General features: G+C 35.0%; 53 protein-coding genes (2 of these 53 running past the window's edge). 23 read left to right on the top strand and 30 right to left on the bottom strand.

What is annotated here, in order from left to right; translation table 11 throughout:
• Both GQ45_RS03785 and GQ45_RS03790 read left to right on the top strand, forming a co-directional pair.
• A protein-coding gene (locus GQ45_RS03785; protein WP_047415240.1) for a hypothetical protein crosses the window boundary here: on the top strand, positions 1 to 52 show its end. Its footprint begins 266 nt before the window's first position; 52 of the gene's 318 nt are visible here — the last part of the coding sequence; its start codon lies off the left edge, out of view; its stop codon occupies positions 50 to 52.
• Between the two features lie 64 nt (positions 53 to 116).
• Entirely contained in the window at positions 117 to 782 is a 666-nt protein-coding gene (locus GQ45_RS03790) for an alpha/beta hydrolase (RefSeq protein ID WP_047415242.1), read from the top strand.
• Positions 783 to 908: 126 nt separating this feature from the next.
• Here GQ45_RS03790 and GQ45_RS03795 read toward each other — a convergent pair whose 3' ends face one another.
• Entirely contained in the window at positions 909 to 1,403 is a 495-nt protein-coding gene (locus tag GQ45_RS03795) for a hypothetical protein (RefSeq protein WP_047415244.1), read from the bottom strand.
• A 26-nt stretch (positions 1,404 to 1,429) separates the two neighbouring features.
• Positions 1,430 to 2,194: an MBL fold metallo-hydrolase gene (locus GQ45_RS03800; RefSeq protein WP_047415246.1), complete on the bottom strand. Its 765-nt coding sequence runs from the start codon at positions 2,192 to 2,194 to the stop codon at positions 1,430 to 1,432.
• A gap of 85 nt (positions 2,195 to 2,279) precedes the next feature.
• Between GQ45_RS03800 and GQ45_RS03805 the strand changes: the two genes are divergently transcribed.
• Entirely contained in the window at positions 2,280 to 3,719 is a 1,440-nt protein-coding gene (locus GQ45_RS03805) for a nicotinate-nucleotide adenylyltransferase (protein ID WP_047415248.1), read from the top strand.
• A gap of 151 nt (positions 3,720 to 3,870) precedes the next feature.
• On the opposite strand, the gene bcp is transcribed toward GQ45_RS03805, so the two are convergent.
• Positions 3,871 to 4,320, bottom strand: a complete 450-nt coding sequence (bcp, locus tag GQ45_RS03810; RefSeq protein ID WP_047415250.1) for a thioredoxin-dependent thiol peroxidase — start codon at positions 4,318 to 4,320, stop codon at positions 3,871 to 3,873.
• A 104-nt stretch (positions 4,321 to 4,424) separates the two neighbouring features.
• Here bcp and nth point away from each other — a divergent pair, with 104 nt between their 5' ends.
• The gene (gene nth, locus GQ45_RS03815) at positions 4,425 to 5,087 is read left to right on the top strand and encodes an endonuclease III (protein ID WP_047415252.1); all 663 of its coding nucleotides are present in this window, start codon (positions 4,425 to 4,427) and stop codon (positions 5,085 to 5,087) included.
• Between the two features lie 19 nt (positions 5,088 to 5,106).
• Here nth and GQ45_RS18115 read toward each other — a convergent pair whose 3' ends face one another.
• Together GQ45_RS18115 and GQ45_RS03820 are read right to left on the bottom strand one after the other, a co-directional pair.
• Complete coding sequence (locus tag GQ45_RS18115; protein WP_197056910.1) at positions 5,107 to 5,250, bottom strand: hypothetical protein; 144 nt, start codon at positions 5,248 to 5,250, stop codon at positions 5,107 to 5,109.
• A 71-nt stretch (positions 5,251 to 5,321) separates the two neighbouring features.
• The gene (locus tag GQ45_RS03820; protein ID WP_047415254.1) at positions 5,322 to 5,903 is read right to left on the bottom strand and encodes an RNA polymerase sigma factor; all 582 of its coding nucleotides are present in this window, start codon (positions 5,901 to 5,903) and stop codon (positions 5,322 to 5,324) included.
• Between the two features lie 249 nt (positions 5,904 to 6,152).
• Here GQ45_RS03820 and uvrA point away from each other — a divergent pair, with 249 nt between their 5' ends.
• Entirely contained in the window at positions 6,153 to 8,933 is a 2,781-nt protein-coding gene (gene uvrA, locus GQ45_RS03825) for an excinuclease ABC subunit UvrA (RefSeq protein ID WP_047415257.1), read from the top strand.
• Positions 8,934 to 9,274: 341 nt separating this feature from the next.
• The gene (locus GQ45_RS03830; RefSeq protein ID WP_047415259.1) at positions 9,275 to 10,558 is read left to right on the top strand and encodes a hypothetical protein; all 1,284 of its coding nucleotides are present in this window, start codon (positions 9,275 to 9,277) and stop codon (positions 10,556 to 10,558) included.
• A 151-nt stretch (positions 10,559 to 10,709) separates the two neighbouring features.
• Here GQ45_RS03830 and GQ45_RS03835 read toward each other — a convergent pair whose 3' ends face one another.
• From GQ45_RS03835 to GQ45_RS03865, 7 genes are all read right to left on the bottom strand, one after another.
• Positions 10,710 to 11,453: a succinate dehydrogenase/fumarate reductase iron-sulfur subunit gene (locus tag GQ45_RS03835; RefSeq protein WP_047415261.1), complete on the bottom strand. Its 744-nt coding sequence runs from the start codon at positions 11,451 to 11,453 to the stop codon at positions 10,710 to 10,712.
• Positions 11,454 to 11,459: 6 nt separating this feature from the next.
• Positions 11,460 to 13,370: a fumarate reductase/succinate dehydrogenase flavoprotein subunit gene (locus tag GQ45_RS03840; RefSeq protein ID WP_047415264.1), complete on the bottom strand. Its 1,911-nt coding sequence runs from the start codon at positions 13,368 to 13,370 to the stop codon at positions 11,460 to 11,462.
• Positions 13,371 to 13,464: 94 nt separating this feature from the next.
• Entirely contained in the window at positions 13,465 to 14,127 is a 663-nt protein-coding gene (locus tag GQ45_RS03845) for a succinate dehydrogenase cytochrome b subunit (RefSeq protein WP_047415266.1), read from the bottom strand.
• Positions 14,128 to 14,378: 251 nt separating this feature from the next.
• Positions 14,379 to 15,833, bottom strand: coding sequence for a lipopolysaccharide biosynthesis protein (locus GQ45_RS03850; RefSeq protein WP_047415268.1), 1,455 nt, complete (start codon positions 15,831 to 15,833; stop codon positions 14,379 to 14,381).
• Positions 15,833 to 17,104: a glycosyltransferase gene (locus tag GQ45_RS03855; protein WP_047415270.1), complete on the bottom strand. Its 1,272-nt coding sequence runs from the start codon at positions 17,102 to 17,104 to the stop codon at positions 15,833 to 15,835. The genes GQ45_RS03850 and GQ45_RS03855 overlap by 1 nt, the downstream gene beginning before the upstream one ends.
• Entirely contained in the window at positions 17,104 to 19,539 is a 2,436-nt protein-coding gene (locus tag GQ45_RS03860) for a YfhO family protein (protein ID WP_047415273.1), read from the bottom strand. The genes GQ45_RS03855 and GQ45_RS03860 overlap by 1 nt, the downstream gene beginning before the upstream one ends.
• Before the next feature lie 48 nt (positions 19,540 to 19,587).
• Positions 19,588 to 19,851 carry a DUF4834 family protein gene (locus tag GQ45_RS03865; RefSeq protein WP_047415274.1) on the bottom strand — a complete coding sequence of 88 codons (264 nt, stop codon included), beginning with the start codon at positions 19,849 to 19,851 and terminating at the stop codon, positions 19,588 to 19,590.
• Positions 19,852 to 20,055: 204 nt separating this feature from the next.
• Here GQ45_RS03865 and GQ45_RS03870 point away from each other — a divergent pair, with 204 nt between their 5' ends.
• Entirely contained in the window at positions 20,056 to 21,105 is a 1,050-nt protein-coding gene (locus tag GQ45_RS03870; protein ID WP_047415276.1) for a transporter, read from the top strand.
• Between the two features lie 72 nt (positions 21,106 to 21,177).
• Here the strand turns inward: GQ45_RS03870 and GQ45_RS03875 are convergent, their stop codons facing one another.
• Together GQ45_RS03875 and GQ45_RS03880 are read right to left on the bottom strand one after the other, a co-directional pair.
• Entirely contained in the window at positions 21,178 to 23,370 is a 2,193-nt protein-coding gene (locus tag GQ45_RS03875; RefSeq protein WP_047415278.1) for a radical SAM protein, read from the bottom strand.
• A gap of 40 nt (positions 23,371 to 23,410) precedes the next feature.
• Entirely contained in the window at positions 23,411 to 24,367 is a 957-nt protein-coding gene (locus tag GQ45_RS03880; protein WP_047415280.1) for a tRNA-dihydrouridine synthase, read from the bottom strand.
• A gap of 192 nt (positions 24,368 to 24,559) precedes the next feature.
• Here GQ45_RS03880 and GQ45_RS03885 point away from each other — a divergent pair, with 192 nt between their 5' ends.
• Positions 24,560 to 25,681 (top strand): hypothetical protein, encoded by a 1,122-nt coding sequence (locus GQ45_RS03885; protein WP_047415282.1) that lies wholly within the window; start codon positions 24,560 to 24,562, stop codon positions 25,679 to 25,681.
• Between the two features lie 96 nt (positions 25,682 to 25,777).
• On the opposite strand, the gene GQ45_RS03890 is transcribed toward GQ45_RS03885, so the two are convergent.
• The 5 genes from GQ45_RS03890 to GQ45_RS03910 form a co-directional block, all read right to left on the bottom strand.
• Complete coding sequence (locus GQ45_RS03890; protein ID WP_047415283.1) at positions 25,778 to 25,990, bottom strand: DUF2007 domain-containing protein; 213 nt, start codon at positions 25,988 to 25,990, stop codon at positions 25,778 to 25,780.
• A gap of 52 nt (positions 25,991 to 26,042) precedes the next feature.
• Positions 26,043 to 26,807, bottom strand: a complete 765-nt coding sequence (locus GQ45_RS03895) for a CPBP family intramembrane glutamic endopeptidase (RefSeq protein WP_047415285.1) — start codon at positions 26,805 to 26,807, stop codon at positions 26,043 to 26,045.
• A gap of 104 nt (positions 26,808 to 26,911) precedes the next feature.
• Complete coding sequence (locus GQ45_RS03900) at positions 26,912 to 28,171, bottom strand: aminotransferase class I/II-fold pyridoxal phosphate-dependent enzyme (protein WP_047415287.1); 1,260 nt, start codon at positions 28,169 to 28,171, stop codon at positions 26,912 to 26,914.
• Between the two features lie 119 nt (positions 28,172 to 28,290).
• Positions 28,291 to 29,331, bottom strand: coding sequence for a PLP-dependent cysteine synthase family protein (locus GQ45_RS03905; protein ID WP_047420004.1), 1,041 nt, complete (start codon positions 29,329 to 29,331; stop codon positions 28,291 to 28,293).
• 87 nt (positions 29,332 to 29,418) lie between these two features.
• Positions 29,419 to 31,476, bottom strand: coding sequence for an oligopeptidase B (locus tag GQ45_RS03910; protein WP_047415289.1), 2,058 nt, complete (start codon positions 31,474 to 31,476; stop codon positions 29,419 to 29,421).
• 148 nt (positions 31,477 to 31,624) lie between these two features.
• Between GQ45_RS03910 and GQ45_RS03915 the strand changes: the two genes are divergently transcribed.
• The 3 genes from GQ45_RS03915 to GQ45_RS03925 all read left to right on the top strand — a co-directional run bounded on the left by GQ45_RS03915 (position 31,625) and on the right by GQ45_RS03925 (position 32,842).
• A complete protein-coding gene (locus GQ45_RS03915; protein WP_047415291.1) occupies positions 31,625 to 31,951 on the top strand; it encodes a YbaB/EbfC family nucleoid-associated protein in 327 nt (108 codons plus the stop codon).
• Positions 31,952 to 31,977: 26 nt separating this feature from the next.
• Complete coding sequence (locus GQ45_RS03920) at positions 31,978 to 32,433, top strand: thioredoxin family protein (protein WP_047415292.1); 456 nt, start codon at positions 31,978 to 31,980, stop codon at positions 32,431 to 32,433.
• Positions 32,434 to 32,545: 112 nt separating this feature from the next.
• Entirely contained in the window at positions 32,546 to 32,842 is a 297-nt protein-coding gene (locus tag GQ45_RS03925; protein WP_047415294.1) for a YegP family protein, read from the top strand.
• On the opposite strand, the gene GQ45_RS03930 is transcribed toward GQ45_RS03925, so the two are convergent.
• Together GQ45_RS03930 and GQ45_RS03935 are read right to left on the bottom strand one after the other, a co-directional pair.
• On the bottom strand, positions 32,837 to 33,859 hold the full coding sequence (locus tag GQ45_RS03930) for a low specificity L-threonine aldolase (RefSeq protein WP_047415295.1): 1,023 nt from the start codon (positions 33,857 to 33,859) through the stop codon (positions 32,837 to 32,839). The genes GQ45_RS03925 and GQ45_RS03930 overlap by 6 nt on opposite strands.
• A 118-nt stretch (positions 33,860 to 33,977) precedes the next feature.
• Complete coding sequence (locus GQ45_RS03935; protein WP_047415297.1) at positions 33,978 to 36,377, bottom strand: zinc-dependent metalloprotease; 2,400 nt, start codon at positions 36,375 to 36,377, stop codon at positions 33,978 to 33,980.
• A gap of 202 nt (positions 36,378 to 36,579) precedes the next feature.
• Here GQ45_RS03935 and GQ45_RS03940 point away from each other — a divergent pair, with 202 nt between their 5' ends.
• The 7 genes from GQ45_RS03940 to GQ45_RS03970 all read left to right on the top strand — a co-directional run bounded on the left by GQ45_RS03940 (position 36,580) and on the right by GQ45_RS03970 (position 44,623).
• Positions 36,580 to 38,046, top strand: coding sequence for a circularly permuted type 2 ATP-grasp protein (locus GQ45_RS03940; protein WP_047415299.1), 1,467 nt, complete (start codon positions 36,580 to 36,582; stop codon positions 38,044 to 38,046).
• Positions 38,047 to 38,049: 3 nt separating this feature from the next.
• Entirely contained in the window at positions 38,050 to 38,994 is a 945-nt protein-coding gene (locus tag GQ45_RS03945) for an alpha-E domain-containing protein (RefSeq protein WP_047415300.1), read from the top strand.
• Positions 38,995 to 39,039: 45 nt separating this feature from the next.
• Positions 39,040 to 39,894: a transglutaminase family protein gene (locus GQ45_RS03950; RefSeq protein ID WP_047415302.1), complete on the top strand. Its 855-nt coding sequence runs from the start codon at positions 39,040 to 39,042 to the stop codon at positions 39,892 to 39,894.
• Between the two features lie 60 nt (positions 39,895 to 39,954).
• A protein-coding gene (gene prfB / locus GQ45_RS03955; protein ID WP_231555151.1) for a peptide chain release factor 2 occupies positions 39,955 to 41,056 on the top strand; the annotation gives its coding sequence in 2 pieces (ribosomal slippage) (positions 39,955 to 40,020 and positions 40,022 to 41,056; 1,101 coding nt in all).
• 196 nt (positions 41,057 to 41,252) lie between these two features.
• Positions 41,253 to 41,594: an arsenate reductase (glutaredoxin) gene (gene arsC / locus GQ45_RS03960; protein WP_047415306.1), complete on the top strand. Its 342-nt coding sequence runs from the start codon at positions 41,253 to 41,255 to the stop codon at positions 41,592 to 41,594.
• A 101-nt stretch (positions 41,595 to 41,695) separates the two neighbouring features.
• Complete coding sequence (locus GQ45_RS03965) at positions 41,696 to 42,145, top strand: hypothetical protein (RefSeq protein WP_047415308.1); 450 nt, start codon at positions 41,696 to 41,698, stop codon at positions 42,143 to 42,145.
• 12 nt (positions 42,146 to 42,157) lie between these two features.
• A complete protein-coding gene (locus GQ45_RS03970; RefSeq protein ID WP_047415310.1) occupies positions 42,158 to 44,623 on the top strand; it encodes an outer membrane beta-barrel family protein in 2,466 nt (821 codons plus the stop codon).
• A 188-nt stretch (positions 44,624 to 44,811) separates the two neighbouring features.
• Here the strand turns inward: GQ45_RS03970 and GQ45_RS18350 are convergent, their stop codons facing one another.
• The 4 genes from GQ45_RS18350 to GQ45_RS03985 form a co-directional block, all read right to left on the bottom strand.
• Complete coding sequence (locus GQ45_RS18350; RefSeq protein WP_081980959.1) at positions 44,812 to 44,943, bottom strand: type IX secretion system membrane protein PorP/SprF; 132 nt, start codon at positions 44,941 to 44,943, stop codon at positions 44,812 to 44,814.
• A gap of 8 nt (positions 44,944 to 44,951) precedes the next feature.
• A complete protein-coding gene (locus tag GQ45_RS17745; RefSeq protein ID WP_081980865.1) occupies positions 44,952 to 45,173 on the bottom strand; it encodes a type IX secretion system membrane protein PorP/SprF in 222 nt (73 codons plus the stop codon).
• A 153-nt stretch (positions 45,174 to 45,326) separates the two neighbouring features.
• Complete coding sequence (locus GQ45_RS03980) at positions 45,327 to 45,797, bottom strand: thioredoxin family protein (protein WP_047420007.1); 471 nt, start codon at positions 45,795 to 45,797, stop codon at positions 45,327 to 45,329.
• A gap of 23 nt (positions 45,798 to 45,820) precedes the next feature.
• Entirely contained in the window at positions 45,821 to 48,184 is a 2,364-nt protein-coding gene (locus GQ45_RS03985; RefSeq protein WP_052188113.1) for a TonB-dependent receptor, read from the bottom strand.
• A 98-nt stretch (positions 48,185 to 48,282) separates the two neighbouring features.
• Between GQ45_RS03985 and GQ45_RS03990 the strand changes: the two genes are divergently transcribed.
• The 5 genes from GQ45_RS03990 to GQ45_RS04010 all read left to right on the top strand — a co-directional run bounded on the left by GQ45_RS03990 (position 48,283) and on the right by GQ45_RS04010 (position 53,189).
• On the top strand, positions 48,283 to 48,936 hold the full coding sequence (locus GQ45_RS03990) for a metal-dependent transcriptional regulator (RefSeq protein ID WP_047415312.1): 654 nt from the start codon (positions 48,283 to 48,285) through the stop codon (positions 48,934 to 48,936).
• 62 nt (positions 48,937 to 48,998) lie between these two features.
• Positions 48,999 to 49,910: a metal ABC transporter solute-binding protein, Zn/Mn family gene (locus GQ45_RS03995; RefSeq protein WP_047415313.1), complete on the top strand. Its 912-nt coding sequence runs from the start codon at positions 48,999 to 49,001 to the stop codon at positions 49,908 to 49,910.
• Positions 49,911 to 50,005: 95 nt separating this feature from the next.
• The gene (locus tag GQ45_RS04000) at positions 50,006 to 50,752 is read left to right on the top strand and encodes a metal ABC transporter ATP-binding protein (RefSeq protein ID WP_047415315.1); all 747 of its coding nucleotides are present in this window, start codon (positions 50,006 to 50,008) and stop codon (positions 50,750 to 50,752) included.
• Positions 50,753 to 50,920: 168 nt separating this feature from the next.
• Positions 50,921 to 52,036: a metal ABC transporter permease gene (locus tag GQ45_RS04005; protein ID WP_047415317.1), complete on the top strand. Its 1,116-nt coding sequence runs from the start codon at positions 50,921 to 50,923 to the stop codon at positions 52,034 to 52,036.
• A complete protein-coding gene (locus GQ45_RS04010; RefSeq protein ID WP_047415319.1) occupies positions 52,029 to 53,189 on the top strand; it encodes a metal ABC transporter permease in 1,161 nt (386 codons plus the stop codon). The genes GQ45_RS04005 and GQ45_RS04010 overlap by 8 nt, the downstream gene beginning before the upstream one ends.
• An 82-nt stretch (positions 53,190 to 53,271) precedes the next feature.
• Here GQ45_RS04010 and GQ45_RS04015 read toward each other — a convergent pair whose 3' ends face one another.
• The 5 genes from GQ45_RS04015 to GQ45_RS04035 all read right to left on the bottom strand — a co-directional run.
• Positions 53,272 to 53,988, bottom strand: coding sequence for a response regulator transcription factor (locus GQ45_RS04015; protein WP_047415321.1), 717 nt, complete (start codon positions 53,986 to 53,988; stop codon positions 53,272 to 53,274).
• A 9-nt stretch (positions 53,989 to 53,997) separates the two neighbouring features.
• Complete coding sequence (locus GQ45_RS04020) at positions 53,998 to 55,593, bottom strand: sensor histidine kinase KdpD (RefSeq protein WP_047415322.1); 1,596 nt, start codon at positions 55,591 to 55,593, stop codon at positions 53,998 to 54,000.
• An 81-nt stretch (positions 55,594 to 55,674) separates the two neighbouring features.
• Positions 55,675 to 56,256: a dephospho-CoA kinase gene (gene coaE, locus GQ45_RS04025; protein ID WP_047415324.1), complete on the bottom strand. Its 582-nt coding sequence runs from the start codon at positions 56,254 to 56,256 to the stop codon at positions 55,675 to 55,677.
• Entirely contained in the window at positions 56,256 to 57,212 is a 957-nt protein-coding gene (locus tag GQ45_RS04030) for a YbbR-like domain-containing protein (protein ID WP_047415326.1), read from the bottom strand. Before GQ45_RS04030 ends, coaE begins: the two co-directional genes overlap by 1 nt.
• Positions 57,213 to 57,221: 9 nt before the next feature.
• Positions 57,222 to 57,671, bottom strand: the 3' end of a protein-coding gene (locus GQ45_RS04035) for a glycosyltransferase family 2 protein (protein ID WP_047415329.1). Its footprint extends 555 nt past the window's final position; 450 of the gene's 1,005 nt are visible here — the last part of the coding sequence; its start codon lies beyond the right edge, outside the window — the gene reads right to left on this strand; it ends in the stop codon at positions 57,222 to 57,224.

Consider the following 57,671-nt stretch of genomic DNA (forward strand, 5'->3'; position numbering starts at 1 on the left):
AATGCCTATTGTAGGCCCACTTTTTCAAAAATGGTTTACGTTTATTCAATAGTTTGGCTTTATCCCTATTATTGCTTTATTAAATCACTACTTCACCTATTTACTATTTCAAAAAAATGCAAACAAAAAATTTATCACTATATCATATCATAAAACCTTCAGCTTTAAAAAATAAGCCAATTCCCGTACTTTTTATGCTTCACGGCTATGGCAGTGATGAAAATGATTTGTTTTCGTTTGCGAGTGAATTACCTGAAAATCTTTGTGTCATCTCAATCAGAGCACCTTACGCCATGCAACCATTTGGAAATGCGTGGTATGCTATAAATTTTGATGCTGAAAAAGGAAAATGGAGTGATGATGAACAAGCAAAAATTTCAAGAGATAAAATAGCTTCGTTTATTACCGAGGCTTGTGAAGCTTATGGCTTAGACCCTACTAATGTAACTTTATTGGGTTTTAGTCAGGGTACTATATTGAGCTATGCAGTGGCTTTATCCTATCCTGAAAAAGTGAATGCCGTCATTGCACTTAGCGGTTATATCAATGAACATATTTTAGTAGAAGGGTATACCTCGAATGACTTTAGAAATTTAAACTTTTATTGCTCTCATGGTTCCGTAGACCAAGTAATCCCCTCAGCCTGGGCAGCAAAAGCACCTGATTTTCTAAACAAATTAGGTATAAAAAATACCTATGAAGAGTTCCCAGTTGGGCATGGAGTTGCCCCACAAAACTTTTTAGCCCTTAAAAAATGGCTTTTACATCATGTAAAAATGTAAGTTTAGCGCAAGTTCGTGATACATTGAAATAAAATATACCTATTTCAAGGATTGGAAAACTTGCTTATAAAGCCCTAAACGCTTACTCTTTTGTATGCTCTAGGTCATTTAGTAGGTGAATAGCGCCTAATTACTTCTGGTATACAACAAATGGTCATGTAACGAAAAATCAACGCTTAAATCATCCTTAAGTTCGTACTTTATCAATAGTTCACCCCAGTATTGTCCGTCTGAAAAATCGGTTAAAATCCATTTGTGGTTTAATATTTTAATTTTATTAATTTTAAAATCTCCATCCGTGCCTTCGTAGGGCACTAATGGATTATCGCCTTTACTTTCATTGGTTTCTAATAATTTATCTGCAATGTACCTCGAAACATTTTGAATATTTAGATGCTCATAATACGCCAAGGCATCGTCATTATTCTCTAAAGAAAAATATTCAATCTCTAACATTTTTAAATGCAATTTCTGAATAGAGTCTTTAAGTGCCACTTTTTCGACTTCTAAAGCTTGAATTTTACTAGACGTATCTTTTACCATCGTATCTGCGCTTACAAATTGATACAAAGCGATTAGGGCTGCAAAAACAAAGAGGTATAAAAATATTTTACTTTTCATAGGTACTTATTTTGTTCGGTTACTAATTAAACGGTAATTGTTAAATTATCATATGCCAAATACACATTTTTAGGCAACTTTTTTTGAACCTCGTCATGAAAGCCCAAATAATGACTTATATGCGTAAAATAGGCCTTCTCCGGATTAATTAGTTTTACGAAAGCTAAAGCCTCCTCCAAATTAAAATGCGAATGGTGGGGTTCTTCTCTAAGAGCGTTAACGACCAAGACCTTAACTCCCTTGAGCTTACTGATCTCTTGAGGAGCCACTGTTTTTACATCGGTCAAGTAGGCAAAATTTTTGAATCTATAACCAAATACCTGTAACCTATTGTGGTTAACCTCAATCGGAACCACTAGGGTATCTCCTAATTTTATAGAGTTATTATTTTTTACTTCATGAATTTGAACAGAAGGAGCGCCAGGGTACCTGTTTTCATCAGCGAAAATATAATCGAACCTTACTTTTAAGGCGTCAATTACTCGTTTGTGAGCGTAGATAGGAATATCACCTTGTCTAAAAAAATAAGGCCGTATATCATCAATACCAGCGGTATGGTCTGAGTGTTCGTGTGTAAAAAGAATCCCGTCTAATTTGGTAATGGGATTTTTTAGCATTTGTTGCCTAAAATCAGGACCACAATCAATTACAAAATTATAGTTTTCCCACGAAATCAAAACAGATACTCGAAGTCTTTTATCCTTGCTATTCTCACTTAAACAAACAGGATGTTTACTTCCAATTACTGGAATTCCTTGTGATGTTCCTGTTCCTAAAAAAGTAATTTTCACTAGTTCTCCTTTTTACTTCAAATTTATAACATTATTTATTTATTAGCTTGTGCATTCTTACTAACTTTGCTGCAAAGAATTAACAATGGCTTCTGTTTTAAAGAAAGATACCGTATTTGAGAATATCCCCTCGATAAAATCAAAGACACTTAGAATAAATTTAAACCCAGACATCTATGGTACCTTTTCTGAAATAGGTGCCGGCCAAGAGACTTCGGGTCATTTTTTCAGGTCTGGAGGGGCTTCTGGTACCATAGCGAAGGCTATGAGTGCCTATGATAAAGATTTTAGTGATGCTATTTACGGCATAGAAGAAGATGGGAGATACGTAACCCAAGCTCGACTAAAGAAAATGTTGAGTCATGAGATGACAAACATGGAAGATCGTATCAGCCGAAAAAAACATCCCGAACGTTTATTTTTTTCCTATGCAAATACTGTAGCTACCATTGACTTTTCAAAAAGGTACAAGGGCCACGGTTGGTTAGGAATTCGATATCAATTAGATCCTACCCAAAAAGAGTATGACGAAATAATTCTGCACGTGCGGTTTAAACAAAACGAGGCACGCCTGCAACAAGAAACTCTAGGTATTCTAGGGGTGAATCTGATTTATGGCGCTTTTTACAAGCATGATCAGCCTAGAAAAATTCTTAAATATCTTTACGACCATTTAGATAGAGATACTTTAGAATTGGATATGATTAATTTTTCAGGACCTAATTTCAAAAATGTCGATAACAGGTTAATGAGTTTGCAACTTATTAAAAATGATATGACTGATGCCGTTATGTTCGGTCCTGACGGAAATAACCTGCTACCTGCTGCCATTCTTTATAAAAAAAGTATTTTGGCCTTAAGAGGAAGTTTTCGTCCTGTTACTAAGGTAAATATGGACATGCTCAAAAAATCATACGATATTTTTGTGCGTGAACAGAGTGTAGAAGAAGAAAATACCATCGTTGTATTTGAAATTACCTTATCAAATTTAAAAGCTTCAGGTGAAATAGATGAACAAGATTTTATGGACAGGGCCGAACTCCTCTGTTCTCTTGGACACACCGTAATGATTTCGAAATTTCAGGAATATTATAAATTAGTAGAATACTTTAGTAATTATACCAAAGCCAAGATTGGTTTAACCATGGGCGTTAATAATTTAATTGATATTTTTGACGAAAAATATTACCGTCACTTAAGCGGAGGTATTCTAGAAGCCTTTGGTAAATTATTCTTTAAAGATTTAAAGGTATACCTCTACCCCATGAAAAATGAAGAGACAGGTCAGATCATGACAAGTAATAATGTAAAAGTACACCCACGTATGAAAGAATTGTATAAATTCTTTAAATACAACGGAAAAGTGATGGACATTATTGATTATGATCCTGAAATATTGCATGTATTTTCACGAGATGTTTTAAAGAAGATTATAAATCATGAAGAAGGCTGGGAAAAAGTATTACCTGAAGGAATTGCCGAAATAATTAAAGAAAAAGAACTTTTCGTACGAAAAGAAATATAATAAAAAGAGTACCTGTACGCCTAAACTTATACTTAAAAATGGCTATCTAAAGCTATAGATAGCCATTTTTAGTTGTTTGAAATAAAAGTTTAAATAACTATATTTAAGTTACTTAAAAACAACGTAATACATTTAAATAATATATTGAAACTTATAGCAATTGGGCTGCGTGATCTTTTGTTTTAACTTTATCGATAACCTTCGTAATTATACCGTCTTCATCAATAACAAAAGTTGTTCTGTGGATGCCGTCATATTCTTTTCCCATAAACTTTTTGGGACCCCAAACACCAAAAGCATTGATAACACTAAGATCCTCATCGGCTAAAAGAGGAAATGGGAAAAAATATTTCTCACTAAAATTAGCTTGCTTTTTCTCAGAATCAGCACTAACGCCTAACAATTCGTATCCTTGAGCTTGAAATTCTTCATAATTGTCTCTTAAATTACAGGCTTCCGCAGTGCAACCTGGTGTATTGGCTTTTGGGTAAAAGAAAACGATTAACTTTTTTCCCAAATAATCATCACTGTTAATAATGGTTCCATTTTGATCTTTTGACATAAAACTGGGCATCTTATCCCCTTCTTTTAATGTTTGCATAGCTATTTTTAATTAAATTCGTTCTTTGTAAAAATACAAATTCACTTTTTATATTGCTAAAATATAGGAATACCTTTTTATACATTCGTTGATACATTATTCAAATGACTAAAGCCGAAAAAGTTGCTTTTACCATAGCAAAACTCAAAGAACTATATCCCACAATTCCTGTTCCTTTAGATCACAAAGATCCCTATACTTTGTTAATTGCTGTTTTGCTTTCTGCACAAAGTACCGATGTTCGTGTAAATAAAATAACTCCTTTGTTATTCGAAAAAGCAGATAACCCGTTTGATATGATAAAATTATCGGTGGATGAAATTCGCGATATTATTCGACCAGTTGGTCTATCGCCTATGAAATCTAAAGGTATCTACGGATTATCAAAGATTTTAGTAGAAAAATACGATGGCATTGTACCAAAAAAAATAGAGCTATTAGAAGAATTCCCAGCCGTTGGCCATAAAACAGCAAGTGTTGTAGTCTCTCAAGCATTTGGAATCCCAGCTTTTCCTGTCGATACGCATATTCATAGACTCTTATACCGTTGGGGTTTTACCAATGGAAAAAATGTGGTTCAGACCGAAAAAGATGCCAAACGATTGTTTCCCAAAGAAATTTGGAATGATTTGCATTTACAGATTATTTGGTACGGTCGCGAATATTCACCAGCCAGAGCTTGGGATTTAGACAAAGACATCATTACTAAAACAATAGGAAGAAAAAAGGTGCTTGAAGACTATTATAAAACTAAAAAGAGCCGCTAATAGCGGCTCTTTTTAGTTTTTAGTTTAAGTTATTCTCAAACTGCATGTCGCCATAATTGACAATATTCAGGGATTTAGAATAATTCATCAGGAACGTTATAGTTTCTGGACATGCTTTAGCCAATTTGCAGGCATTTTGATTCTCAGAGTAAATTTTTTCCATATTAATTAGTATTGTTATGTTAAGATAACGACACTATTATTCAATTATTGTACAGTTCGACCTACGACCGATTAATTCGTTAAAACGATATTATTTTTCTCAATGACCTTTCTAAGGTTAATTAAAGCATATCGCATTCTACCTAAAGCAGTATTAATGCTAACTCCTGTGTTTTCTGAAATCTCTTTGAAGCTCATATCGCGGTAAATACGCATCATTAAAACTTCTTTTTGATCATCAGGTAATTCTTCAATCAGTAAATTTAAATCACAATCGATCTGATCTTTTATAATTTGTTTTTCAACGTTTAGTTGATCATCGCCGATCACAGAGAAGATATTAAAATCATCATTCCCTTCGAACATAGGCATCCTTTTGTTTTTTCTAAAGTGATCTATCACTAGGTTATGCGCAATTCGCATGACCCAAGGTAGAAATTTACCTTCTTCACTGTACGATCCTTTTCTGAGTGTTTTAATCACTTTAATAAAGGTATCTTGAAAAATATCTTCTGTGATATCCCGATCTAAAACTTTAGAATAAATAAAGCTAGAGATCCGCTGGTTGTGTCGGTTGATTAGAATTTCAAGCGCTTTTTCTTCGCCGTTGATATAATTTTTTACTAAAACTGAGTCATCAATCTGTAGTTCCATACAAATTACTTTTTTGGGTTAAAATTAGGGGGTCCTCTCCTTTGACGGTTTTGGACTTTTACTAAACTAAATTTTTAAAAAAGTAATTTTGCTGTATAGGCTTCTGTGTTTTTATTATATGTCAAATATACCCAAATAAGACACTTATAAAAAAAAGTTTGTTGTGATATGCAATATTTTTGATGTTAAAACGTGTATTCTAGTGAATGAAGTCTTCAAATCGTATCTTTGTGCTCCTTAATTACGAGTATGACTGCTATTTTAGATGTAAATCCAAAAGAAAATATAATAATAAAAGGAGCAAAACTCCACAACCTGAAAAACATAGATGTAATTATCCCAAGAAATAAGCTTGTTGTTATTACTGGTTTGTCAGGTTCGGGTAAATCTAGCCTTGCTTTTGATACCTTGTATGCAGAAGGGCAGCGTAGGTATGTTGAAAGTTTATCATCTTATGCAAGGCAGTTTTTAGGCAAATTAGACAAGCCCAAAGTTGACTATATAAAAGGTATAGCACCAGCGATTGCGATTGAGCAAAAAGTAAATTCTACAAATCCAAGATCTACCGTTGGTACGAGTACTGAAATTTATGATTACTTAAAACTGCTCTTTGCACGTATTGGCAAAACAATATCTCCCATATCAGGTAACGAAGTTAAAAAACATACCGTAAGCGATGTGGTAAGCTATATAAAATCATTTCCCGAGGGTACAAAAATGCTCTTACTAGCTCCTATTGTTATTCGTGAAGATCGAGATGCACTTAAATCTCTTCAAATATTTTCACAACAAGGGTACGCACGTATCAAATACAAGGGAGAGGTGATTAGGATTGATGATAGCATTACAGAAATTGACAAAGAGTTTAGTTTAGTCGTAGATCGTATTATTACAAAGGATGATGAAGACTTTTACAATCGATTGGCCAACGCTATAGATACAGCCTTTTTTGAAGGTAAAGGCGATTGTAGTATTGAAATTTTAGAAACAGGGGTACAGACACCATTTAGTAATAAGTTTGAAATGGATGGCATGAAGTTCTTAGAACCAAACGTACATCTTTTTAGTTTTAACAACCCCTATGGCGCTTGTCCTAATTGTGAAGGCTATGGGGATGTAATTGGCATTGACGAAGAATTAGTGGTGCCAAATACCGCATTATCGATCTACGAAAATGCAGTTTTTGCTTGGCGTGGTGAAAGTATGAGCTATTATCGTGACCAATTGGTCAATTCAGCGCACCAATCTAACTTTCCTATACATAAACCATGGTATCAGCTTTCTGAAGAGCAAAAACAGTTGGTGTGGGATGGAAATAGCCATTTTACTGGATTAAATGATTTCTTCTCCATGCTTGAAGAAAAAAGTTATAAAATTCAGAATAGAGTCATGTTATCTCGCTATCGAGGTAAAACGAAATGCAGTGTTTGCAAAGGGAAGCGTCTACGTAAAGAAACGAATTATGTAAAAATAAGTGGTCAATCTATTTCTGATTTAGTGGAGCAACCCATTGATGAATTGATACATTTTTTTGACTCGATCAATTTAAATGAAACCGATACTAAAATTGCATCGCGTTTACTCCTTGAAATAAAAAGCAGATTAGGTTTTTTGCATAAAGTAGGACTTAGTTATTTAACCTTAAATAGAAAATCTAATACCTTATCAGGGGGCGAAAGCCAACGTATAAATTTGGCAACCTCTTTGGGCAGTAGCCTTGTAGGTTCCATGTATATTTTAGATGAGCCCAGTATTGGCTTGCACCCAAAAGATACCGAAAATTTGATTACGGTATTAGAATCACTACGTGATTTGGGGAATACGGTTATTGTAGTAGAACATGATGAAGATATTATGAAAGCTGCAGATGAAATTATCGATATTGGTCCAGAAGCGGGAACACTTGGTGGTCATGTGGTAGCCACAGGAACTATGGCAAATATTTTGGCATCTTCTTCACTAACCGCCCAATATTTGAACGGAACCCTAGAAATTAAAGTACCGCAGAAACGACGCGCTTATAAAAATTATATTGAAATTATCGGGGCACGAGAAAATAATCTCAAAAATATAAACGTAACCTTTCCTTTAAATGTACTTACCGTAGTGACAGGTGTTTCTGGCAGTGGAAAAAGTACCTTGGTAAAAAAACTATTGTATCCTATTATTTTAAAAGAAGTAGGCGGATATGGTGAAAAAGTAGGTCAGTTTACCGAGGTGAAAGGAAAGTATAGCGATATAAAACATGTAGAGTTTGTAGATCAAAACCCTATAGGCCGATCTTCTCGTTCTAATCCTGTTACCTATATTAAGGCCTATGACGATATTAGAACTTTGTACGCTTCTCAAAAATTAAGCAAAATACGCAATTACCAAACCAAACATTTTTCTTTTAATTTAGATGGCGGCCGTTGTGAAAAATGTAAAGGTGAAGGCGAAATTACCGTAGAAATGCAATTTATGGCCGATGTACATTTAGAATGTGATACCTGTAAAGGCAAGCGTTTTAAAAAAGAAGTGCTTGAAGTAAAATTTGAAGATGCCAACATCGATGACCTGCTCAATATGACCATTGACGATGCCTTAAGCTTTTTTGAAAAACACCAACAGACCAAAATTTACAGAAAATTAAAACCGCTTCAAGATGTTGGCTTGGGCTATGTTACTTTAGGGCAATCCTCCTCTACGTTGTCTGGGGGCGAGGCGCAGCGAATAAAACTAGCATCATTTTTAGTCAAAGGAACCACCAAGGAAAAAGCGCTATTCATTTTTGATGAACCCACAACCGGACTTCATTTTCATGATATAAAAAAACTTTTAAAATCTTTCAATGCCTTGATAGAAAAAGGGCACTCCATAACCGTTATCGAGCATAATATTGATCTTATTAAATGCGCCGATTACATTATCGATTTAGGCTTAAGGGGTGGGCAAAAAGGTGGTGAACTTATTGTACAAGGAACCCCAGAAGAGGTCATTAAAAATACAGTTTCTTATACAGCGAAGTATTTAAGAGAGAAGTTAATGTAACAAGGTTAATTTGAAGGTTTCTTGATTTAAAGGTACTTCCTATTTTAATAAGGTAAGTCGTTGCGTGCAATTTAGTAATGCCTCAATTTTAATTGGTGTTAACTTGCAAAATTAGTGTCAAAAAAATACAGGAATATACATCCTTTCAACAATGAACCGACAAACAATTCCTATTATTTTTCCTAAACTTAAAACCAACACTTAGCATTCAGAACCCAATACCTAAAAAATAAATATCTAATAATCAGTAACTTAGAAGTTAATTAAATTTTTGGCACGTTGTTTGTAATATACTTACCGAATGTAAATAGTTGCATTCGAAAATTATAAAACCTTATATCATGAGAAATTTAATACTCCTTTTTTCAGCTCTATTTTTGAGCACCTCTGGTGCCATGGCTGTTAGTTTAGATGATAAGGTTGCACCACGCAATGCTTATAACAACAACAACTCCTTCATTTTTATTGAAGACGGAATCACATTTTCGGTGTATCCGGATGGTGAGTTTGATTTTTATATCGAAAACAATGCAGGTGTAAATGCGAACGTAAATTTTGGACGTACAAGTATCACCTTTAATTCTGGTTTTGATTATAATCCTTATGTTCAATATGATGATTTTGGAGCGGTTGTACAAGTAGAAAATGTTCCTGTGTTTTACGATTTTTATGGTCGTGTAACTCAAATTGGAGCTATAGATATTCGTTACAATAGAAATAGAGTATCTCGTTTAGGCGGAATGTATGTTTATTATGATAACAGAGGATTCTATAACAATCACCGTGGGTTTATCAACATTTATAATAGATCTTATGTATACCGTCCATTTCACAGGTATTTTGCAAGACCTTCTATTGGTTTTTGTTTGGTGAATATAAATCCTTACAGAAGATTTTATCAGCCTGTACGCTACACCTACTACCGCCCATACCGTTACAATACACGTAATACGTATGCAACAATAGGTAGAGAACATAGATATAATAATGTACGTGCTTCAAGAGCAAACGTTTACAGAAATGACAATAGAGTGGCCGTAAGAAGCACAAGCTCAAGAAATAAGGTTTCAAGAAATGACGGATACCGAATTTCTAATAATGATACTAGTAGAAAATCAGTAGGCAGAAGTTCATCTAATGCTAATAGAAATGAAGTCTCTAGAAACGGTAATTACAGAACAGCTGATGCTTCTAATCGTAGCGCTAGTAGATCAATAGAAAGTTCTAATAGCAGTTCTAGAGCGACAGCTAATCGGACAACTGCCGCTAGAGAAAGCGCTAAAACTGTTAGCCCTAGAAATTCAAGTGTAACTAGAGCATCTAGTACTCCTTCTAGTAGAAGTGTCACTAAAAGAGAAGTAACGACTGCGCCAAGAAGTACTACTGTAACAAGAAGCAGTACTACTACGTATAGAAAACCTGCTAGTAGCACTTCGAGAAGTGCAAATACCGTTGCTAAAAGAAGTTCAACTTCGAGAAGTCCGGAAGCTTCGCAAAGAAGTTCTTCTTCAAGAAGCAAAACAGTAAGCACAAGAAGTACTACGGCTAAAGTAAAAAGTAGTACTCCTACAAGAACAACAAGAACAGCGACTGCTTCGAGAAGCCGAAGCTCTAGAGGAAATTAAAAATAGTTTTTAGGTTGGTTAGTTGTAAAACCCCGTAGCGAATAATGTATTCCTACGGGGTTTTTTGCTGAAGTAATTCGGCATTTATAATATTTATATCGTTTACAATAAAGGGCGTTTCAATGCTATTTATTGCGTGTAGTGTGCTTTTTTAACCCAATAGTTTTGATTTTAGTACTCGAGCATTCATTTCAGCGATATTAATTATCGAAATACCTTCGGGGCATTCTACTTCGCATGCACCGGTGAAGGTACAACTACCAAAACCTTCAAGCTCCATTTGATAGGTCATCTCTGCTACACGCTTATGTTCTTCAGCTTTACCCTGAGGTAAATTGTTTAAATGATTAATTTTTGCTGAAGTAAATAGCGCCGCAGAAGAGTTTTTACAGGTAGCCACACAAGCACCACAACCAATACATGCAGCAGCATCCATAGCTCGATCTGAAATATCTTTAGGTACAAGAATGGCATTTGCTTCTGGCGCACTACCCGTTTTTGTACTTATATAGGCTCCTTGTTCTATAATTCTATCAAAAGCAGAACGGTCAACAACTAAGTCTTTAATAACAGGAAATGAGGCTGCTCGCCAAGGTTCAACTACAATAGTATCGCCATCTTTAAAACTACGCATATGCAATTGGCATGTGGTCATATGATCATGTGGACCATGAGCGCGACCATTGATAAATACACCGCATTGTCCACAAATACCTTCTCTGCAATCGTACTCAAAAGCAATTACTTTCTCGTCTTTTAGAACTAATAATTCATTTAAATGATCTAGCGCTTCCAAAAAGGACATGTCTTCCGTTAAACCATCTACTTCATAATCTCTTATAGCTCCTTTATCTTTTGGTCCTTGCTGTCGCCAGATTTTGAATGTTACTTTCATAGTGTATTACTTATAGCTTCTTACCGAAGGTTTTACAAATTCGAACGCTAATACTTCTTTGTGTAGTTTAAATTCACCCTTTTTGTATTCCCAAGCAGATACATAACTGAAGTCTTTATCTACACGAATGGCTTCACCTTCTTCAGTTTGAAACTCTTCTCTAAAATGTGCACCACACGATTCTTCGCGCTCTAGCGCGTCTGTACACATCAAAATTCCCAATTCAATAAAATCGGCCAAACGCAATGCTTTTTCGAGTTCAGTATTCATCTCTTTGTCATTCCCGGTGACTTTTACTTCACTCCAAAATTCTTGCCTAATGCTTTTAATTTCAATTATAGCTTTTTCTAAACCGGATTTATTTCTACTCATGGCACATTCCTTCCACATAACCTTTCCAAGCTCTCTATGAAAATGATCAACTGTTTTTGTTCCGTTTACAGCAAGTACTTTTTTGATGTAAGCCCTGGTTTCATTCTCCGCTTTGTCAAACTCTGGATGGTTTGTTGTTGGCTGATCTGTTTTTATTTCAGAAGCCAAATAATTATTAATGGTATTCGGCAAAATAAAATAGCCATCAACACTTGCTTGGAGTAATGAATTAGCACCTAACCTATTAGCTCCATGATCCGAAAAATTACATTCTCCTATAGCGTATAGACCAGGAATAGTTGTCATTAATTCATAATCTACCCAAAGTCCACCCATTGAGAAATGAGCTGCCGGTGAGATTTGCATGGGCTCCTTATACGAATCTATACCTGTGATTTTTTTGTACATGTTGAATAGGTTTCCATAGCGATCCTTTATGGTGTCTAATCCGTATTTTTCGATCGCATGTTTAAAATCTAGGTACACTGCATTCTTTAACCTACCAACTCCAAAACCGGCGTCAATACGTTCTTTAGCTGCGCGGGATGCAATATCTCGCGGTGCTAAATTCCCAAAACTAGGATAGCGTCTTTCTAGATAATAATCGCGCTCTTTTTCAGGAATATCATTTGCCTTTCTCGTATCTGCCTTTGTTTTTGGCACCCAAATACGACCATCATTTCGGAGTGATTCAGACATCAATGTAAGTTTAGATTGTGCCTCACTGGATTGGGGCAATGCTGTAGGGTGAATTTGAGTAAAACTTGGAGCTCCAAATAGTGCTCCCTTTTTATGAGCTTTCCACAATGCGCTCCCATTGCAGCCAATGGCCAAAGTTGATAATCTAAATACACGGGAATAACCTCCGGTTGCCAATACCACCGCATCAGCAGCATATCGCTTTAATTCTCCAGAAACCAAGTCTCTAACAATTATGCCCTTTGCTTTTCCATCAATCACGACTAAGTCGAGCATTTCGCTACGTGGAAACATTTCTACTTTTTTGGCGCGAACCATTTTGTACAACTGAGAATAAGCCGCTAAAAGTAATTGTTGTCCCGTTTGTCCACGGGCATAAAATGTACGTTGAACTTGTACACCACCAAAACTTCGGTTCACTAAAGTACCGCCATATTCTCGTGCGAAAGGCACACCCTGTTGCACAAAATGATCTATAAGTGGAGCAGAGAGCTCTGCTAACCTGAAAGTGTTGGCTTCCCGAGATCTAAAATCACCGCCTTTCAACGTATCATAAAACATACGAAAAATACTATCCCCGTCATGCTGATAGTTCTTAGCCGCATTTATACCTCCTTGAGCAGCAACAGAATGCGCACGCCTTGCGGAATCTTGGTAGCAGAAGCACTTTATATCATAACCCAACTCTGCTAACGTAGCGGCTGCACCTGCACCGGATAGCCCAGACCCAACAATAATGATGTTGAGTTTTTTCTTGTTTGCTGGGTTTATCAACTGTGACTTAACTTGGTAGTTACGCCATTTATCTTCTAGTTTTCCTTCTGGTATTTTTGCATCTAATTTCATGTGTTTCTATTTATTTTTAAAGAGGTCACATAGAACACTCAAATAGACATTTCTTTGTTTGTTTAGCATTCATTGTAAATACGTCATCTCCGACTTATTTGAAATAAACAATAAATGGAATAATCCCGAAACCAAAACCAATAATAACGGCATAGACTAAGGCTATATTGGCTATAATTTTTAGGGCTTTTTTATGGTAAAACCCTAAAGTTTTAAAGGCGCTTTTTAATCCGTGATGCAAGTGAAATGCCAATGGAATTGATATTAAGGTATAAAAAAGCACATAGTATATATTTTGAAATAAGCTATAGGTCACTTCATACACATCTTTATTTCCATATGCGTCAAGCATTACTTCATTTCCTAACCCTAATTTTATACGTGCCCAAAAATTTGTAAGGTGAATAATGATAAAAATCAAAATAAGTATTCCAAGTACCCCCATATTTTTTGAAGCCCAGGTGCTGTTTTCTTTGGAATTATTTAAAATATATTTCTGAGGTTTAGCTTTGCGATTATGAAGCGTTATTAGCAAGGCGTAAACCGCGTGAAGAATAATAGAGAGATATAAAAGATAGGCTATGATTTTAATGAATAGGCTTTCTCGTAATGTAGTTGAATAAGTGTTATATAAATCTTTTGCAATTGCCTCTGGTAATAGTAAAATACAATTGGCAGAGAGGTGTACCACTAAGAATAGACAAAGAAAAAGACCAGTTAGTGCAATTATCGATTTTCTAAAAAAGAGTAGATTCATTGAGACTGATTTTTATATTTCATTTTATTGCAAACAATCTAAAAAGACCATAAGGTATTTATTCAGGTTTACTAGGCTTTAGTTGTTTTCTCATGCCGATATAAAATGGCTCAGAACAAAACAGTTTAATGTACTTTTCAGATCCCTATTTTCACCATTTTTTTTATATTCTATCACTCCTAGGACAAACCCCAAATTAGCTTCGTCATGATATACATCCTTGATGGTTAGTTTTCAACAAAAAGTTGAGCTCACTTTTTAATGTATTTTGATAAAATGTTGTACATATCTACAGACCATCTAAATTTATACAAAAACCAGGTATAAATAAGTACAACCAAACTACTTTTAATACCAATATTCACCAAGGGATGAAATGGAAATGAAATAAAATAAAATACAACCCCTATAAAACAAAGTAAAAGTAGCACTTTAGCTAAAGCTGGGGTAAACGGAAGGATACCAAAACGCATTTTTACAAAAACTAACTTTATGGTGTTGTAAAAGAGTAAGGCTGCAAACGATGCGTAAGCGGCACCAAGCAAGCCATAAATGGGGATCAACCATAGGTTTAAAAGTATGGCAAGTATAGCCACGACAACACCCATCATCAAAAGGGTCTTATAATAATCTGAATTATACAAAATGGAGTTATTGTTTCCTAAAGCCGCATCAAACACCTTTGTTAATCCTATTAAAAAAACAACTAAAAAACCCTGACTATAGGCCGGATCTAATAATTGATACAAATCCTCTAGATTCATCATGATCAGCACAAAGAGTAAGCCCGAAATAATAAAGAGCGTTAAAGAACTTTTATGATAAAGTTTTTTTAATCCTTCAGCATCATTATTATTTAAAATTTCGGCTGTTAGTGGATAGGTTATTTGATGCATAGCCCTTGAAGGTACGGCAATTGCTGTTGCCATAAAAATAGCTACACTATAATAAGCTACATTGTCTATTTTGATAAATTGATTAATCATTACTTTATCTGCCTCAAATAAAACCACTGCCACTGAACCGCCTATGATAATTAAAACACTATATTCTACAATAGTTTTAGCGTTTTTAGGAAAATTAAAATCTATTTTAGGGAAGCGTAATTTAAAGGCGTATAGCTTCATGAGTACTGTTCGTAGGATATAAAGCACAACTAATGCTTTTAAAAAAGTAGCCACACTTATCCAATCAAAATAAACGCCCAACAATAATATAGCTACTCCGATCCGCACAAAAACCTCTTTCATAAAATTGCCGAATACTGATTTCATATGAACGCGTGACCATGCATAGAAAACCTCAAAATAGGCCATCGCCATACCGATCAAAAAAATATACCAGACATAATCTTTTACAATAGGATTTTCTTTAGACATAAAATTGCCAATTGTGGCATTAGCAAAATAAGCAATGGCCATAAGAGGCAATATCACAAGCAGAGGCATAAATAACATCATGGTTAAAAAACCATCACTATGTTCTGATTTTTTAAACGAAGAAAAATATTTTACTAAGGTATTTGGCACACCAAAAGCCAATAAAGGCATTAGTAAAGCCGAAGCTGATAAAATTACCCCCACTAAACCATAATATTCTGCAGATAGAAACTTAGTGTATAAAAACATGGTATTTATCGCACCAAAGCCAAAACCGATATAGGTAATGATGGTATTATTTAGCGATTGTTTAAATACAATGCCCATTATAGTTCTGTTGCTAGTTTTTTAGTGAGCGAATATCTGCTATACATTTCAATATTTTTTGACTGTACAGTCAGCTGCTTGTTTTTAAAAGCTTGAAACCAATGTACCACTAATTTTTTCAATTCCCCTTCTTCACTGTAGTTAAATGTTTTACCTGAATTAGTAGCTTTAATGATAGATGCTACCTCCCAGTTATCTGGCCCAATTGCTAAAATGGGACGTTTAGCTGCCATATATTCAAATAATTTACCGGGAATGATCCCTATTGTTTCTGGAGAATCAATTTCAGCAAGGAGTAAAACCTGAGATTTGCGCTGAAGTTCTAAAGCTTCGTCATGCGACACATAGGGCTTTAAGACTACATAAGGTTCAAGTCCATAAGTGTAGATGGTGTGCAACACATCATCACTTACTACCCCTATTAAATTTAAACGAACAGCTTCTTTAAAAGCTTTATTTTCCTGAATCAGTGCCGCCAAAACTTTCCACAAATTTTGTGGATTTCTTCCCGTTAATAGGGAGCCAATATGGGAAATCGTAAATTGAAGATCTAAGATTGCCGTACCCTCATAATCACTATCATAACCATTGGTTATTACCGTAATAGGTTGTTGAGTGATCGCTTGAAACTCTTTTTTAGTCGTTTCACTAGTGACCAAAATTTTATCTGCCGAGTTTAAAACTAAGGCTTCAAGTTTTTTATGCTTCTGCTTAGAAGACTTGGTCAGTTTTAATTTTTTATGGTAGCCAATAGATGTCCAGGGGTCTCTAAAATCGCTGATCCATGAAATGGCCAAGTCTTGTTTTAAATGAAGCCCAATTAAATGTACGCTATGCGGGGGACCTGTCGTAATTATAGTACCAATTTTTTCATTTTCAATAACTTTCGCTAAATAGGTTACTGAGGGTTTTACCCAATATTTACGAGCATCAGGAATAAATAAGTTTCCACGAACCCATAAAAGTAGTTTTTCTAAAAAAGATTGGTTTTTAGTTTGAATAATCCCTGAACTGATGCGCTTCGTTTTTTTTGACGATAGAAAACTGGCTAGACCATAAGGCTCAAAAATAGGTTGCTTGTATATTTTTATGCCTTCGGGCATACCTTTTAACAAGGCCTGGTCTACAATAGGATAGTTTGGATTTTCAGGAACATACAAAATAGGCTCGATATCAAAATCTCGCAAATAGGTCACAAATTTTAACCATCGTTGTACTCCAGGCCCTCCGGCAGGTGGCCAGTAATACGTAATGATTAATACTTTTTTCATTATTCAATACCTTTTTTACCAGAGCGCCAAAATGAAAATCCAATAGCTGCTAAAATTAAAAGTCCTAAAAGTCCTGTACTGGCTAAAACAATGGTAGAACCTTGTTGAATCACTTGGGGTTCAAACTTAAATTCTATTGTATGTTTTCCTAGTGGAATTTCTAAAGCCCTTAAGGCGTAATTAACTCTAAAATGTGGTTTTAAAACACCATCTATATAAGCGTTCCAGCCTTTTTCATAATACATTTCAGAAAAAACGGCCAAGCCCTTATTGGAATTGGTAGCTTCGTAAATTAAATGATTAGGTCTGTATGTTGTTAGTGTTATTTTGGCTAAAGAATCTTTTTGATAGTCAAAACTTTGAATGGTGTTAAATTTAGCCGTATTTACTAGCGCCGTATTTTTCGTATCTAAGTCTTTTAAAGCTAAAATTTCTTCATTTGCAGTAGTCACTTCCTGGAGTTCTGTAACAAACCAAGCATTCCCATTTGCGTCAGGGTTCATGGCAGGGTAGGTATTCCCATCCTCATCCTGCTGCATCACATATTTTACATTCAACATGTTCAATACATTAATATTGCCCCTATAAATATGAAAATCAAACAGGTCTTGCATTTTTGCAGGTTTTGCGGCATGGTAGCCTCCTATAGATTGATGGAAATAAGAGGTACTTGCACCATTAAGCCCTTCGGCTGGATTATACACCCTAAATATACTTTTATCTTGTTTTAGCTCCTGATCTACAGGTGTTTCTGGAAATGGTATTGCCATGAGCTTAGCACGAACAAAATCGTCGTCATTTACATAACGTTTGGCAACGCCCACTAAATCAAAGAGAACTAGTAGTCCGACTAGAACAACCAATACATTTTTATTGAATTTTTCTTTGATAAAAAACCACAGCACTAGTGCGGTTAAGAGTACATAGATTAAAGAGCGAATTGTATCGCTTGTATAAACCGCTTCACGATCTAGACGAATCATCGTCATTAACTCATTGCCGTAATTTTGCTCTAGAAAAGAATCACTAGCGCCTTCAAAATGAAATAATCCTTTGCTTATAAAAATCAATATCCCCAATCCAAAAGTAATGCTAAAGCTTGTTTTCAAGGCCTTCAGCTTCTTGGCTTTTTCAATGCTTGTATCAAATAAAGCGGCCAAAGCCAATATGGCCAATATGGGCACGCATAGTTCTAAAATAACCTGTATAGAAGATACCGCTCTAAATTTATCATACAAGGGAAAATAGTCTATCATAAAATCGGTTAAAAGACTAAAATTCTTTCCCCACGATAAGATTAAAGACATGATCACCCCCCCTAAAAGCCACCATTTTGCTTTTTTTTGCACTAAAAACAAACCTAAAAAGAAAAGGAAAAATAATACTGCACCTACATAGGCCGGAGCTGAAGTTCCTGGTTGATCACCCCAATATAAGGGCATACCACTTGTAAAATCTAATGCTTTTGATTTTGAAATTCCTTTTTCAACCAAAAACTCGAATGTTTTAGAATCTTCCCCTAAATCTTCGCTATTAGATCCTCCAAACAACCTAGGGACAAAAAGATTTAAAGATTCTGTAATACCATAACTGTATTGGGTAATATATTCTTTACTTAAACCACCTGTATTTACTTTCTCGGTTCCATCGGGTGTTATGGTTAATTCGCTTTTACCTCGGGTACTCCAGTCTGCATATTCTTTAGTGGCCAATAAGCTTGTGGCATTCGTCGCAATTCCTAAAATAACGGCTATCAACAAAAGGGCTAACGATGCCATAAAATGTTTGACTTGTTTTTTACGCACTGCATCAACCAAATAAACCACGCCTAAGATCAATACTAAAAGCATAAAATAATAAGTCATTTGGTAGTGATTGGCATTTATTTCTAGGGCCATGGCCAAGGCGGTCAAAATAAAGCCCCAGACATATTTTTTTCGAAATACTAAAACAATGCCTCCAAGTAGCATGGGAAGATAGGCTATCGCATGCGCTTTGGCATTATGCCCAACGCCTAGAATTATAATTAAATAGGTAGAAAAACCAAAGGCTAGCGCCCCCAAAACAGCAAGTCGGTAATCTACTTTTAAACAAGATAATAAGATATAAAAGCCCAATAAGTATAAAAAAAGATAATCTGCTGGTCGAGGCAAAAAACGTAAGCTTAAATCTAACTGTTTAATATAATTATGCGGATAATGTGCACCTAACTGAAAGGTAGGCATGCCTCCAAAAGCACTATTGGTCCAATAAGGTTCTTCTCCTGTGCGCTTTTTAAATTCAATTTGCTCTTGCGCCATTCCTGTATACTGGGCAATATCGGACTGGAAAATAACTTTTCCTTGTAAAACAGGCGTAAAAAATGCCAAAGCTGCAACAATAAATAGGGCTATGGCAAAAAAATGTATTAAAAAAGCTCTAAGATTACGCTTCATCAGGTTGGTTGGTGTTTATTTGAATTAAAGGCTTATTAAAAAGTGAAATTAGTCAATTTCTTCAAAATCTATATATTCTCCAACTTTTTTTGAAGACTTTGGATTTTTAGAGGTTTTTGATTTAATAATTACATCGCCTTCATCTGTGGTTTTTGTTTGCCGTTGCGGATCAAAACCTTCAAATTTTTCTCTAAAATGCTTCTCAGCCTTTTTACCGGCATAATTCAATATTTTAGGTGCAAAGATTTTTAGCAATATTTTAATTGCATAATATACTAATAGTATGATTAAAATCGTTGTAATAAAACCCATGGTACTTTAATAATTAATACCAAAAATACGATTCTAACCGTTCATTTTAACCTAGCAAGTCTTAAAAAAATAATAAAACCGCTAAAGTAGCTATGTAAGTATTTAAAATTTATATCCCTAGTCAGAAGGAACACAAGCCATCATCATAACCATCATTTACGCTTAAGACCTAACTAATAGTTAAGATTTCTCTAAAAACGAATCATGAAAAACTTTTTATTTTTAATTATTTTACTTTTTACCTTCACTATTCAAGCACAATATACAGATGTAATTAATTCTAACCGGCCAGGACAATCTGTTAGTGCTTACGCGGTTGGTCGAAATGTTATTCAGGTAGAATTTGGCCTTGGGTATGAGCAACAAGAACATACCGTATTATTAACAGATGCCTCTATTTGGAACACCGAAATTGCCTTACGTTACGGTTTATTATTCGAAAAACTAGAAATCACTTATGAAGGTACTTTTCAAAAAGAAGACATTAACTATCAAACGTCACAAACCGATGCCTCCTTTACTGATTTTACCAGAAATCGATTAGGCCTTAAATATTTAATTTATGATCCTTTTAAAAATGAAGAACGCAACAAGCCCAATTTATTGAGCTGGCGTGCGAATCATAAATTCAAATGGCGTAATTTATTACCAGCCGTTTCTTTGTATGCAGGGGCTACATTTGTATTAGGAGAAAACCCCTATTACTCGGGAGATCCTATTGCTTCTCCAAGAGTTATGCTGGCGACACAAAGCAAAATTTCTCCGAGAGTAGTGTTTATATCAAATATCGCTTACGATCGTATTGGTACTGAGTTTCCTGAAATGAGTTATATTGTTTCGTTAACACACGCTTTTCGCAATCCCAAATGGAGTATCTTTTTAGAGCAGCAAGGAATAAAAAGTGATCGTTACGCTGATGCGTTATATAGAACAGGTGTAGCCCATTTACTTTCTAAAAACTTACAAGCTGATGTTAGTTTTGGCGGAAGTTTTAAAGATACTCCAACACGTATGTTTGGAACTATTGGAATGTCTTACCGATTAGATAAACACGTGGATGATGTTAAACCTATTGACGAGCAAAAAGGAGGGCAAAATGGTCAAATTGGAAAACAATCTATGAGTAAAAAGGCCCGAAAAGCAAAAAAAGGCAGTGGCGCTGAAGATGTTGATTTAGGACCCACTAAAAAGCAACTCAAAAAGCTAAAAAAAACCGAGAAAGCGAAAAGTAAAAATGATGAGATTGATTTTTAATTGTGGATACTAGACATAAAACTGTTAGATTAAAGCCTTATTAGTCCATTTTGGAGCATTAATAGCTTAAAATTAAACCGTTACCAAACCAATTGATTTTAAGGTATTGATGGATTTCGAAAACCAAAACAATTCAAAATCTTCGAATTTTACTTCAAAGTCAATTTTTACATCCTTAATAAATACGGGTTTTTCTTTATTTAGCCTCCATAAGGCTAAATTTTCAACTAGCCACTCCCCTTTTTCTTTATCTAAAGTGATTTGAGTACTGTTTCTATGGTGATGAAATGTTAGTTTTAATACTTCCCAAGTCTGTCCCTTTTTAGATTTTGTGTACATTTCTTGTCGGGGCAAACTTCCCAACCAAATTACCTTTGCCGTTGGTTTTATCTTATAGTCCATCTCTACATTTAAACATGCCGCAATAAAGTTTGACTTTATTTGGGTTTTCGGAATCTTAAAATCGAACCAATTTTGTAAGGGTGTTTCAAACCCAATACCATGCATGTAATTGAAGAGCGATTTTTTTAATCCGAAACTGAATTTGGAATGATCTATACCTGTAGTATCCTTAAAATCAATGTCGTTATTCGCGAAGGTAATTTCTTTTAAATCGGGTACTATACCGTATTCAGACGGATTAATACCAATTGGGCTATGTGCCGTTAGCGCAAATTGATGCCAGAAACCAGATTGCAACACGCCCACCTCAAAAAGCTGACGCACCATTTCTAAACTATCTACCGTTTCCTGTACTGTCTGTGTGGGGTAGCCGTACATTAAATACGAATGTACCATGATGTGTGCATCCGTAAAATTACGGGTTACCTGAGCCACTTGAGAGACCGTAACACCTTTATCTATTAATTTAAGCAAACGATCCGAAGCAACTTCTAAACCGCCAGATACCGCAATACAACCAGAAGCCTTTAATAAATAACACAAATCTGCTGTAAAGTTTTTCTCAAAACGAATATTCGTCCACCATGTAACCACTACCTTTCTTTTGATAATTTCAATGGCTAAAGCTTTCATAAGTGATGGTGGCGCGGCTTCATCCACAAAATGGAATCCGTTTTCGCCAGTTTGTGCGATGAGTTCTTCCATCCGATCCACTAAAATAGTTGCCGCAATAGGCTCATATATTTTAATATAGTCTAAAGAGATATCACAAAACGTGCATTTTCCCCAATAACAACCATGGGCCATGGTTAATTTATTCCACCGACCATCGCTCCATAAACTATGCATGGGGTTGGCAATTTCGATAACAGAGATATAGGCATCTAAAAGCAAATCAGAATAATCCGGAGTACCCACTTCACTTTGTTTATAATCGGGTTGTGTAGCATTATTTTTAAAAACAATGTTGCCGTTTTCTAATACATAGGTGCGTTTAAATTGCGGCTCAGACAGGTTCTCATTTTGAAGCGAGTTTACTAAAAGTTCCACAGGTAATTCGCCATCATCTAAGCTGATATAATCAAAAAACTCAAAAACGCGTTGATCTGTTAAAGAGCGTAATTCGGTATTTGGAAACCCCCCACCCATCATTATTTTTATCGCTGGGTGCTGTTCTTTAAGGTATTGAGCACATCGAAATGCACTGTACAAATTACCGGGAAAGGGCACAGAAAAACCAATTAGTTTGGGTTGTACTTGCTGAATGGTATTTTCGAGTAAGCGCAGTGTTATCTGATCAATGTACGTAACATCATCTTGCAAAAAAGCATACAACTCATCAAAGGAATTAGCACTTCTGCCTAGACGTTCCGCATAGCGACTAAACCCGAAATTGGCGTCTACGCATTCTACTATAAAATCAGATAAATCTTCTAAATACAAAGTAGCCAAGTGTTTGGCTTTATCTTGCAAACCCATTTCTCCAAAAGCCCAATCTAAATCATCTAATTGCTGAAAACGCGATGCTTCAGGTAAAAAACCTTGGGTGCAAATCTGTCGTGCAAAAGTTGGATTATTTCCTTGCAAAAAAGCAATTACAAGCGAAATAGTGCTTATATAAGACTCTTTTAGGGCAAATATACGTTCACAATTTTTGGAAATAATAGTTTTATTATCCAATGCAAAAGTGAATATATGTTCTAATTCTTGCTTTGAAAACAGCTCTAAAATAACCTCAATTCCTAAATCGGACTGAAAACAAGAAATATGTTTAGTATTCAGAAAACCTTTCAAATAGGCCGTTGCTGGGTAAGGCGTATTTAATTGTGTAAAAGGTGGCGTGATGAGTAAAACGTCTTTCAAAATTAATTTTAAAGTTGGTCTGTAAAGGTAAATGAATAGTTTAGGCCAAGGATACTTCTTTTTTTAGAATTTCGGCAACAGCACTGCGGTAAGCTGCGGGATTATTTGCCTTTTTTATGGCTTTATAGGCCTTTTGAGGGTCCGAGAATGATTGTGCAAAGAATTCCCAAAAGCCTAACATTTTCATTTTTATAGGTGTTGGTCCTGATAAAAATTCATCGTACTGCTGGTAAATGGTATCGTGAAATTCTTTAAAAATTTCAATTCTGTCAGCAGGGTATGCTGTGGTACCTGCCTTAATCATACTGGGTAAAAAAGGGTCGGCAATTAAGCCACGCCCAATCATAAAATGATCGATACTCGGGAAGCGTTCTTGCATTTTTTTAAATTGTGCCACACTTGTAATGTCACCATTATAGTATAATTTATGAGTGGTACTTTCAATACAGCGCTGAAAGGCATCTAAATCTACCCCCCCTTTATACAATTGCTTTCCAATACGGGCATGGATAGCAATATTTTTAATCGGATATTTTTCTAAGACTGGAAATGTGTCTAAAATTTCACTGCTATTTTCATACCCCATTCGCATTTTCATCGATACGACAATATCGGTTTCGCTATGCACTCGATCTAAAATATGATTTATTTTATCTGCTTCTTTTATTAATCCCGAACCCATTCCGCGTTTGGTGACCATGGGGTACGGGCACCCTAAATTCCAGTTCAGCTCTTTATACCCTAAGTCTTGAACATACTTTACGACGAACAAAAACTCGTCTGCATCGTTGGTCATTACCTGTGGAATGACATTTAAAGTTGTATTGTTTTCTAGTTGTAAATCGCGCTGATAAGACGATTTTATGACCAATTTACCATCTAAGCGAATGTAGGGAGCATAAAAAGTATCGATTCCGCCAAAAAATTGCTGAAAAGCATTTCGGAAGCGAAAATCAGTGAATCCCTGAAGTGGTGATGATAAAAGCGTAAAACTCATAGATGTAGTATAAAAAGCAAAGATAATGCTATAAGTGATAAAGAAAATAGAAAAAAGACTTGAGACAAGAGGCAAGATACTATCAAACAAAAAAGTATAGACTAGTAAAGCCTTATACAATGAAACATTTCTTAACCGCAAATCGAAGTACTGAACTTTAAATAGTATTTTTGATAGCACAAAACTGCAGCAATGATTTTTATACAAGAGGTAACCAACAAAACCGACCTAAAAAAATTCGTAAAATTTCCATTTTCTTTATACAAAGACTCTCCATATTGGGTTCCTCCCATCATTGCTGACGAAATGGAGACCTTTGATAAAGATAAAAATCCTGCATTTAAAGATGCTGAGGTTACTTTATTTTTAGCCTATAAAGATAACGTACTCGTTGGTCGCGTTGCCGCCATTGCCAATTGGATTGAAATTAAGCAACAAAAAGTATCCAAAATGCGATTTGGTTGGTTCGATTTTATTGATGATTTTGAAGTCACAAAAGCCTTATTAGACAAAGTAGTAGCCATAGGAAAAAAGCACCAGTTAGCCTATATGGAAGGGCCTGTTGGTTTTTCAAACCTTGATAAAGTTGGGGTGCTCACTTATGGTTTTGACCAGATTGGCACCATGATTACCTGGTACAACCACCCCTATTATGTAAATCATTATGAAAAACTAAACTTCATAAAAGAGAAAGGCTATATAGAAAGTAAATTTCCATTTGCCAATGCAGATCCAAAATTTTATGCTAAGGCCAATGAATTAATTAAAAAAAGATACAAGCTCAAACCCTTAAATTTTACAAAAACCAAAGATGTGATGCCATGGGCAGATAAAATGTTTGATTTGTTTAATGAAAGCTACGCATCACTTTCTTCTTTTGTACCGATCAATGAAATTCAAAAAGAATATTTTAAAAAAAAATACATCAGTTTTATTAATCCTGAATACATAAAATTTGTTTTAGATGAACATGATCATTTGGTGGCGTTTAGCATTGTAATGCCTTCCTTCTCAAAAGCACTGCAAAAAGCCAATGGTAAATTATTCCCGACAGGCATTTTTCATTTGTTAAAAGCAAAAAAGAAAAGTAAAGAAGTTATTTTTTATTTGATTGGTGTACTCCCTGAATATCAAAATAAAGGCGTAACCGCTATCATTTTTAATGAATGCTATGAAACTTTCACCAAAAAAGGTATTTTAGATTGTGTGAGAACTCCAGAATTAGAAGACAATTTGGCCATACAACAACTTTGGAAAAACTTTGATCCCGTTGTTTATAAACGCAGAAGTACGTACAGAAAAGAGCTGGAGTAAACTACTACCTAAAAAAAAGTTGTAGGATTAGAACATCAAGACCGCTGCATTTCCACTCTGCTCAATGAGCTCGTTATACGAATCTAGACTTCAATTTTATTCCGCTAAAAATTGCAAAAGTGCAGTGGCTTTTTCAACATCAGCTTCATGTACTTTTAATTGAATAGGATTAAACCCTCCAGCTGTAACCCCCCATGACCTTATGGTACCCATTAGTTCATTTTCAACGAATACTTCAATATCATGGTCTAATAATATGTTTTTTGCGTTCATTACTTGATAATGTTCGCCTCTGAAAATGGTTGTCATGGTTTTTATTTTAATGCTAATAAATGTAAAATAAAAAAATATAACTAACTAATTAATCCTCTTCTGTGGTTGAAATTCTCAAGTTTTTAAAACCCCATAATATCAAGCCAAAACTCAAAATATAAAGACTAAAGTAAAGGATAAAGCTTTGGTCCGAAAAGTTGATGTATTCTATTTTAGTAATCTGTGTTAGAAAATTCCAGACCATGTGTATTGCAATATTCAGCCATAAAGATTTTGTTATATAATAAACATACCCAAAGAAAATACCAATGAAAAAATAAGCGATCAAGCCATTCAAATTTAGGTGCATTATGGCAAATAAAAACGAGGATAATACAAGACTAATAATTAAGTTATACCTTTCTAGTAGTGCAGTAAAAATAATATAGCGGTACATGATTTCCTCTAAAATTGGCCCAGCAATAATCATTAAAAATAAAATCCAAATATCCTTAGAATCAAAATCTAAATTAAAAGAGATGATTTTCAATTTAGAATCGAATAAAGATTTTATAAAATCATAATCTATAGTGTTTTGCGCTAAAAATATAGCAAAAAATAATGATGCTACAACAGCTAAAGTTTTATATGAAATGGTTTCAAATTTAAAAGTCCATTTTAATTTAAGCCATTTAAAACAAAATAAAATTCCTAAAAAAAATAAAAGATGAAAGCTATAAACTAAGATTATTGTTTGTGTTTCATAAGTTATATTTTTAAGTAAGTATGTGCCATAAAGAACTAATCCATGAAGTATTTGTATTAGGAGTAATAGTAGCAGAAATGAATAAAATAGTTTGTGTTTTTTAACCAAAGGATTTTTTTTGATTTAGTGTTTTTAGTTTTCTAAATTTATACAAAAAATCCCAAACACTAAACCATAGCATTTGGGATTTTCAAATTTATCAATAAGCTCATCTATTCGCCCATAGCGGCTGCTACGGCTGCAGATAATCTTTTATAAGTTCCGTTCTCTAAACGCTCGCGAATAGCTGAAAAGGCTTCTAAAGTAACTCTAACATCCTCTAAAGTGTGTGTAGCCGTCGGAATCATACGCAATAGTATTAAGCCCTTTGGAATTACTGGATACACTACAATAGAACAGAAAATCCCGTGATTTTCACGCAAATCTTTTACCAAGGCCATCGCTTCTGGGATACTACCGTTTAAATACACAGGAGTAACACAACTCGTCGTAGTACCAATATCAAAACCACGTTCCTTAAGTCCGTTTTGCAAAGCATTTACGTTCTCCCACAACTTATTTTTAAGCTCTGGCATGGTGCGCAGCATGTCTAAACGCTTTAATGCTCCTTTTACATAAATCATCGGCAATGATTTAGCGAACATTTGTGAACGTAAATTATATTTTAAATAATCGATTATTTCTTGATCTGCCGCTAAGAAAGCTCCTATACCGGCCATAGATTTTGCAAAAGTGGCAAAATAAACGTCTATACCATCTTGAATGCCTTGCTCCTCACCTGCACCTGCACCTGTTTTTCCTAAAGTACCAAAACCGTGAGCATCATCCACTAAAAATCTAAAGTTGTACTTTTCTTTAAGCGCAACAATTTCTTTTAGTTTTCCTTGCTCTCCACGCATCCCAAAAACACCTTCAGAGATCACTAAAATACCTCCTCCAGTTTGTTCTGCCATTTTGGTAGCACGTTCTAGGTTCTTTTCTAAACTTTCAATATCGTTATGCTTAAACGTAAAACGTTTACCCATATGCAAACGAACACCATCGATAATACACGCATGTGCATCTACATCATAAACAATAATATCGTCTTTTGATACTAAAGCATCAATGCACGACATAATTCCTTGGTATCCGAAGTTGAGTAAGTAAGCAGCTTGTTTGTTAACGAAAGCCGCCAATTCTTGTTCTAACTGTTCATGAAAATCAGTATGACCACTCATCATACGAGCACCCATAGGATATGCTGCTCCATATTCGGCCGCTGCATCTCCATCCACTTTTTTAATCTCAGGTAAATTCGCAAGTCCTAAATAATCATTTATACTCCACGTAAGTACTTCCTTCCCTTGAAATTTCATTCTATTGGAAATCGGACCTTCCAGTTTTGGAAACACAAAATAGCCTTCGGCCTGTGACGCCCATTTTCCTAATGGTCCTTTATTCTCGATTATTCTTTCAAACAAATCCCTCATGTATACGATAATTTAGGGCAAAAGTAAAGATTTTTACGATGTATTCATAAAAATATGAACACAAAAAAAGCAGGAGACCAAATAGTTTCCTGCTTTTGTTTCATTTTTATATTTAAAACTTATTTTACAAACTGAATTTCTTGTGTTTGCTCCACTGTTTTGTCCTCTAAGAAACCTTGATTTTTCATCCAATCATCGCTATAAATTTTACTCATATACCGAGACCCATGATCTGAGAAAATAAGCACAATATTACTATTTTCATCAAATTCACCTTGAGCATCTAATTGTTTTACAGCCTGAAGGGCAGCTCCACTGGTATAACCTACAAACATACCTTCAGTTCTTGAAATCTCACGTGCAGAATGTGCACTTTCTTCGTCAGTTACTTTTATAAATTTATCAATGACATCAAAATTAGTAGCGGTAGGTATTAAATTTTTACCTAATCCTTCAATACGATACGGATAAATCTCTTTTTTATCAATCTCCCTTGTCTCGTGGTATTTTTTAAGCACCGAACCGTAAGCATCAACACCAATGATTTTAATGGCAGGATTTTGCTCTTTTAAATATTTAGCAGTTCCTGAAATAGTTCCTCCTGTGCCACTTGCTGCCACTAAATGGGTGATGTGACCATTGGTTTGTTTCCAAATTTCAGGACCCGTAGTTCTGTAATGCGCTTCGGTATTTAAGGAATTAAAATATTGATTGATGTATATGCTATCAGGAGTTTCTTCATGTATACGTTTCGCCACTTCGTAATACGATCTTGGATCTTCTGGTGCTACATGAGCAGGGCAAACAAATACGTTTGCACCCATAGAACGCAACATATCAATTTTATCTGGAGAAGATTTTGAACTTACTGCCAAAATACATTTGTACCCTTTTATAATACTTACCATTGCGATGCTAAATCCTGTATTACCTGATGTAGTTTCAATGATAGTACTTCCTGGTTTTAGCAATCCCTTGCGTTCTGCCTCTTCGATTATAAAATGTGCGATTCTGTCTTTTGCGGAATGCCCTGGGTTAAACCCTTCTACTTTAGCGTAAAAGTTACCGGTGAAATTTTGAGCTACTTTATTTAATTTTACTAATGGTGTGTTTCCAATTAGTTCTAAGATGTTGTTGTGAGCGTTGATCTTATTTTCCATAGTTGGTGATAAGTTGTAATATATTGGTTTTGCTATTTTTTCAATAAAACCCAATATTTAAAGTGCAAATTTATATTTTTTTTTCGATTAATCGATTTTCTTTTCCAAATCTAGTATAAAAGCGTATTCTTTAGCCACCTCTTTTAAAGATTCAAATCGCCCAGATGCACCACCATGACCGGCATCCATGTTAATATCTAAAAGCAATACATTCGCATCTGTTTTTTTATCTCTAAGCTTTGCTACCCACTTGGCAGGTTCCCAATATTGTACCTGAGAGTCATGTAAACCTGTAATCACTAACATATGGGGATACGCTTGCTCCACAACATTATCATAAGGGGAATACGATTTCATATACTCATAATAGGCTGCCTGGTTTGGATTGCCCCATTCATCGTATTCTCCTGTGGTAAGTGGAATCGTATCATCAAGCATCGTAGTTACGACATCAACAAAAGGAACAGCCGCTATCACGCCATGATACAGTTCTGGTTGCATATTGACAATGGCGCCCATCAATAAACCTCCAGCCGAACCTCCCGAAGCATATAGGTGTTTGGGACTCGTATATTTATTTTCAATTAAATAGGTAGAGCAATCCATAAAGTCGGTAAAGGTGTTTTTCTTACGTAATAACTTCCCATCTTCATACCAATTTCTGCCTAAGTATTCACTACCTCGAATATGAGCAATGACGTAGATAAAACCTCTATCTAACAAACTTAAACGCACCGTTGAAAAAGAAGGATCTAAGGTATAGCCATACGAACCATACCCATATTGTAGTAAGGGGCTAGAACCATCTAGCTTGGTGTCTTTGTGATACACTACAGACATTGGAATTTTGACACCATCTCTAGCTGTAGCCCATATGCGTTCTGATTTGTAATTGTTTTTATCGAATTTACCGCCCAAAACTTCTTGCTCTTTTTTAATATCCTTTTTTTGAGTTCTCATATTAAAATCAATCACTGAACTAGGGGTTGTTAAGGAGTTATAGCCATACCGTAAAATTTCTGTATCAAAATCAGGATTGGTACTCGTGTAGGCGGTATAGGTTTCATCATGAAAAGGTAAAAAATAACTTTCTCCGGTATCCCACCGCACTATTTTTATCTTGTTTAATCCGTTTTCACGTTCTGAAAGCACATAATAATCTTTAAATATTTCTATGTCTTCTAATAAAACATCTTCTCTATGAGGAATGAATTCTTGCCAAAGGTCAGACGTAGTTTTGTCTTCAGCAACCTTCATTAGTTTAAAATTGGTCGCATTATCTTTGTTAGTCAGTACATAAAAATTACTCTTATAATGAGCTAAAGAATACTCTAAGCCACGTTCACGAGGTGAAAACACCGAAAAATTAGCCTCTGGTGTATTAGCTTTAATAAATTGGTATTCAGACGTTAAGGTACTTGATGAACCTATAACAATGTACTTTTTTGACTTCGTCTTGTAGACAAAGGTGTTAAATGTTTCATCTTCTTCATGAAAAACAACCACATCATCAGCAACAGGAGTTCCTAAAACATGCTTGTACACCTTATCTGAACGCAGCGTAATTGGATCTTTCTTCGTATAAAAAAAAGTTTTGTTATCATTGGCCCAAACTGCTCCTCCAGTAGTTTTTTCTATAACATCTGGGTATAGTTCTCCGGTACTTAAATTTTTGACTTTTAAGGTATATTCCCTTCTTGATACAGTATCCACACCAAAAGCAGCTAAAGTATTATCGGTACTCACCGCAATACCGCCAAGACTAAAATAATCAAAACCTGCTGCCATTTCGTTGCAATTGAACAACTCTTCAGCAGCTGTACCAGGCAAATCTTTTGTTCTAGAATAAATAGGATACTCCTTCCCTACTTCGTATCGAGTGCTGTACCAGTAGCCATTTAGATGGTAAGGCACAGAAGAATCATCCTCCTTTATTCTCGATTTCATTTCTTCAAAAAGGGTCTTTTGAAAAGCCTGAGTGTGCGAAGTCATTTTTTCATAAAACGCCTTTTCCTCATTTAAATAAGAAATAACACTGGTATTTTCTCTGTCATTTAACCAATAATAATTGTCAATCCGAGTATCCTTGTGGATTTCTAGTTTTTTTGGTATCTTTTTTGCAATTGGCATGGAAATCTTATTCATTTTTCTTGTATCACTTTTTAAAAGAAGTTGCAAAACTAATGCTTAATGAAAAAAGAATTACTTTTTTGAAGCTCGATATCATAAAAAACATTTTTATGAACCCAATTTAGTACTTTTGAAACGTAAACAAATTTTAAATTACTAAGTTATGTTTGGAGATATGATGGGTATGATGGGAAAATTAAAAGAAGCCCAAGAAAAAGTAAAAGCGACTAAAGAGCGTTTAAACACTGTTTTGATTGACGAAAAATCGAATGACGATAAAGTGAAGGTTACCCTTACCGCTAATCGTGTATTAAAAAACATTAGTATCGACGACAGCCTGTTAGAGGATAAAGAACAACTTGAAGATTACCTTATTTTGGTTTTAAATAAAGCTATTGAAAAAGCGAGCAAAGTACATGAAGTTGAACTTGCTGCAGCAGCAAAAGAAGGCATGCCCAATATTCCAGGAATGGACTCGTTATTTAAATAGCCATTTCGCTAGTTAAAACTAAATTCATGAAAAAAATAGTTCTTTTACTTCTATTTCCCTTATTATTAGGCGCTCAGGAAGACCTAAAAGAAAACCTTGATAATAAATGGATAACAAGCTACGACCTAGCGCTGACAAGGGCTGCACAGGAAAAAAAGAACGTTATTGTCTATTTTACAGGAAGTGATTGGTGTATGCCATGTATTGCACTCAAGAGAGATTTTTTTGATACTCCTGCTTTTGATCCGTACGCAGAGGCTTACATTTTACTTTACATAGATATTCCCAGAAATAGCGATTTAATAACTCCAGATTTATTGAAACAAAATAAAGAATTAGCTTCAAAACTAAATAGAAAAGGGGCCGTTCCTCTACTAAAAATCATCAATGAAGATGGAAATGAAATAGATGCTATAACAGGCTACAGCATGAATGCCGACATAAAATACCATACTAAATTCTTGGATAAATATATGAAGTGAACCTAAAAAATGTAGTGTAGCATTGCCCAAGGCTTAAAAATAGCAAGTTTGGGCTTTAAAATTATTTTAGGCTGATGAATTATTTCACTACTTTACACTTAAAATTACCGCTATGTTAAAAATTGAAACGCATAACCAAGGGAATAGTTATTTTGAATTAAAAAACAAGAAAGGAGAGGTTTTATTTACCAGTATTCATTTTGAAAATGAAACTGATATGAAAAATACACTTTCAAACATTCATACTACGTCAAACAAAATAAAGCTATTTGAACGAAAAACGACCCATGAAGGCTTATTTCAATTTACATTAAAAAATAACCAAGGTCAAATCATTGGAAATTCAGAAAATTACAGTTCTGAAGCAGGCATGGAAAACGGCATCAAAAATCTAATGAATAATTTATAATTTTTTCAAAATCTTCATAAATTCTTCATGCATCGCATCTGAATAATCTAAATGCGTTACAATTCGCAATTTACCTTGCCCCATGCCTATAATATGCACGTTATTCGCTAATAATTTCTTTAAAAAAGCATCCGCACTCAGTACTTCTTCATGAATTTCAAAAATGATAATATTGGTTTCAATAGGCTCTACTTTTTTTATAAAATCTAAGCGCTGCAATAGGGCTCCAATTTCTTTCGCTTTTAAATGGTCTTGCGCTAAACGATCTAAATGATGATCTAAGGCATAATTGGCGGCCGCAGCTAAAAAACCAGCCTGACGCATACCTCCGCCCAGTACTTTTCGTACCCGCAAGGCCTTTTGCATTATTTCTTTATCACCTACCAAAACCGAACCCACCGGGCAACCCAAGCCTTTACTAAAACAAATACTAATGGTATCGAATAAATCTCCGTATTGTTGCGTGGTTTCGTTTTTAGCTATTAAGGCGTTCCATAATCGGGCACCATCTAAATGATAGCCAAGATGATGCTCATCACAAACCGTTTTAATTCGTTTTAACTCTTCGAAATCCCAGCAAGCACCACCTCCTTTATTGGTCGTGTTTTCTATAGACACTAAGCTCGTTAGGGGACTATGGTAAAAATCTGGTGGGTTTATGGCTGCTCTTACTTGCGCTGCCGTCATCATGCCTCGTTCGCCATCGACTAACTTGCAGGAAACACCACTATTAAAACTTACCCCACCACCTTCATAATTGTAAATATGCGCATACTTGTCACAAATTAACTGCTCTGCAGGTTGGGTATGTAACTTAATAGCCGTTTGATTTGCCATCGTACCACTCGGAAAAAAAAGTGCAGCATCTTTATTAAAAAGCTTGGCAACACGCTCTTCTAGGGCATTCATTGAGGGATCTTCCTTAAAAACATCGTCGCCAACTTCTGCCTTCATCATTGCCTCTAGCATGCCAGGGGTTGGTTTTGTAACTGTATCGCTGATCAAGTTTATCTTCATGGGGTAAATACTATATTTTTTTTAAAATTATTTAGAAAGTTGGTAGTTTCAAGATGGTAAAGGGCTGCAAAAAAATATGTAGAAATTGGTTCCTTTAGGTTCTATATACTATCCTCTATTAATGAAAACAACCCATACCTATTGGTGAACCATCAGGGATCGTTGCCACTTTACTAATTGTAAATTTTTCTGGATGCTCTTGAAATTGTTGAATGCGTTTCACGGCTTCATAAGAAAATAAGTCCTTTTTAGACTGCAAGTTTTTCATTAATTCATTCAACTTATAATTTGCAATCGCATTTACTTGTGAAAGTACTTTTTCTTGAGCTGCGAGATTCATTAGATGATGTAAGGCTCTATAATTTATCGCTTTTTGTACTTCATCTATATAGCTGTCTTTATTTTCTTGACGAAATATGGTATTCGATAAGACTTTATCAATAAGCTGTTCTAAACCTAAATTTTTGTCATCCAGACTTTTTTGAAGTACGAGTCGTGAGGCTCTTTCGGGATTGAACATAAATTCAAGCGTCATATCTGCACTCGTTTCAGCCGCAGAAATAGGATCAAACCCAACGCCCATTCTTCCCGTCATAGATTCTCTACTTCTCGCAAACCCAAAAGCTCTAGGTGGAAATAATGCTAATTTATCTTTTGGAATTGCAATAACATCAGCGTCAAGTGTCTTCAGCAAACTATTTAAAGCTTGAATTTGCGTTTTAGCATCTAAAACCTTTACCACCTCTTGTTGGTCTCCTTTAATGGCATAATTATACTCGAGCCCTGCTATTTGTTTAGCGACTGCCTCTGTCTGATACCGATGAAAATAAAATAAGGGCACAAATACATCCTCTAATACCGTATACGGTTCTCCTGTCTTAATATTATCGATCGAAAAATTAGCCATAGCTAATTTTCTTATGTTTAAAACCTCATCTAATTCTTCCGCTATATTGGTACCATTGTCCCAGAGATGGGCCAAGGCATGTGCACTGCCTGCTGGTCGGGCATCTTGATCCGTAATATAGCGCAGTCCCCTCTCCGACGCTTTTTCTAAAATAGCGTTTAGTTCTTTTTCCTCAGTTGCCTGATCTTTAAAATCAGTATAGGAATAAGCCACAGTCACCTTGTCCCAATCACCAATAGTTGCGGTATAGGCATTTGAAAAACTAATTTTACCGTTTTTAATTTCAAATTGAGGATGTGGATAATCCATCACCGAAGCTTTATTGTTGGTACTTGCTGCGTAATTATGTGCAAAGCCTAGGGTATGCCCTATTTCGTGGGCTGATAACTGTCGGATCCTTGCAATGGCCATAGCTAACATTGGCTCATAATTATCGTCTCGCTCTTTAAATGGGGTATCCATTAAAGCTTGAGCAATTAAAAAATCTTGTCGAATTCTCAAACTTCCTAGGCTCACATGACCTTTTATAATTTCACCAGTTCTTGGGTCGGTAATACTGCTCCCATAGCTCCATCCTCTTGTGGATCGGTGTACCCACTGAATTACGTTGTAGCGAACATCAAGCGGATCCGCGTCGTCGGGCAACATTTTTAATTGAAAAGCGTCTTTATAGCCTATTGCCTCAAAAGCCTGGTTCCACCAGCGGCCGCCTTCTAATAATGCAGAACGTACTGGTTCGGGAGTACCATTATCTAAGTAATAGATAATGGGCTCTACCGCCTCACTTATTTTTTCTGTAGGATTTTTTTTCTCTAAACGATGCCTCGTGATAAACTGCTTTAAGATAGGGTCCTGAACAGGCGTTGAATAATCATAATAGGAAAAAGGATAGGAGCCACTTCGAGGGTCAAAGACTCTTTTTTTATACCCATTATCCGGCAAGGCTATAAAAGAATGATGTTGCGCAACAGTAACTAATCCCGAATTTGGGCTTACTGAGCGTATTTCACGCCCTTTAGCCTCACCTTTAAAGGTAAGTATGACATCAAACTCCGTATTTTTAGGGAAGTTTTTTGTACGTTCTAAATCGAACGCACTTTTAGACTTATCTAAGCTATAATTCCCTTGCCCTCCACTTTGCAAACGCGAAGCTACTCCGTGGGTGTCCTGCATTAAAAAATCGGTAAGATCTATAATGTATTTTCCATTTTTTTCATCTTCAATAGGGAATCCAAAAAGAATAGATGTAGCAAAAGCCTGCTCTACCGATTTTTTTTCCAAGGCATTGTCGGTTAGTGCTCTGAATTTGAGATTGGGTTGCACTAAAAGTAATTTATTTCCTGCCTTTTTAAAATAAACCACTTGTTCATTCCCTAATTGCCCGCGATCTAAACCTATATCATTACTACCGATACCGCTACTTAAAGAATACACATAAAGAAATTGGGTATTCAAATCGCTTACTTCTAAATAAATTTTATCTGTTTTTACATCGTACAAATAATTAAGAAACCCATCAACCTTTTGAAAGGTTTTACTTTTTTCGATAAACTGACCTGAAGCTATAGCACTGAAAAGAATACTGACTATTAAAGAAATTGGTACGCGCATTTTTAACAAATTTTAGATTTTTAAATGTAATTAAAAAGATTGAAAAGTAAACTATGTAATCATTTTTAAGCTGAATACAGCAAATTAATAAAATTGGTTATTGTTTTTTATTTCAATCGTAAAACTAACTTTCAATTTTTATGAATTAAATACTAAGAAATCCAATGAAAATGAATAACTTATGTCACATAATAATTAGGATATGACAAATATCGAGAATAAAATATTTTCTTCTTACCAAAGAGACAAGGACTTATATGACGAAATTTTCGATAAAAAAGGAAAAATAAAAAAAGTGTATCAAAAACTTTTTAACCTTTATGGTGAACATTCTATTGATGACTATGTTAAATTAAATTCAAAAGCAAAATCATCTTTTTTTAATCAAGGAATTACATTTCAAGTTTATGGCGAAAAGATCACCAAAGAAAAAATATTTCCATTTGATCTTTTTCCTAGAATCATTGACTCTAAAGAATGGGATATTATCGAGCGTGGGTCTTTACAAAGAAGCAAAGCCTTAAACCTTTTTCTTTGGGATATTTATCATGACAAGAATATTATAAAAGATGGGATTGTTCCGATGGATTTAATTAGTTCTTCAGAAAATTACTTGCATCAAATGATTGGTGTTGACCCTCCAGGAGGCATCTATAATCATATTTCAGGAATAGATGTCATAAAGCATAAAGACGGTAAATATTACGTTTTAGAGGATAACATTCGCTGCCCGTCGGGTGTTAGCTATGTTATTTGCAATAGAACGGCTTTAAAAAGAGCCCTTTTTGGTGTGTTTAATCACTACCAAACCTATGCCGTTACCAACTATGCCGAAAATTTACTAGACCTTTTAGAAACGGTAAAACCACAAGGGGTAGATATTCCAACAACGGTAGTGTTAACCCCAGGCATGTACAATTCTGCATTTTATGAGCATTCCTATTTGGCAAAAACAATGGGTGTTGAATTGGTAGAAGGACGAGATCTTTTTGTGGAAAACGATTTTGTATATATGAAAACTATAAAAGGACCTGAAAAAGTGGATATAATTTATCGCAGAATCGACGATCAATTTTTAGATCCCTTAGAATTTAAACCCGACTCTTCCATTGGTTTACCTGGTTTATTTGCTGCCTATAAAAAGGGGAATGTCACCTTGGCAAATGCACCTGGTACTGGAGTTGCTGATGATAAAGCGGTATATACCTATATGCCAGAAATAATAAAGTATTATTTAAAAGAAGAGCCCATTTTAAATAATGTACATACTTACCATTGCTCTCGACCAGAAGAATTAAACTATGTTTTGGATCATATTCATGAACTTGTCATAAAACCAGTTGATGAAGCTGGTGGCTATGGCATCTCTATTGGAAATTGTTTAAGTGCTCTTGAGATAGCCGCTGTAAAAAAGCAAATTCTAGAAAATCCAAGAAAATATGTAGCCCAACCCATCATGTCGCTTTCTGTGCATCCTACCTATATCGATGAAACAGAAGAGTTTGAACAACGACATGTTGATTTGAGAACTTTTAGCATTTTAGGAGTTGATAAGGAATTTGTATTAAAAGGAGGGCTAACCAGAGTGGCGCTAAAAAAGGGAAATTTAATTGTAAACTCATCTCAAGGCGGCGGATCAAAAGACACCTGGGTTTTAAAAAACGACTAATATATGCTTGCAAGAGTAGCGAATAATTTATTTTGGATGGGACGTTATATTGAGCGCTCTGAACACATTGCCCGGTATTTAAACGTGAATTATTTTTCTTCATTAGATGCACCCAACCAATTATCACAATCAAGACAATTTGTTTTAAAATCCATGTTATTCATGGTTGGTGATCCTCAAAATGACGATATTGTTTTATCGGAAGAAGAAGTTTTGTTTAAAATCGCCTTAGATCAAAACACGCATTTTTCTATTATTAATAATATAAAATTAGCCCGAGAAAATGCCAATAGTGCCCGAGATCTTATATCCACAGAATTGTATGAAGCCATCAATAAATTTTATCACTTTATCCTGAATTATGATTCTGAAAAATTTGTAAAAAGTGGTCTACATGATTTTACCGTTCATGTAACAGAAATGACAGATATTTTGAGAGGTAAAATTCGAGGCACCTTGCTGCACGACTCGGTCTATGCGATTATCATGCTAGGTATCAATGTAGAACGCGCAACACAAATTATAAGAATTATCAATACCAAATACAACGATGCTTTAAAATCGCAAGGCAGCTATGGTGACAAATTTAGTAAAAGTTTTGAATGGACAACCTTGTTAAAATGTGCCGAATCGTATGATATGATGCGGAGGTTCTACAAAAAAGCTCCGAACAGTTTTAGCACTTTAGAGTTTTTAATTTTAAATCCTAATTGCCCTCGTTCTATTATGAATTGTCTCAATCAAATTTACAATAACATAAAAGTTTTAGATACCACAACTAACTATAATAAAAATTCTACAGCCTTTTTAGTGGGAAAGGTAAGGTCCGAATTTGAATATAAAAATATTGAAGAAATCGAAGGTGATATTCAATTCTTTATCGAGAAAATACTAGATAGCTTACTGCAAATAAGTATTAAAATGGAAAAGGAATTTTTTAATTATTAAACCCAATCTATTGGCTTACCTTTGTACTTAGTTATACTTAACACGATGCCATTAGAATACAACATAACTTACAGTACAACAAATAATTACGAAAATATAGTAGAGGGTGCATACTGGCAATTCTTAATTATTCCCGAAACGAACGAAACCCAAGAATTGGTCACTATAAATTTTGAAAATTCTCTTAAAGCCACCAATCAATTCTCTATTAACGGTTATGGGTTTCAAAGCATTCGAGTACATCCCAGAACCTCGTTTAAAAGTATCACTTTTGAAGCTTCTATTTTTTTAGTAAAAAAAGAAGTGAATCCCTTTGACTTTGATCTTCCTTTTGCAATTGATGAAGATTACCTTAGCATCAATAGCCTACATTTTAAAGTAGATTTTGAACCCTTTTTAAGAAAAACACATTTTACAAGTATTCCAGAAAACTACAAAACTATTTTTCAATTCGATGTTACTAAATCTATCTTTGAGAATTTGCAAAACTTAAATCTTTGGACTTATAATCATATTTATTTTAAGGCCGACGTCACTGATGTCAACACAACATTAGATCAAATTATTATGCACCGGCAGGGCGTTTGTCAAGATTTTACGCATCTTTTTTGTGCTTTAGCAAGGCAAAATAATATTCCAGCACGCTATGTGTCTGGTTACCTTCATCAAGGAAACGGCTATTTTGGAGACTCACAAATGCATGCTTGGGCAGAAGCCTACCTCCCAAATATTGGTTGGGTAGGTTTTGATCCCACCAATAATTTGTTAGTAAATAGCAATCATATTAAAGTTTGCCACGGAAAAGATTATAACGACTGTTCTCCTTTAAAAGGCGGTGTCTATACTACTGGCAAAAATGAGACAGTGTATAGCGTACAAGTAATTAGTCAACAGCAGTAAAAAAATTAATCTTTTCTATAGTTTAAAAAAGTACCTTATTTTTGCCTAAATTTTTTATAAATGACAATTACGACAGACTTATATAAAGGTCTTTTAGATCGCCTTGGTGCGTTAAGGAGGTATCTTTGACGTTGATGCCAAATTAATAGAAATTGAAAACGAGCAAGAAAAAACACTAGCTCCAGACTTTTGGGATCATCCACAAGAGGCTCAAGCGCACATGAAGTTCATTCAGTCTAAAAAACAATGGGTGGATGATTATCATAAGGCAGAAAATCTTGTTACCGATTTAGAAGTACTCATAGAATTTCAAAAGGAAGAAGCTATTTCTGAAAAAGAAGTAGAAGCTCACTATGAAAAAACCTTAGAGACTCTTGAGAATTTAGAATTTAAAAACATGCTTTCTGAAGAAGGCGATGAACTACCTGCCATACTACAAATTACCGCAGGTGCAGGTGGCACTGAAAGTTGTGATTGGGCCGCAATGCTCATGAGAATGTACATGATGTGGAGTGAAAAAAATGGCTATAAAGTTAAAGAGCTTAATTATCAAGAAGGCGATGTTGCAGGAATCAAAACGGTAACCTTAGAAATTGAGGGAGAATTTTCTTTTGGCTGGTTAAAAGGCGAAAATGGGGTTCATCGCTTGGTTCGGATTTCTCCTTTTGATAGTAATGCCAAGAGGCATACCTCGTTCGCATCGGTCTATGTGTATCCTCTAGTAGATGATAGTATTGAGATTGATATAAACCCAGCAGATGTGGAAATCACAACCGCTAGATCTAGTGGTGCGGGCGGTCAGAATGTAAATAAGGTTGAAACTAAAGTACAGTTGACTCACAAGCCCTCAGGCATACAAATTTCTTGTTCTGACTCTAGATCTCAACACGATAATAGAGCTACAGCATTAAAAATGCTAAAATCACAATTGTATGAAATTGAGCTTCGAAAGAAATTGGAAGCACGCCAAGAAATTGAATCTTCAAAAATGAAAATTGAATGGGGCTCACAAATTCGGAATTATGTAATGCACCCTTACAAACTTGTTAAAGATGTAAGAACCGCAGAGGAAACGGGTAATGTTGATGCTGTCATGGATGGCAATATTGATCGATTCTTGAAAGCCTTTTTAATGATGATGGGGCAGAAAGAAGAGGATTAAAGCTGTAATCCACTAAGGCGTACCTATTATCATAGCTAAATTTGAAACTATGTTGGTTAGAAAATGTACCCTATTATAAATGGTTCGATTCAGAATTTACATGTATCAAAACATAAATCGAATATAAGATCTCACTAAGCATGTACTAAACTATTTCAATTTTTAAAAATCTATTCATCAAATAATCAAAAAGAAAATGATAAAAATATACCACAACCCAAGATGCGGCAAATCCCGTGAAGGTTTAGCGATTCTTGAAGCATCTGGAAAAGAATTTGAAGTGATCAAGTATTTAGATCAACCACTTTCAAAAAAAGAACTTCAGGAAATTTTAAAACTTCTAAAAATTCCTGCCTTATCCCTAATTCGCAAAAATGAAGCCATTTGGAAACAGCATTATAAAGGGCAAACACTAACAGAAGACGAGCTTATACAGGCTTTTATAACCCACCCAAAGTTAATAGAACGGCCTATTGTGATAAACAACAATAAGGCAATTATAGGTCGACCACCTGAAGCCATTAAAAATATTATTTAATTCTCAAGTGTAGTCAGTTTAGCTGATCAAAATTATTTTAACAAACTTTTAACCAAGTACAATTAAACCTTAGGACGCGTTTAAAATCAAATAACATTATTATGAAAACATATAAAAAAATTTTATTGCTATCATTAATTTTAGTTTCTTTTTTTGCAGAAGCACAAGGCCAGTTTGGTAGAGGCGGAATGGGAAGACAAAGAAATACCATGCCGCAAACCAATACGCAAGAAGCTCCAAAACCATTGACAGCAGATGAGATGGTAGATCAACAAATGCCAACAATTTCAGAAGCCTTAGGTTTAAATCCGTTTGAAGAAGCTGTTTTAAGAACTACGCTTACCAAGTATGTTCAGAAAAGTATTGAACTACAAATATTAAAGCTCCCTGCTGAAAAAACTCAGGAGGCTATGCAAAAAATTATACAAGAGCAAGACGAGGAGCTGAAAGCGAACTTAACTGAAGAACAATACGAAGCCTTTACAGAGCTTCAAAAAAATCGTTTTAAACCAAAGAAAAAAAAGAAGAAAAAAAACAAAACCAAAGATTAATTACAACTACGTATGAGAAAACTATTTCCTGTTATTTTATTTTTAATAACCTCCATCACTTTCGCACAACAAAATAATACCATTAAAATATCAGGAACTATTCTAGACCAAGAAACTGGTCAACCGCTAGAATATGCAACACTTGTTTTACAAAACGCCGACGATCCTTCAAAAATAAACGGAGGAATTACCGATGCCATGGGAAAATATGAAGTTGAATCTTTGCCCGGCACCTACAATATCAGTCTGGAATATATTGGTTTTAAGACCTACAAACTAGCCAACCAAAATCTCACGAAATCGACAAACCTAGGTATTATTAAATTAGCTCCAGATGTTTCACAGCTAGAAGGTATAGAATTAATTGGAGAAAAAACAACGGTTGAAATTCGTTTAGACAAAAAAGTATATAATATTGGTAAAGATTTAACCAATAGCGGGGCTAATGTAAGCGACGCTTTAAATAATGTACCGTCTGTTACTGTTGATGTTGATGGCGCTATTAGTTTAAGGGGTAACGAGAATGTAAGAATACTTATCAATGGAAAACCTTCTGCTTTAGCCGGGTTTGGCTCCACAGACGCCTTAAGGCAATTACCTGCAGATGCCATCGAAAGCGTAGAGGTTATTACGAGCCCCTCTGCTCGATACGATGCAGAAGGAACCGCTGGTATTTTAAATATCATCCTTAAAAAGGAAAAAACCTTAGGTTTTAATGGACAAGTGAACACTACCATTGGATACCCAACAGCCAGCCAAATAAATAGCAATTTAAATTTAAGAACCGATAAGTTTAATATTTTTAATACACTTGGGTATTCGTACCGAGAATCGCCAGGGAATGGCTATTTTGACAATACCTACACTAGAGGTGATTTTAGTAGAATAATAGAAGATCGAGACATTGAACGCGAAGATCAGGGATTTAACGGCAATTTAGGTCTAGAATACTTTATTACTGAGAAATCATCTATAACGGCCAGTGTTTTTGGGCGCTACTCTGATGGGTCTGATGTCACAGGAAATGACAGTAAACGATTTACATACCTAACTATTGCGAATCAAACTTTTAGATCTGAAAATCAAGGAGGAGAAGATAAAAGTTTTCAGTTATCCTTAAATTATACGAATAACTTAAATGACGAAGGGCAAAAACTGACCAGCGATTTTCAATACTCAACTAGTAGTGGAAATACCCTCACGACCATCAATGAAAGTAATGTGGTTCCCAACAACGACTTATTAGCTAGGGAGAATATTTTTGAAGACGACAAACAAAAGGAGTATTTGTTTCAACTAGACTACGTTCTTCCTATGGGAGAGGCACAATTTGAAGCAGGCTATAGAGGCGACTTTGAGCAAAGCATTAATGATTATCAATTAGATACTTTAAATCAAGTTTCAGGTAATTTTGAAACCAATTTAGATTTGACAAATAAATTTACCTATGACGAAAATGTAAATGCATTTTACTCACAATACGGTAATAAATTTGGTAAGTTTTCATTTTTATTAGGCTTGCGTTTAGAAAATACTCAGCTAAAGGGTAAAGTAGAATCTGACAATGACTTGGCAGCTCTTCAAGAACTTTTAGGCGATGAAATTGACCTAAATTTTAATAAAAATTATTTAGGCTTGTTTCCAACGATGAATATGACCTTAGAATTGAACGAAATGGAAAGTTTAACCTTAGGATACAACAGACGTATCAACAGACCAAGAGGACGTTTTATTAATCCTTTCCCTTCTAGATCAAGTAGGACCAATGTTTTTCAAGGCAATCCAGATTTAGATCCGGCCTATGCAAATGCCTTTGATTTAGGGTATTTAAAAAGATGGGAAAAATTAACCTTAACCTCATCAGTTTACTATCAAAAAGAAACGAACTCTTTTGAGCGAATTCAAGAGGAAACGGGAGAAGTAACATCGGATGGTATCAGAATTATTCGCTCTATTCCTATTAACCTCTCAAACAATCAGCGTATTGGAGCCGAAGCGGGTGTTTTATACAATCCTACAAAATGGCTGCGTTTAAATGGAAGTTTTAACTTTTTTCAATTTGAAACAGAGGGTACTTTTAATGCTATTGATTATGGTGCAAAAAACACCAGTTGGTTTTCGCGTTTTAGTTCAAAGGTTACGCTTCCTTCTAAAATAGATTGGCAAACAAATATATTTTATAGAGGACCTTCTGAAAATGCCCAGACAAGAACTGAAGCCTTAACTTTTGTGAGCCTCGCCTTCAGTAAGGATGTTTTGTCAGATAATGGAACTATTACCTTCAATGTTAACGATGTCTTTAATTCTGCCATAAGAAGATCATTTACCGAAACCGATTTTTTTACTTCGGACAGTGAATTCCAATGGAGAGTACGTCAAATTACTTTAGGATTTGTATATCGATTCAACCAACCAAAGGGTAAAAAACCAAGAAATCAGCCTAGTAATAATATGGATGAAGGAGATGGTGAGTTTTAATACGCTCTGAAAATTAGGATTAAAAAAATCGCCTAAATATATATTTAGGCGATTTTTTTTATTTTTAATCCTATAGAAATAAGCGAAGTGTCCCAAGCTATTGATTAAAAGTAGGATTCAAATTTTAAATAAAAAGAGACTAGCTTTATTTACTAATCTCTTTTTAAATAATCACGATAAAATAGTCCCTAAAGCTCTATGTTGAGCATAATTTCATGGGTACCGTTTTCTTTGTATCGAATTGAATTTTGCAAGGTAGACTCGTACGCATAACCAATCTTTACATTCTTTGAAATATTAAAAATAGCTAGACCACTAATGCTTTCATCTACTCTCTGTAGGCCGCTCCAAAATCAAAACTCTTGTTCAACTCTATTAGTCCTGTTAAATCAACAGATAATGGAGAAGCATCCACATAGCGTAATAAAACGCTGGGTTTTAAAATGGTGTATTCACTTAATGGAATATGGTACCCCCCTGCCAAATAGATATGTTGTCGATCTGAGCCTGTTCGTGCAATACCATCATCTTGCGCTAAGCGATTAAAGATTCAGTACTCTTTTTTTACTTTTATTGCAAGTTTATTAACTATCAAATGAAAAATAAGCAAACCTGTATTTTTTGATACAAGACATTTATTATTTTATTTTTAAGATTAATTTTTCTTTAAGAGGCTCAAGAAGAAACCATGGATAGTAAACTATTAGTTTTCCAGAAGGTTCAACATTTTTTTAGGCGAAATATATTCAAAGTACCTCTTTGTAATCTGAAAGTTTTTATCAAAAAGAAGAATGGCAGGAAGCGAAAATGGAATTCCTTCTCTTGAAGCTAACAAAAGCGGAATTTCGTGCACTGGGTTTCTTTTTTTACCGTACGCTGTATTTCTATAGGCTTGCCCATCAAAAATAATAGTATCTCTTGATTCGGCATTCATTTTTACGGCGTAATACTCGGTAGTTAAGATTTTAATGACCTCGACATTCTTATACGCTGCTTCATCCATTTTTTTGCAATACACACACCAATCGGCGTAAAAGTCGACGAATACTTTTTTAGGTTTAAGGGCTAAGGAATCCTCCAATTGCTCAAAAGTCAACCATTTTATTTCGGTCGGTTGCGCAAAAAGTGTTGGACTTAAAAAAAAGACGATAAAAATGGTTAAAAAAACCTTCATTTTCTGCATTTAATGGCTGTTGACTATTGATGCAACTTTCCAAACTTAATACCAAAGAAAAATGTTCTTGGGGCTAAGGGACCATAGACATAATCAGAATCTCTAGTCGCACCTGCATCAAAATCATCTTGGTAGTTATTAAAAATATTTTTAACCCCTGCGGAAAAGGTCATCATAAAGTTTTCATTAAAATCGATGTGCGATTCTAACTTCAAATTCAAATCAAAAAAAGGTTGTACTTCATTTAACTGTAAAAAACCAGTCTCACTTATGACTCTAGGCACTAGCATTTGGCCAGTATAGGTTCCTGTAATATCCACATTAAAAAGTTCACTAGGAATCCATGCTGTATTTATATAGCCGTAAAGCTTAGGTGTTCTCACAAATTCATCCACAACAATAGCTGATTCACCAAAAGTACCGTCACTCTCAAATAAAATTTGGGACTCATTATACTTCGCTTTTTGTAATGTACCTCCCAATTGAAACTGCCACTTAGGATTGGGCGATACCCCAAATTCAAAATTAGCACCGTATACCATTGCTCCTTCCCCATTACGAACTTCTTCTAAAATAGAACCATTTTCTAAAACCGCTCCAGTACTGACTAAGGTAAATGGATTTTGTAAGCTGGTAAAAAATCCTTCTACTAAAAAATCGAGCTGTAGAAGTCCAACAGATTTAGCGTAATTTAAAGATCCTGTATAGGCATTAGAATATTCGGTATTTAAATCATTAGACAAAATTACGAATTGCGGTTCTCCTCCAACACTCGAAATATGCAAATCTTCATTAAATGCTTGGGGGGCCCTAAACCCCCTGGCGAAGCCACCTCTAAACTTTAAATCTTCTAAAAATTTATAGGATATGGTTAATCGCGGAGAAAAAGCTGTTTGCTGAATATCAACCCCTCTTTCAATGCCAACTATGGTATACGCTCCTAAAACCGAAACATGATCTAGCCTGCCGCCAACTAAAGCCGTAAACTTTTCTGTTGGTCTCCATTCGTATTGAGCAAAAGTACCTAAGGAATTTACCTTTTGATCAATTAACCTATTATATCCTTCAATTTTATCTTCGGTATTGGCATGGTTAAATTCTGACCCTACGGTAAGTACATCTTCATTTTTAAAGGATTTGGTGTATTGAAGTCCATTTACCCAAGCTAAATCTTTAGTATTTCCGAAAGCATTATTTGCGCTAATGCTATCTTGTCTCGTTCTGCCACCACCTAAACCGCCATAATAACTATCGCGATTGGTGTGTGATGCCGAAGTGTAGAACTGAAAATTCCCAGCGTTATCTTTAGTTCTAATGTCATAGTCTGCACCGGCTATAAAAGTATCGTGATCTAACTCTTCTGTGATATCTGTAAATTGTGGGGCTAAGTCGAGTTGATTCCCACCACGACGGTATTCTTTTATAGCATTTAAGTTGATAGACAATCGGCTGCGGTCATTTGGTTTTACAAACATCTTGGCGCCTATGGTATTGTTGCGAAGTTCAACCAACTCTGTAAAGCCATCTCCGTTGGCATCAAAAGCATCCCGATTGCGATAGGTACCAAATACGGAAATACCGCTCGAAAGATCATCAGCAACTAACGAAGTATTAAAATTTAGATTACGATCCGCAGTGCGACCATCAATTAAAGCCAAATTAGTTGCAATTTCCCAAGTATTTAATACCGGATCTTTAGTAATAATATTTACGGTACCGGCTATGGCGTTGGAGCCAAATAATGCTGAACCACCGCTGCGCACTATTTCCACACGCTCAATAATATTCATAGGTATTTGTTCTAAACCATACACCCCAAGTAGTGAGGTAAATACAGGCCGGCTATTGAGTAGTACTTGCGTATATCCACCATCCAAACCATTTAACCTAACTTGGGTAAATCCACAGTTTTGACAGTTAGTTTCTACCCGAACACCAGGGGCATAATTTAGTCCGTCTGCAAGACTTAATGATTGCGTTGCGTTTAGTAACCTTGGTTTTAGCGTCGATACCACTACAGGTGTATTTTTACGCTCTACCCTATTCCGCGTGGCGCTAATGACTACTTCATCTAAACCCAATGCGTCTTCTATGAGTTCAAAATTTAAGGTAAGAGGTTCACCTTTAACTATTGTTATTTCTTTTGTGATACTTCTAAAACCCTGGGAACTTGCCTGTATGTTGTATTTCCCTGGCGAAAGTTCTAAGTGATAATTTCCCTTAGCATCGCTAGACGTTCCTTGTAAGCCATTCTTTACGACGATAAAAGCAAAAGGTACGGCTTCCTTAGAAGATGTAATGCTGCCTTTTAAAACAGTTATTTGCTCTTGCGAATAGCTAGAGAGTATGGAACAAAAGAAAAAAAACAAGAGGATGTTTTTTGCCATTTTTATGGTAAATTTTTTAAGTATTAAAAATAATAATTAGGCAAACCTAATAATTTATTATTGAAAATAAAAATGTATCTTTATACTTTATTAAAATTATGTTTACACAATCCGAAGAAAATTATTTAAAGGCTATATTTCATTTGCAGCAAGAAACAGAAGGCGGAATATCAACCAGCAGCCTCTCTGAGAAGTTAGCCACCAAAGCGGCTTCTGTTACCGAAATGATTAAACGATTAGCGGATAAAAATTTGGTTGATTATCAAAAATACTATGGTGTTCAATTAACGGATACTGGAAGAAACCACGCCTTGCTTATTGTTCGAAAGCATCGCTTATGGGAATATTTTCTGGTAAAACGTTTAAATTTTAACTGGGATGAGGTTCATGATGTGGCGGAGCAGTTAGAGCATATTAAATCCTCAAAATTAGTGGAAGAACTCGATTTATTTTTAGGTAGACCCGAGTATGATCCTCACGGAGATCCGATACCTGATGCCCATGGAAATCTGCCTAAAATTCCTAAAAAACGACTTTCTGAGCTGCAACAAGGAGACCATGCCATATGTAAAGGCTTTAATGATGACTCTTCTTCATTTCTTAAATTTTTAGCCAAACAAGAAATTGGATTAGATACTAAAATTGAAGTAGTTCATATTGAGACATTCGATGAAAGCATGACTGTTCTTGCCAACAAAAAAAGCATTCTATTATCTAAAACTGCCACGGACAATATATATGTTAGGCTCTAGATTTATTATTCTAGGGTTTAATTTACGAGTAAATTTTACAATGATCCTTCTTTAAAAAAAACATGAAACAAAAAATACTAGTTTTTATTTGCCTTATTTTCGCATTTGCTTGCAAAAATTCACATGAACCTCTCGATAATAAACTTAAGGTCGTAACAACGACAACCATGATTACTGATATGGTTTATAATATTGGTGGTGATTCTATTCACATCGAAGGGCTAATGGGTAGTGGCGTTGATCCACATTTATACAAAGCCAGTGAAGGCGACGTTTCAAAATTAACCAGCGCTGATGTTGTTTTTTATAGTGGATTGCACTTAGAAGGTAAACTAGTGGATGTTTTTGAAAAAATGAACCGGTCAAAATCGACCATTGCCTTGGCCGACGTCTTAGATAAAAACAAACTCATCAGTTCCGAATATTTTGCATCAAATTACGACCCACATATTTGGTTTAATTTGAGGTATTGGAAACAAATTGCCAACTATTTAACCGAAGAATTAGGGACCTTAGATCCTAAAAATGCTGACTTTTTTGAAAAAAATAAGATCGAATATTTAAAAAGACTAGAAGTACTAGAAACCAACATAAAAAACACGATTGCTTCCTTACCTGAAGAAAAAAGAATATTAATTACCGCGCATGATGCGTTTAATTATTTTGGCGAAGAATACGGTTTTGAAGTTGTTGGCTTACAAGGACTAAGTACAGCTACAGAAGCTGGAGTACAAGATGTTCAAAATCTCGCAAAATTAATTATTGACAAAAAAGTAAAAGCCATTTTTGTGGAAAGTAGTGTTCCCAGGCGTACCATCGAAGCCTTACAACAGGCTGTTTTGGCACAAGGTTTTCAAGTAGAAATTGGTGGAACATTATATTCCGACGCTTTAGGAAACGCGGGTACTAAAGAAGGCACCTATATGGGTATGTTCGAATATAACGTGAATACCATCGTGAATGCCCTAAAATAAAAGTGTTTTAAGTTTCTGGCTTAATGGTTTAAAGTTTAACAACGAAGAAACCTAAAGCTTGAAACTCGAGACTTGAAACAAAAAATCGACAATTAATGATAAAAGACAACAAACTTCCCGCAGTGCAGATTGATGATCTTACGGTTGCTTATAACTACAAACCTGTTTTATGGGATATTGATTTGGTCATTCCCGAAGGCGTTTTAATGGCCATTGTGGGCCCAAATGGCGCTGGAAAATCAACTTTAATTAAGTCTATTTTAGGAATTATAAAACCCTTGGCGGGTACTGTTCAAATATTCGGGAAACCTTACAAAAAACAGGTGGATAAAGTGGCTTATGTACCGCAAAAAGGAAGTGTGGATTGGGATTTTCCCACCACGGCCTTAGATGTGGTCATGATGGGTACGTACGGCAGTTTGGGTTGGATTAAAAGACCAGGACAAAAAGAAAAAAAATTATCCCTAGAAGCTTTAGAAAAAGTAGGTATGTTATCTTTTAAAAATAGACAGATTAGCCAACTGAGTGGTGGGCAGCAGCAGCGTATTTTTTTGGCACGAGCTTTAGTGCAGAATGCCTCTATTTATTTAATGGATGAACCTTTCCAAGGTGTAGACGCTACCACTGAAAAAGCCATCATCAACATTCTAAAAGAATTACGAAAAGAAGGAAAAACACTAATTGTCGTGCACCACGATTTACAAACTGTACCGGAATATTTTGATTGGGTGACTTTTTTGAACGTGAAAGGCATTGCCTCGGGGCCAGTAAAAGATATTTTCAATGATGATAATCTTACGAAAACATACGGAATTAATTATAAAGTGGCTGTTAATCAGTAAATTGAGTTTAAAAAATGTTTCGGGGTTTAAGTTTCAGGTTAAAAAGTATTAGGTTTTAAACCTAAAAACAAAGATTATGGAAATTTAAAAAAATGTCAATTAAATGTACAACTGGACAAACTTGAAACTAGAAACTAGAAACTAGAAACCTTAAACTAGAAACAACCAATGGAACTAACTGATTTCTTTACGGACTACACCCTACGAACCATTACTTTAGGTACAGCTGTCTTAGGGGCTATTTGTGGCATGTTAGGTAGTTTTGCTGTATTGCGTAAACAAAGTTTATTAGGTGACGCCATTTCACATGCAGCGCTCCCAGGAATTGCATTGGCTTTTATAATTACGGGCATTAAAGAGGTTAATGTTTTATTATTAGGCGCTTTAATTAGTGGCCTCCTAGGTACGTTCTGGATCAAGGGCATCGTAAAACGAACCCGATTAAAAAGTGACACGGCATTAGGTTTAATTCTCTCTTTGTTTTTTGGTTTTGGGATGTTGCTACTCACCTTCATTCAAAAAATGCCGAATGCAAATCAAGCAGGTCTTGACAAATACCTGTTCGGTCAAGCGGCAACACTCATGGAAAAAGATGTTTGGATGATGGCCTTAATTACAGGCATTAGCTTACTCGTGTTGCTCTTATTTTGGAAAGAATTAAAATTGTTACTCTTTGATGCTGATTATACCAAAACATTGGGTTTTAATGTACGGTTTTTAGATATTTTAATTACCACTTTTATTGTATTAGCCATTGTTTTAGGCCTCCAAACTGTTGGTGTAGTGCTTATGAGCGCTATGCTTTTAGCGCCAGCCGCTGCTGCCCGACAATGGACCAATAGCCTAGGCACTATGATCATATTAGCGTCAATTTTCGGCGCTTTTTCTGGCGTATTTGGCACGGCTATTAGTGCGAGTCAAAACAACCTATCTACGGGTCCAGTAATTGTATTAGTGGCTTCTACTTTTGTCATTATTTCCTTCATTTTTTCTCCCAAACGTGGGTTATTATTCCGAGAGTTGCGCTTTCGTAAAAATCGAAGAGAATTGCATTTAAAAAAAACCTTGACGTTTATGTATCATATCGCTGCAAATCACGAAAATGTTTCACATCCGCACGCCATACGAATTTTGAATAATTTTCAAGGATTTACCAGAAAAACCTTAACAAAACTTGAAGAACAAGAGTTCATTCATATTGAAGGAAACTTATGGGCCATGACCGAAAAAGGATTTAATGAAGCTGCAACCATGTACAACCAATTAGGACAAGAAAATGACTAACACGCAAATAGAAATACAAGCCATTGCGGCTTTAGTGGCTGTGGCGTGTGCCATTCCTGGTGCTTTTTTAGTACTACGAAAAATGGCCATGATTAGTGATGCCATCAGTCATGCAATACTACCTGGTATTGTTTTAGGCTTTTTTATTACCCAAGATCTCAACTCGCCCTTACTTATTTTATTGGCTGCGCTTACTGGTGTTATAACCGTTATTTTAGTCGAATATATTCAGAAAACTGGCTTGGTAAAAGAAGATACGGCTATCGGTCTAGTATTTCCTGCACTCTTTAGTATTGGTGTTATCCTGATTGCTAAAAACGCCAATGATGTGCATTTAGACATTGATGCAGTACTTTTAGGGGAATTGGCCTTTGCTCCTTTTGATCGGTTCATCTTGGGTGAAACAGACATGGGTCCTAAATCGCTTTGGGTTATTGGAACCATACTTTTGAGTACACTACTACTACTCTTCTTATTTTTCAAGGAACTTAAACTAAGTACTTTTGATAAAGGCTTAGCTACCACTTTGGGCTTCTCTCCTGTGTTATTGCATTATGGTCTTATGACGGTTTCTTCTATCACTGTTGTCGGCGCTTTTGATGCGGTAGGCGCTGTGCTTGTGGTGGCTTTAATTATAGCACCAGCGGCCACTGCCTATTTGCTCACGGATGATTTAAAAAAAATGATCCTATTAAGTTGTGGTTTTGGTGTTTTTGCTGCTATTGGAGGTTATTGGATGGCAAATATATTAAATGCTTCTATTGCAGGATCTATGACCACCGTATTGGGCTTTTTATTTCTACTCGTTTATTTATTTGCTCCTAAACAAGGTGTTTTATCAGGCTATTTTCAGGAAAAGCAACAGCGCGTAGAAGTTTCTTTACTTGTTTTTTTATTGCACTTACAAAATCATGCTGAGCCTAGGGAACGCCATGTTAATCATTTACGGGAACATATCAACTGGCAAAAAGTACGTGCAAAAACAGTTTTAGATTTGGCTATAAAAAACAATTTAATACAAGTTTCGGAGGGTATTGTTTCACTCACCGAGAAAGGACAAGAATTTACGGATGAAGCTTTAAACTATATTACGACGAATAAAGCAACCGCTATTGAAGAGCTAAAAAGTCGTTTTTTCTTATTTAGAGGTTAAACTAGAGTTTTCCTTTTAATTTTTTTTAGACACAAAAAAAGGCAGTTAAAAAAACTGCCTTTTGAATACTGTGATAGGTATATTATTCTGCGTTCTCCGTCTTAACCACTAATCTAAAACCTTCTCCGTGAATGTTTAAAATTTCAACGGTATCATCAACTTTTAAATACTTTCTGAGTTTTGCGATATATACATCCATACTTCGAGATGTAAAATAGTTATCGTCTCTCCAAATTTTGGTTAAGGCCAATTCTCTCGGCATTAAATCGTTCTCATGCAAAGCCAATAAGCGTAAAAGCTCATTTTCTTTGGGAGATAGTTTTATGGATTCGTGATCTTTAAACTTTAAAAACCGCAGTTTAGAGTTTAACTGAAACTGACCGATAGTAAATTCGAACTTACGACTATCTGCCAAGGTACTTGATGCCTTTCGTTGCAAAATAGCTTTCAATTTCATTAACAACACTTCTGAATCAAAAGGTTTGTTCAAGTAATCATCGGCACCAGCCTTATATCCTTTTAACACATCTTCTTTCATGGTTTTGGCGGTCAAGAAAACAATAGGAACATGTTCGTTCTTCTCTCGTATTTCTTTTGCTAAGGTAAAACCATCTTTATACGGCATCATGACATCTAAAATACAGATATCATAGGTGTCTTTCTTGAATTTTTCAAAACCTTCCATTCCGTTTTTTGCCAAAACCACATCAAAGTCGTTCATTGACAAGTAGTCTTTAAGTACTATTCCAAAATTTGGATCATCCTCTACCAAAAGGATTTTTTTATTTACTGTTTCCATAATTACTTTTTATATTAAGGGCAGTTTTACGTAAAAAGTACTTCCTTTACCTTTCTCGCTTTCAACATAGACCTCTCCCTGGTGATCTTCAACTATTTTTTTTACGTAAGCCAAGCCTAAACCGTGACCTTTTACGTTATGTATGTTTCCGGTATGCTCTCTGTAAAACTTTTCAAAAACTTTTTTCAAAACCGCTTTACTCATTCCGGAACCTTGATCTTTTATTTTTATAATAATACTCGTATTAGCCAACTCTGTGTATACATCAATTTTTGGTGCTTCTGGCGAATATTTTATAGCGTTATCTAGGATATTGACCACGACGTTTGTAAAATGCATATCACTTGCCAAAACTTCACTGCGTTCTGATTCTAAGTGCAGGTTGATATAACCACCCCTATCGGCTACAATTAATTCTACATGAGCAACAGCATCGTGTATTATGTCGTGAACGTCTACCCTATCCTTACTAATATCTAACTGATTTTTTTCTAATTTTGATATTCTCAAGACATTCTCAACCTGAGCGTGCATTCGTTTATTTTCATCTTTTATCATATTAAGATACCGGTAAACCTTTTCTTTATCATCAATTATTTTCGGATTTCGAATGGCTTCTACCGCTAAATTAATGGTGGCAATGGGCGTTTTAAACTCATGTGTCATGTTATTGATAAAGTCTGATTTGATTTCAGAAATTTGTTTTTGTCGTATCAATTGGTAAATGGCACTGGTGTATGCTAATAGAATTACTAAGGTAAAAAGCAAGGATAAAATTGCCATGGGCAAAATAGTCTTAATCAAAAACTTTTTCTTCGATGGAAAAGTTAGTAACAAGGTAAAGCTACTTTCTCCTTCTGAATCTTTAAAAATGGGATAAGCATACAGTTTCGATTTTGCAAATTTGAATTTTCTTGATTTCACTTTCGTGGGCAAGCCTTTACTATAAATCCCGTATTCGTATTCTGTATCAATATTTCTATTTTTAAGCTCTTGGCCAACGAGAAGCTCTATTTCTTGCTTACTAATTCTTGTGTGTATGGCCTGATTCTTAGCTTTTTCTTTGAACACATCCTCAAAAGCTGCTTTCTCAATTGCACTTAAGCCTCCTATTTTTTCTAATTTTTGAACAGGAGACAAGGATAAAGATTTGCCGTCAAGTCCAAATTCTTCTTTAAAAATAGTTTTATTTCGAATACTCGTAAAATTCTTAATCAATGATGAATCATTAATTAAACCAATATTGGAGTTGTCAAAGATCGTATTTGGTATCGAGTAACTCTCTTCTAAGATACCATGTGAATAATAAGTTATTTCATTAGAATTTAAATCTCTTTCTACAAAAAATAAATTCTTCAATAAATCTGGAGCCTTTACTTGATTTCCAAAACTATCTTTAATTTTAAATAGCTCATTGGTATAATCCGCAAGTTCTCTTTTTTCAATTTTCGCCGTGACCGTGTTTAAAATTTCGGTGACCGTGGTAGAAAATTGCTCTTCCTTATCTTCCACTGATTGTTTTATCCAGTATCCTTGAACAAATATGATCCCTATTAAAGATATACTCATCAAGACTACTAGAAGAATAAATAAACGCTTGTTCATTTTGAGGTAAAATTATAAATTTAACAGTTAGTAGTGGATGCGTTTAACCTAACCTTAACACAAATGTTAAAATTAGTTAGGTTATTTACATAATTTAAGAAGTTGATTGTGAATTTCATGTACTTTTTTAGTTGTTTCCGTTAAATCGATGTTATTTATGATAAAATCTGACTTTTTTGATTTTTCTTCATCGCCCCATTGATTCGCTATTCTTGCTTTTACCTCCTCAACAGTAACTTTATCTCTATTTGTAACCCTATTGATTCTGACTTTTTCTGGAGCGGTAACTAAAATAATCTTATCGAACCTCCCCTCTAAACCATTTTCGAAAAGAATAGCAGTTTCCTGAATCACATAGGGATAGTTTTGTTTGTTCTTCCAAGCTAAAAAATGGTTTTTTACCGCCGGATGCACTATACTATTTAATTCCCCTAATAAACTGGCGTTATTAAAAACTTTAGCTGCAATAAATTGTCTGTTCAATTCACCTTCGAGGTATGCCTTTTCTCCTAAAAGAGAACTAATTTGTTTTCGAATTTTTTTTCTAGTCATTAATTTTTTTGCTTCCTTATCAGAGCTATAAACAGGAACGCCCAAAGCTTCAAAAAGCTCAGCTACCGTACTTTTACCACTACCAATTCCTCCTGTTAGACCAACAACCATTACTTTCTTTTTAAAATAAAACGCACTTCCTTAGTGAGTAGCTTAGGTTCATTTAATACCTGAGGATAGGTTTTTAACGCTAATAACAAAGTTTGTTGTTCTTTATCAGCTCGTGCCTCATAATCTGCAATAACCGTAAAATCTGATGCTTTCAATTGTTTTAAATCGTCAATCTTTGCTTTACATAAAACAGAAACGATATTCGGAATAATATTTATGTCGTAATCCTTAGGCAAGTTCACCACTATTATGGGAACTTCAATGATTTTTTCTGAAAAGCGTGCTACTTTTCCGTAGACTTCCACCTCTTTTGTAAAATACCTAAGGTTGTCTGTTTTTGGTGGAATAACTAAAGCCAATTTTTCTGAAAAATCATCAGCAATATCCGCTATTTCCTTAGCTGTGGTATTGATGCTTTTAATTTTATCAAGCTCTTTTCTAGGCCCTCTAACAAGAATACTATCAGGAGTAATTTTTAGCGTTGTATCTAACATATAGTTTTGATTTAAACTCAGCTCTAATTTTGAAATAACAGGTATCTTTTTCGTAAATAATGGATATAATTCCAAAATGATAGTATCATCGTTGTAGATACTAACCAATTCCATAGATTGCGGTAATTGCTGTTCTATTTGAAATTGGTACACACGCTTAGGAACTATATAATTTCCGCTTTTTAGTTGCGCTTTTGAAACATCAATAGTGATTTTTTTATTTCCAAAATTAAATCTCAAGAATGAAAACCCACTGGCCCTTAATTTTACATCTATTTTATCTTGAGAAGCACCTACAAAAAGTAAACTGTCAGGACTATTGGTATACACAATATCAAAAACAGCACTGCCGGTATAATTACCCGACAACTCGCTAATAAACCAAGCCAAACTAGACACTAAAAGAAAAATCAAGAAGATTTTTATCTTTCTTTTTTTAAGTGCGATTTTAATTCGCTTCATAGGATCATTCTATTTTTTAAAGAATAGCTTAGGAAAAATATCTTCAGGGTTCTTGTTGGTAAAGTTAAGTAAAATGGTTGATTTTAAGAATCCATAACCGTATCCTACAAACTGAATACAAACGGCTGATAAGGCTAACAAGGCAATAGCGAGGCTTTTAGTTTTAAGGAAAGCATCAATAAACAAAAGCAAAAAGTAAACCACATAAAAATACAATAAAAAACTTACTCCAAAAGCTAAGAACAGGAGTCCAAATAAAAATCCTAAACAGAAAAGTGTTGGAAACCAATAGGTAATTTTTTTTGTTTCAGGATGCCAGTGGTTTAAGATGGGTCGTACCATACCAAATTTATTGACCTGAGTGTAAAATTTATTCCAATCTATTCTTCTTTTGTGGTATACAAAAGCCTTTCGAATTAATTTTGTTTTAAAACCTTCTTTCCAAATTCGTATGGTTAA

The organism is Cellulophaga sp. Hel_I_12, assembly GCF_000799565.1.
Classification (GTDB): domain Bacteria; phylum Bacteroidota; class Bacteroidia; order Flavobacteriales; family Flavobacteriaceae; genus Cellulophaga.

What these genes read in the sequence shown, in the direction of transcription:
- GQ45_RS03990 (WP_047415312.1), top strand. Translation starts at nt 48,283, where the DNA reads ATGTTTACACAATCCGAAGAAAATTATTTAAAGGCTATATTTCATTTG.
- GQ45_RS04030 (WP_047415326.1), bottom strand. Translation starts at nt 57,212, where the DNA reads ATGAAGCGAATTAAAATCGCACTTAAAAAAAGAAAGATAAAAATCTTC.
- GQ45_RS03790 (WP_047415242.1), top strand. Translation starts at nt 117, where the DNA reads ATGCAAACAAAAAATTTATCACTATATCATATCATAAAACCTTCAGCT.
- arsC (WP_047415306.1), top strand. Translation starts at nt 41,253, where the DNA reads ATGATAAAAATATACCACAACCCAAGATGCGGCAAATCCCGTGAAGGT.
- GQ45_RS03885 (WP_047415282.1), top strand. Translation starts at nt 24,560, where the DNA reads ATGATTTTTATACAAGAGGTAACCAACAAAACCGACCTAAAAAAATTC.
- GQ45_RS03850 (WP_047415268.1), bottom strand. Translation starts at nt 15,833, where the DNA reads ATGGGCATTGTATTTAAACAATCGCTAAATAATACCATCATTACCTAT.
- GQ45_RS04000 (WP_047415315.1), top strand. Translation starts at nt 50,006, where the DNA reads ATGATAAAAGACAACAAACTTCCCGCAGTGCAGATTGATGATCTTACG.
- GQ45_RS03910 (WP_047415289.1), bottom strand. Translation starts at nt 31,476, where the DNA reads ATGAATAAGATTTCCATGCCAATTGCAAAAAAGATACCAAAAAAACTA.
- GQ45_RS03795 (WP_047415244.1), bottom strand. Translation starts at nt 1,403, where the DNA reads ATGAAAAGTAAAATATTTTTATACCTCTTTGTTTTTGCAGCCCTAATC.
- GQ45_RS03845 (WP_047415266.1), bottom strand. Translation starts at nt 14,127, where the DNA reads ATGAATCTACTCTTTTTTAGAAAATCGATAATTGCACTAACTGGTCTT.
- GQ45_RS18115 (WP_197056910.1), bottom strand. Translation starts at nt 5,250, where the DNA reads ATGGAAAAAATTTACTCTGAGAATCAAAATGCCTGCAAATTGGCTAAA.
- GQ45_RS04005 (WP_047415317.1), top strand. Translation starts at nt 50,921, where the DNA reads ATGGAACTAACTGATTTCTTTACGGACTACACCCTACGAACCATTACT.
- GQ45_RS03940 (WP_047415299.1), top strand. Translation starts at nt 36,580, where the DNA reads ATGACAAATATCGAGAATAAAATATTTTCTTCTTACCAAAGAGACAAG.
- GQ45_RS03890 (WP_047415283.1), bottom strand. Translation starts at nt 25,990, where the DNA reads ATGACAACCATTTTCAGAGGCGAACATTATCAAGTAATGAACGCAAAA.
- GQ45_RS03915 (WP_047415291.1), top strand. Translation starts at nt 31,625, where the DNA reads ATGTTTGGAGATATGATGGGTATGATGGGAAAATTAAAAGAAGCCCAA.
- GQ45_RS03925 (WP_047415294.1), top strand. Translation starts at nt 32,546, where the DNA reads ATGTTAAAAATTGAAACGCATAACCAAGGGAATAGTTATTTTGAATTA.
- GQ45_RS03930 (WP_047415295.1), bottom strand. Translation starts at nt 33,859, where the DNA reads ATGAAGATAAACTTGATCAGCGATACAGTTACAAAACCAACCCCTGGC.
- GQ45_RS04010 (WP_047415319.1), top strand. Translation starts at nt 52,029, where the DNA reads ATGACTAACACGCAAATAGAAATACAAGCCATTGCGGCTTTAGTGGCT.
- GQ45_RS04020 (WP_047415322.1), bottom strand. Translation starts at nt 55,593, where the DNA reads ATGAACAAGCGTTTATTTATTCTTCTAGTAGTCTTGATGAGTATATCT.
- GQ45_RS03950 (WP_047415302.1), top strand. Translation starts at nt 39,040, where the DNA reads ATGCCATTAGAATACAACATAACTTACAGTACAACAAATAATTACGAA.
- GQ45_RS04015 (WP_047415321.1), bottom strand. Translation starts at nt 53,988, where the DNA reads ATGGAAACAGTAAATAAAAAAATCCTTTTGGTAGAGGATGATCCAAAT.
- GQ45_RS03830 (WP_047415259.1), top strand. Translation starts at nt 9,275, where the DNA reads ATGAGAAATTTAATACTCCTTTTTTCAGCTCTATTTTTGAGCACCTCT.
- GQ45_RS03920 (WP_047415292.1), top strand. Translation starts at nt 31,978, where the DNA reads ATGAAAAAAATAGTTCTTTTACTTCTATTTCCCTTATTATTAGGCGCT.
- GQ45_RS03905 (WP_047420004.1), bottom strand. Translation starts at nt 29,331, where the DNA reads ATGGAAAATAAGATCAACGCTCACAACAACATCTTAGAACTAATTGGA.
- GQ45_RS03820 (WP_047415254.1), bottom strand. Translation starts at nt 5,903, where the DNA reads ATGGAACTACAGATTGATGACTCAGTTTTAGTAAAAAATTATATCAAC.
- bcp (WP_047415250.1), bottom strand. Translation starts at nt 4,320, where the DNA reads ATGCAAACATTAAAAGAAGGGGATAAGATGCCCAGTTTTATGTCAAAA.
- GQ45_RS03970 (WP_047415310.1), top strand. Translation starts at nt 42,158, where the DNA reads ATGAGAAAACTATTTCCTGTTATTTTATTTTTAATAACCTCCATCACT.
- coaE (WP_047415324.1), bottom strand. Translation starts at nt 56,256, where the DNA reads ATGGTTGTTGGTCTAACAGGAGGAATTGGTAGTGGTAAAAGTACGGTA.
- GQ45_RS03870 (WP_047415276.1), top strand. Translation starts at nt 20,056, where the DNA reads ATGAAAAACTTTTTATTTTTAATTATTTTACTTTTTACCTTCACTATT.
- GQ45_RS03860 (WP_047415273.1), bottom strand. Translation starts at nt 19,539, where the DNA reads ATGAAGCGTAATCTTAGAGCTTTTTTAATACATTTTTTTGCCATAGCC.
- GQ45_RS03840 (WP_047415264.1), bottom strand. Translation starts at nt 13,370, where the DNA reads ATGAAATTAGATGCAAAAATACCAGAAGGAAAACTAGAAGATAAATGG.
- GQ45_RS03995 (WP_047415313.1), top strand. Translation starts at nt 48,999, where the DNA reads ATGAAACAAAAAATACTAGTTTTTATTTGCCTTATTTTCGCATTTGCT.
- GQ45_RS03855 (WP_047415270.1), bottom strand. Translation starts at nt 17,104, where the DNA reads ATGAAAAAAGTATTAATCATTACGTATTACTGGCCACCTGCCGGAGGG.
- GQ45_RS03985 (WP_052188113.1), bottom strand. Translation starts at nt 48,184, where the DNA reads ATGGCAAAAAACATCCTCTTGTTTTTTTTCTTTTGTTCCATACTCTCT.
- GQ45_RS03945 (WP_047415300.1), top strand. Translation starts at nt 38,050, where the DNA reads ATGCTTGCAAGAGTAGCGAATAATTTATTTTGGATGGGACGTTATATT.
- nth (WP_047415252.1), top strand. Translation starts at nt 4,425, where the DNA reads ATGACTAAAGCCGAAAAAGTTGCTTTTACCATAGCAAAACTCAAAGAA.
- GQ45_RS03965 (WP_047415308.1), top strand. Translation starts at nt 41,696, where the DNA reads ATGAAAACATATAAAAAAATTTTATTGCTATCATTAATTTTAGTTTCT.
- uvrA (WP_047415257.1), top strand. Translation starts at nt 6,153, where the DNA reads ATGACTGCTATTTTAGATGTAAATCCAAAAGAAAATATAATAATAAAA.
- GQ45_RS03980 (WP_047420007.1), bottom strand. Translation starts at nt 45,797, where the DNA reads ATGAAGGTTTTTTTAACCATTTTTATCGTCTTTTTTTTAAGTCCAACA.
- GQ45_RS03935 (WP_047415297.1), bottom strand. Translation starts at nt 36,377, where the DNA reads ATGCGCGTACCAATTTCTTTAATAGTCAGTATTCTTTTCAGTGCTATA.
- GQ45_RS03880 (WP_047415280.1), bottom strand. Translation starts at nt 24,367, where the DNA reads ATGAGTTTTACGCTTTTATCATCACCACTTCAGGGATTCACTGATTTT.
- GQ45_RS03865 (WP_047415274.1), bottom strand. Translation starts at nt 19,851, where the DNA reads ATGGGTTTTATTACAACGATTTTAATCATACTATTAGTATATTATGCA.
- GQ45_RS03835 (WP_047415261.1), bottom strand. Translation starts at nt 11,453, where the DNA reads ATGAAAGTAACATTCAAAATCTGGCGACAGCAAGGACCAAAAGATAAA.
- GQ45_RS03805 (WP_047415248.1), top strand. Translation starts at nt 2,280, where the DNA reads ATGGCTTCTGTTTTAAAGAAAGATACCGTATTTGAGAATATCCCCTCG.
- GQ45_RS03900 (WP_047415287.1), bottom strand. Translation starts at nt 28,171, where the DNA reads ATGAGGGATTTGTTTGAAAGAATAATCGAGAATAAAGGACCATTAGGA.